Origin of the sequence: Rhizobium binae (assembly GCF_017357225.1) — a bacterium.
Lineage (GTDB): Bacteria > Pseudomonadota > Alphaproteobacteria > Rhizobiales > Rhizobiaceae > Rhizobium > Rhizobium binae.
The window spans coordinates 2,534,795-2,589,935 of the sequence record NZ_CP071604.1; the positions used below are offsets into that span (position 1 = coordinate 2,534,795).

At 61.9% G+C, this 55,141-nt stretch carries 55 protein-coding genes and 1 pseudogene (1 of these 56 only partly in view); 27 read left to right on the forward strand and 29 right to left on the reverse strand.

What is annotated here, in order from left to right; all coding sequences use genetic code 11:
* The first annotated feature begins 196 nt into the window (after positions 1-196).
* Positions 197-1,264 carry a GGDEF domain-containing protein gene (locus J2J99_RS12405; RefSeq protein ID WP_168302004.1) on the forward strand — a complete coding sequence of 356 codons (1,068 nt, stop codon included), beginning with the start codon at positions 197-199 and terminating at the stop codon, positions 1,262-1,264.
* Positions 1,265-1,270: 6 nt separating this feature from the next.
* Here J2J99_RS12405 and J2J99_RS12410 read toward each other — a convergent pair whose 3' ends face one another.
* Positions 1,271-1,882 carry a pyridoxamine 5'-phosphate oxidase family protein gene (locus tag J2J99_RS12410; protein WP_168302003.1) on the reverse strand — a complete coding sequence of 204 codons (612 nt, stop codon included), beginning with the start codon at positions 1,880-1,882 and terminating at the stop codon, positions 1,271-1,273.
* Positions 1,883-1,919: 37 nt separating this feature from the next.
* The gene (locus J2J99_RS12415) at positions 1,920-2,900 is read right to left on the reverse strand and encodes an alpha/beta hydrolase (RefSeq protein ID WP_168302002.1); all 981 of its coding nucleotides are present in this window, start codon (positions 2,898-2,900) and stop codon (positions 1,920-1,922) included.
* Positions 2,901-2,946: 46 nt separating this feature from the next.
* Between J2J99_RS12415 and J2J99_RS12420 the strand changes: the two genes are divergently transcribed.
* Positions 2,947-3,414 (forward strand): MarR family winged helix-turn-helix transcriptional regulator, encoded by a 468-nt coding sequence (locus tag J2J99_RS12420; RefSeq protein ID WP_168302001.1) that lies wholly within the window; start codon positions 2,947-2,949, stop codon positions 3,412-3,414.
* A 3-nt stretch (positions 3,415-3,417) separates the two neighbouring features.
* Here the strand turns inward: J2J99_RS12420 and J2J99_RS12425 are convergent, their stop codons facing one another.
* Together J2J99_RS12425 and J2J99_RS12430 are read right to left on the reverse strand one after the other, a co-directional pair.
* Positions 3,418-4,608, reverse strand: a complete 1,191-nt coding sequence (locus J2J99_RS12425; protein ID WP_168302000.1) for a low temperature requirement protein A — start codon at positions 4,606-4,608, stop codon at positions 3,418-3,420.
* 29 nt (positions 4,609-4,637) lie between these two features.
* On the reverse strand, positions 4,638-5,012 hold the full coding sequence (locus J2J99_RS12430) for a gamma-butyrobetaine hydroxylase family protein (RefSeq protein ID WP_168301999.1): 375 nt from the start codon (positions 5,010-5,012) through the stop codon (positions 4,638-4,640).
* Between the two features lie 182 nt (positions 5,013-5,194).
* Here J2J99_RS12430 and moaA point away from each other — a divergent pair, with 182 nt between their 5' ends.
* Positions 5,195-6,241, forward strand: coding sequence for a GTP 3',8-cyclase MoaA (gene moaA, locus J2J99_RS12435; protein ID WP_168301998.1), 1,047 nt, complete (start codon positions 5,195-5,197; stop codon positions 6,239-6,241).
* Between the two features lie 146 nt (positions 6,242-6,387).
* Here moaA and J2J99_RS12440 read toward each other — a convergent pair whose 3' ends face one another.
* Positions 6,388-7,173: a class I SAM-dependent methyltransferase gene (locus J2J99_RS12440; RefSeq protein WP_168301997.1), complete on the reverse strand. Its 786-nt coding sequence runs from the start codon at positions 7,171-7,173 to the stop codon at positions 6,388-6,390.
* 115 nt (positions 7,174-7,288) lie between these two features.
* Here J2J99_RS12440 and J2J99_RS12445 point away from each other — a divergent pair, with 115 nt between their 5' ends.
* From J2J99_RS12445 to J2J99_RS12455, 3 genes are read left to right on the forward strand one after another with little or no spacing between them, the layout of a single operon-like run.
* The gene (locus J2J99_RS12445) at positions 7,289-8,425 is read left to right on the forward strand and encodes an ABC transporter substrate-binding protein (protein WP_168301996.1); all 1,137 of its coding nucleotides are present in this window, start codon (positions 7,289-7,291) and stop codon (positions 8,423-8,425) included.
* Positions 8,426-8,431: 6 nt separating this feature from the next.
* Entirely contained in the window at positions 8,432-9,502 is a 1,071-nt protein-coding gene (locus J2J99_RS12450) for a FecCD family ABC transporter permease (protein ID WP_168301995.1), read from the forward strand.
* Positions 9,496-10,248 carry an ABC transporter ATP-binding protein gene (locus J2J99_RS12455; protein WP_168301994.1) on the forward strand — a complete coding sequence of 251 codons (753 nt, stop codon included), beginning with the start codon at positions 9,496-9,498 and terminating at the stop codon, positions 10,246-10,248. The genes J2J99_RS12450 and J2J99_RS12455 overlap by 7 nt, the downstream gene beginning before the upstream one ends.
* A 257-nt stretch (positions 10,249-10,505) precedes the next feature.
* Here the strand turns inward: J2J99_RS12455 and J2J99_RS12460 are convergent, their stop codons facing one another.
* From J2J99_RS12460 to J2J99_RS12475, 4 genes are all read right to left on the reverse strand, one after another.
* A complete protein-coding gene (locus tag J2J99_RS12460; protein ID WP_168301993.1) occupies positions 10,506-11,456 on the reverse strand; it encodes a sugar-binding transcriptional regulator in 951 nt (316 codons plus the stop codon).
* 21 nt (positions 11,457-11,477) lie between these two features.
* Positions 11,478-12,944 (reverse strand): FGGY family carbohydrate kinase, encoded by a 1,467-nt coding sequence (locus J2J99_RS12465; protein ID WP_168301992.1) that lies wholly within the window; start codon positions 12,942-12,944, stop codon positions 11,478-11,480.
* A 69-nt stretch (positions 12,945-13,013) separates the two neighbouring features.
* Positions 13,014-13,970 (reverse strand): transketolase family protein, encoded by a 957-nt coding sequence (locus tag J2J99_RS12470; RefSeq protein ID WP_168301991.1) that lies wholly within the window; start codon positions 13,968-13,970, stop codon positions 13,014-13,016.
* Positions 13,970-14,779, reverse strand: coding sequence for a transketolase (locus J2J99_RS12475; protein WP_168301990.1), 810 nt, complete (start codon positions 14,777-14,779; stop codon positions 13,970-13,972). The genes J2J99_RS12470 and J2J99_RS12475 overlap by 1 nt, the downstream gene beginning before the upstream one ends.
* Before the next feature lie 211 nt (positions 14,780-14,990).
* Between J2J99_RS12475 and J2J99_RS12480 the strand changes: the two genes are divergently transcribed.
* The 5 genes from J2J99_RS12480 to J2J99_RS12500 all read left to right on the forward strand — a co-directional run bounded on the left by J2J99_RS12480 (position 14,991) and on the right by J2J99_RS12500 (position 20,353).
* Positions 14,991-15,971, forward strand: a complete 981-nt coding sequence (locus J2J99_RS12480) for an ABC transporter permease (protein WP_207600922.1) — start codon at positions 14,991-14,993, stop codon at positions 15,969-15,971.
* Between the two features lie 116 nt (positions 15,972-16,087).
* Positions 16,088-17,017 carry a sugar ABC transporter substrate-binding protein gene (locus tag J2J99_RS12485; protein ID WP_012484069.1) on the forward strand — a complete coding sequence of 310 codons (930 nt, stop codon included), beginning with the start codon at positions 16,088-16,090 and terminating at the stop codon, positions 17,015-17,017.
* 28 nt (positions 17,018-17,045) lie between these two features.
* A complete protein-coding gene (locus tag J2J99_RS12490; RefSeq protein WP_168294111.1) occupies positions 17,046-18,524 on the forward strand; it encodes a sugar ABC transporter ATP-binding protein in 1,479 nt (492 codons plus the stop codon).
* A gap of 22 nt (positions 18,525-18,546) precedes the next feature.
* On the forward strand, positions 18,547-19,335 hold the full coding sequence (locus J2J99_RS12495) for an SDR family oxidoreductase (RefSeq protein ID WP_168294112.1): 789 nt from the start codon (positions 18,547-18,549) through the stop codon (positions 19,333-19,335).
* Positions 19,336-19,570: 235 nt separating this feature from the next.
* Positions 19,571-20,353: a glucose 1-dehydrogenase gene (locus J2J99_RS12500; RefSeq protein WP_168294113.1), complete on the forward strand. Its 783-nt coding sequence runs from the start codon at positions 19,571-19,573 to the stop codon at positions 20,351-20,353.
* Here J2J99_RS12500 and J2J99_RS12505 read toward each other — a convergent pair.
* The 5 genes from J2J99_RS12505 to J2J99_RS12525 all read right to left on the reverse strand — a co-directional run bounded on the left by J2J99_RS12505 (position 20,343) and on the right by J2J99_RS12525 (position 26,721).
* Entirely contained in the window at positions 20,343-22,100 is a 1,758-nt protein-coding gene (locus tag J2J99_RS12505; protein WP_168294114.1) for an acetyl/propionyl/methylcrotonyl-CoA carboxylase subunit alpha, read from the reverse strand. The two genes, J2J99_RS12500 and J2J99_RS12505, sit on opposite strands and share 11 nt — an antisense overlap.
* A 10-nt stretch (positions 22,101-22,110) precedes the next feature.
* Positions 22,111-23,742 (reverse strand): 5-oxoprolinase subunit B/C family protein, encoded by a 1,632-nt coding sequence (locus J2J99_RS12510; RefSeq protein ID WP_168294115.1) that lies wholly within the window; start codon positions 23,740-23,742, stop codon positions 22,111-22,113.
* Between the two features lie 7 nt (positions 23,743-23,749).
* Entirely contained in the window at positions 23,750-24,556 is an 807-nt protein-coding gene (locus tag J2J99_RS12515) for a putative hydro-lyase (protein WP_168294116.1), read from the reverse strand.
* 20 nt (positions 24,557-24,576) lie between these two features.
* A complete protein-coding gene (locus J2J99_RS12520) occupies positions 24,577-25,341 on the reverse strand; it encodes a LamB/YcsF family protein (protein WP_168294117.1) in 765 nt (254 codons plus the stop codon).
* A 123-nt stretch (positions 25,342-25,464) separates the two neighbouring features.
* Positions 25,465-26,721, reverse strand: coding sequence for an NRAMP family divalent metal transporter (locus J2J99_RS12525; RefSeq protein WP_168294118.1), 1,257 nt, complete (start codon positions 26,719-26,721; stop codon positions 25,465-25,467).
* A 416-nt stretch (positions 26,722-27,137) separates the two neighbouring features.
* Between J2J99_RS12525 and J2J99_RS12530 the strand changes: the two genes are divergently transcribed.
* Positions 27,138-27,800, forward strand: a complete 663-nt coding sequence (locus tag J2J99_RS12530; RefSeq protein ID WP_168294119.1) for a GntR family transcriptional regulator — start codon at positions 27,138-27,140, stop codon at positions 27,798-27,800.
* 150 nt (positions 27,801-27,950) lie between these two features.
* On the opposite strand, the gene J2J99_RS12535 is transcribed toward J2J99_RS12530, so the two are convergent.
* Positions 27,951-28,715, reverse strand: a complete 765-nt coding sequence (locus tag J2J99_RS12535; protein WP_168294120.1) for an SDR family oxidoreductase — start codon at positions 28,713-28,715, stop codon at positions 27,951-27,953.
* A gap of 338 nt (positions 28,716-29,053) precedes the next feature.
* Here J2J99_RS12535 and J2J99_RS12540 point away from each other — a divergent pair, with 338 nt between their 5' ends.
* From J2J99_RS12540 to mobB, 3 genes are read left to right on the forward strand one after another with little or no spacing between them, the layout of a single operon-like run.
* Positions 29,054-29,962, forward strand: a complete 909-nt coding sequence (locus J2J99_RS12540; protein WP_168294121.1) for a DMT family transporter — start codon at positions 29,054-29,056, stop codon at positions 29,960-29,962.
* 19 nt (positions 29,963-29,981) lie between these two features.
* Complete coding sequence (gene mobA, locus J2J99_RS12545) at positions 29,982-30,611, forward strand: molybdenum cofactor guanylyltransferase MobA (protein WP_168294422.1); 630 nt, start codon at positions 29,982-29,984, stop codon at positions 30,609-30,611.
* Positions 30,608-31,123, forward strand: coding sequence for a molybdopterin-guanine dinucleotide biosynthesis protein B (gene mobB / locus J2J99_RS12550; RefSeq protein ID WP_168294122.1), 516 nt, complete (start codon positions 30,608-30,610; stop codon positions 31,121-31,123). The genes mobA and mobB overlap by 4 nt, the downstream gene beginning before the upstream one ends.
* Here the strand turns inward: mobB and J2J99_RS12555 are convergent.
* The 3 genes and pseudogenes from J2J99_RS12555 to J2J99_RS12565 all read right to left on the reverse strand — a co-directional run.
* A pseudogene (locus J2J99_RS12555) lies at positions 31,064-33,198 on the reverse strand (ATP-binding protein); the annotation flags it as partial. The gene mobB and the pseudogene J2J99_RS12555 sit on opposite strands and share 60 nt — an antisense overlap.
* Positions 33,182-34,693 (reverse strand): ATPase domain-containing protein, encoded by a 1,512-nt coding sequence (locus tag J2J99_RS12560; RefSeq protein WP_168294124.1) that lies wholly within the window; start codon positions 34,691-34,693, stop codon positions 33,182-33,184. The pseudogene J2J99_RS12555 and the gene J2J99_RS12560, both read right to left, overlap by 17 nt.
* 117 nt (positions 34,694-34,810) lie before the next feature.
* Complete coding sequence (locus tag J2J99_RS12565) at positions 34,811-35,704, reverse strand: LysR family transcriptional regulator (protein ID WP_168294125.1); 894 nt, start codon at positions 35,702-35,704, stop codon at positions 34,811-34,813.
* A gap of 170 nt (positions 35,705-35,874) precedes the next feature.
* On the opposite strand from J2J99_RS12565, the gene J2J99_RS12570 reads away from it, so the two are divergent.
* Positions 35,875-36,270, forward strand: coding sequence for a (R)-mandelonitrile lyase (locus tag J2J99_RS12570; RefSeq protein ID WP_168294126.1), 396 nt, complete (start codon positions 35,875-35,877; stop codon positions 36,268-36,270).
* 13 nt (positions 36,271-36,283) lie between these two features.
* Positions 36,284-37,273: an aldo/keto reductase gene (locus J2J99_RS12575; RefSeq protein ID WP_168294127.1), complete on the forward strand. Its 990-nt coding sequence runs from the start codon at positions 36,284-36,286 to the stop codon at positions 37,271-37,273.
* Between the two features lie 47 nt (positions 37,274-37,320).
* On the opposite strand, the gene maiA is transcribed toward J2J99_RS12575, so the two are convergent.
* From maiA to J2J99_RS12605, 6 genes are all read right to left on the reverse strand, one after another.
* Entirely contained in the window at positions 37,321-37,956 is a 636-nt protein-coding gene (gene maiA / locus J2J99_RS12580; RefSeq protein WP_168294128.1) for a maleylacetoacetate isomerase, read from the reverse strand.
* Complete coding sequence (locus J2J99_RS12585; RefSeq protein WP_168294129.1) at positions 37,953-38,126, reverse strand: hypothetical protein; 174 nt, start codon at positions 38,124-38,126, stop codon at positions 37,953-37,955. The genes maiA and J2J99_RS12585 overlap by 4 nt, the downstream gene beginning before the upstream one ends.
* A 60-nt stretch (positions 38,127-38,186) precedes the next feature.
* On the reverse strand, positions 38,187-38,603 hold the full coding sequence (locus tag J2J99_RS12590) for an organic hydroperoxide resistance protein (RefSeq protein ID WP_168294130.1): 417 nt from the start codon (positions 38,601-38,603) through the stop codon (positions 38,187-38,189).
* A gap of 189 nt (positions 38,604-38,792) precedes the next feature.
* Complete coding sequence (locus tag J2J99_RS12595; protein ID WP_375337298.1) at positions 38,793-40,103, reverse strand: sensor histidine kinase; 1,311 nt, start codon at positions 40,101-40,103, stop codon at positions 38,793-38,795.
* An 8-nt stretch (positions 40,104-40,111) separates the two neighbouring features.
* Positions 40,112-40,852 carry a response regulator gene (locus J2J99_RS12600; RefSeq protein WP_168294132.1) on the reverse strand — a complete coding sequence of 247 codons (741 nt, stop codon included), beginning with the start codon at positions 40,850-40,852 and terminating at the stop codon, positions 40,112-40,114.
* 112 nt (positions 40,853-40,964) lie between these two features.
* Positions 40,965-42,017 carry an alpha/beta fold hydrolase gene (locus J2J99_RS12605; RefSeq protein ID WP_168294133.1) on the reverse strand — a complete coding sequence of 351 codons (1,053 nt, stop codon included), beginning with the start codon at positions 42,015-42,017 and terminating at the stop codon, positions 40,965-40,967.
* 358 nt (positions 42,018-42,375) lie between these two features.
* Here J2J99_RS12605 and J2J99_RS12610 point away from each other — a divergent pair, with 358 nt between their 5' ends.
* Both J2J99_RS12610 and J2J99_RS12615 read left to right on the forward strand, forming a co-directional pair.
* The gene (locus J2J99_RS12610; RefSeq protein WP_168294423.1) at positions 42,376-44,151 is read left to right on the forward strand and encodes a cytochrome c biogenesis protein DipZ; all 1,776 of its coding nucleotides are present in this window, start codon (positions 42,376-42,378) and stop codon (positions 44,149-44,151) included.
* A 52-nt stretch (positions 44,152-44,203) separates the two neighbouring features.
* Positions 44,204-44,971 (forward strand): alpha/beta hydrolase, encoded by a 768-nt coding sequence (locus J2J99_RS12615; protein WP_168294134.1) that lies wholly within the window; start codon positions 44,204-44,206, stop codon positions 44,969-44,971.
* A gap of 79 nt (positions 44,972-45,050) precedes the next feature.
* Here J2J99_RS12615 and J2J99_RS12620 read toward each other — a convergent pair whose 3' ends face one another.
* Positions 45,051-47,243 carry an OmpA family protein gene (locus J2J99_RS12620; protein ID WP_168294135.1) on the reverse strand — a complete coding sequence of 731 codons (2,193 nt, stop codon included), beginning with the start codon at positions 47,241-47,243 and terminating at the stop codon, positions 45,051-45,053.
* A gap of 332 nt (positions 47,244-47,575) precedes the next feature.
* Between J2J99_RS12620 and J2J99_RS12625 the strand changes: the two genes are divergently transcribed.
* The 4 genes from J2J99_RS12625 (at position 47,576) to J2J99_RS12640 (ending at position 50,526) form a co-directional block, all read left to right on the forward strand.
* Positions 47,576-48,349, forward strand: a complete 774-nt coding sequence (locus J2J99_RS12625) for a transporter substrate-binding domain-containing protein (protein WP_168294136.1) — start codon at positions 47,576-47,578, stop codon at positions 48,347-48,349.
* Between the two features lie 113 nt (positions 48,350-48,462).
* Positions 48,463-49,269: an ABC transporter permease gene (locus J2J99_RS12630; RefSeq protein ID WP_168294137.1), complete on the forward strand. Its 807-nt coding sequence runs from the start codon at positions 48,463-48,465 to the stop codon at positions 49,267-49,269.
* Positions 49,266-50,096, forward strand: a complete 831-nt coding sequence (locus tag J2J99_RS12635; RefSeq protein ID WP_168294138.1) for an ABC transporter permease — start codon at positions 49,266-49,268, stop codon at positions 50,094-50,096. The genes J2J99_RS12630 and J2J99_RS12635 overlap by 4 nt, the downstream gene beginning before the upstream one ends.
* Before the next feature lie 163 nt (positions 50,097-50,259).
* Positions 50,260-50,526: an usg protein gene (locus tag J2J99_RS12640; RefSeq protein ID WP_168294139.1), complete on the forward strand. Its 267-nt coding sequence runs from the start codon at positions 50,260-50,262 to the stop codon at positions 50,524-50,526.
* Here J2J99_RS12640 and J2J99_RS12645 read toward each other — a convergent pair whose 3' ends face one another.
* Complete coding sequence (locus tag J2J99_RS12645; RefSeq protein ID WP_168294140.1) at positions 50,527-51,252, reverse strand: DUF2270 domain-containing protein; 726 nt, start codon at positions 51,250-51,252, stop codon at positions 50,527-50,529.
* Between the two features lie 132 nt (positions 51,253-51,384).
* Between J2J99_RS12645 and J2J99_RS12650 the strand changes: the two genes are divergently transcribed.
* From J2J99_RS12650 to J2J99_RS12665, 4 genes are all read left to right on the forward strand, one after another.
* Complete coding sequence (locus J2J99_RS12650; protein ID WP_168294141.1) at positions 51,385-52,203, forward strand: class I SAM-dependent DNA methyltransferase; 819 nt, start codon at positions 51,385-51,387, stop codon at positions 52,201-52,203.
* Positions 52,204-52,306: 103 nt separating this feature from the next.
* Positions 52,307-52,993 (forward strand): glutathione S-transferase family protein, encoded by a 687-nt coding sequence (locus J2J99_RS12655; protein WP_168294142.1) that lies wholly within the window; start codon positions 52,307-52,309, stop codon positions 52,991-52,993.
* Positions 52,990-53,331 (forward strand): ArsR/SmtB family transcription factor, encoded by a 342-nt coding sequence (locus tag J2J99_RS12660; RefSeq protein WP_168294143.1) that lies wholly within the window; start codon positions 52,990-52,992, stop codon positions 53,329-53,331. Before J2J99_RS12655 ends, J2J99_RS12660 begins: the two co-directional genes overlap by 4 nt.
* Entirely contained in the window at positions 53,328-53,804 is a 477-nt protein-coding gene (locus J2J99_RS12665; protein WP_168294144.1) for an SRPBCC family protein, read from the forward strand. Before J2J99_RS12660 ends, J2J99_RS12665 begins: the two co-directional genes overlap by 4 nt.
* A 23-nt stretch (positions 53,805-53,827) precedes the next feature.
* On the opposite strand, the gene J2J99_RS12670 is transcribed toward J2J99_RS12665, so the two are convergent.
* The 3 genes from J2J99_RS12670 to J2J99_RS12680 all read right to left on the reverse strand — a co-directional run.
* The gene (locus J2J99_RS12670; protein ID WP_168294145.1) at positions 53,828-54,268 is read right to left on the reverse strand and encodes a DUF1801 domain-containing protein; all 441 of its coding nucleotides are present in this window, start codon (positions 54,266-54,268) and stop codon (positions 53,828-53,830) included.
* A 45-nt stretch (positions 54,269-54,313) separates the two neighbouring features.
* Complete coding sequence (locus J2J99_RS12675; protein WP_168294146.1) at positions 54,314-54,781, reverse strand: DUF1801 domain-containing protein; 468 nt, start codon at positions 54,779-54,781, stop codon at positions 54,314-54,316.
* Positions 54,782-54,959: 178 nt separating this feature from the next.
* Positions 54,960-55,141: the 3' end of an SRPBCC family protein gene (locus J2J99_RS12680; protein WP_168294147.1), read on the reverse strand. Its footprint extends 229 nt past the window's final position; 182 of the gene's 411 nt are visible here — the last part of the coding sequence; its start codon lies off the right edge, out of view — the gene reads right to left on this strand; it ends in the stop codon at positions 54,960-54,962.

A 55,141-nucleotide genomic window follows, 5' to 3' on the forward strand; every position in this document is an offset into this window, starting at 1 on the left:
CATCATTCCCGCGGAACGGGTACGCATTGTCTCGCCCAAAATACGATTTTTAATGAAAAATCATGAGGCTGCCGGAAGTATTGCTCCATCGTGAACTTGTCGCATGTAATCTTTGGTATATGTCGCTTTAATCTTTTCCCAAGAAATTTAAGCTAACAACTAAAATATTGCCATTGAATATGAGGAGTATCGCCGGATGAACACGGCTGTCGCGCCTAAGGTGCAGGTTCCCGATGTCGCGGGCCAGATCACCTATGCCATGCGCTCGATGGGCGTTGCCCCGATACCCCGGAATTACGAACTCTTCTACGAGGCCTATATCGGCTCCAATCCTGCCCTTACCCGAGAACTTGCGGCCCTCGGCGCGCATGCCACGCAGGCCGAACTCGACACGCTCGGCGCGCAATATTTCAACACGAACCCAGCCCGGGTCTTCGACGACGCCCATACCCGCATATCAGGCGAACTGGACGGATTGCTGCGAATCCTGAGGCAGGAGCAGAGCTCGCTCGAAAGCTATACCAGACTGCTGGGCGAGACCCACAAGCGCATCACCTCCAAGAGCAATGCAAGCGTCGAACTGATCGAAAACGCAATTGAACTATTAAGCCAGGCAACTGGCGATACCATGGCGCATGGCGAACGCACCGTCGAGGACGTCGTCCAGCGCTCTCAGGAGATGGATCAAGTCCGCAAGGAACTCGACGAATACAAACGCATCGCCAATACCGACTCGCTGACGCGCCTTTCCAACCGCCGCGCCTTCGACGACCGCCTAGCCGCCGTCTTCAACAATCCAGGCATGCGGCCGGTGACGGCCCTGCTGCTCGCCGACATCGACAATTTCAAGAAAATCAACGACACCTACGGCCATCCCGTCGGCGACAAGATCCTCGCCACCGTCGCCTCCGTGATCCGCAGCAATGTTCGGCGCGACGTTTTCGTCGCCCGTGCCGGCGGTGAGGAATTCGCGCTGATCATCGAGGGCAACACAGCCGAGGAAGTGACGGCGATCGCCGAGCGCATCCGCCGCACGCTGGAAACCACCCCTTTCAAAAACTCCCGCACACGGGTGAATTACGGCCCGATCACCGTGTCGATCGGCATCTGCATGGCCTCTAATGCCGAGGATGCCGGCGAGCTTTACAGCAGGACCGATATTGCCCTTTATGGCGCAAAAAATGCCGGCCGCAACTGCATCGTCCTCTATCAGGACGGGATGCAAAAGGACTTCAGCAAGAGCTGGCTGATCTACAAAGCCTGACGGCTTTCACCACATCGTCTTCGCCGCGCGACCGGGCCATTCCCGGTCGTAGGTTTCCTGGTCGAAATCGCCGACGGCATCCTTCAGCATCTGACCCGGCGTCGGCAGGCCTGCCGGATCGGCGAAATGCTCGGCTTTCCAGAGTTCGGCCCGCATCACGGCGCGCGCGCACTGAAAATAAACCTCGTCGATCGAAATGACGACGACGGTGCGCGGATGTTTGCCGTCCATCTCGAAGCTCGAAAGCAGCGCCTCGTCGTCCGAGACGACACCGCGGCCGTTGATGCGCATCGTGGTGTTCGAGCCGGGGATCAGGAACATCAGAGCAAGCCTAGGATCACGCACGATGTTGGAAAGCGAATCGACGCGATTGTTGCCGCGCCAGTCCGGCAGATGCAGCGTTTCGTCGTCGACAACACGCACCACGCCGCCGAGATCGCCGCGCGGCGAACAGTCGAGGCCCTCCGGCCCGACGGTCGCAAGCGCGGCAAACGGCGAGATCTCGATCATCTGACGGTAAAGCGGCGTCAGCCGCTTGGTCACCTTGTCGACCGAGGCCTGCGATAGTCCTGCGCCATAGATCGTATTGAGTTCTTCGATGTTGCTGATGATTTTCATGAGGCGTCCCGCCGCGGCTTGATCTTCGCGCCGGACGCTACAATGCCGCGCGCCGTGCCGGAAGCTCAAAAAACGGAATGATCTCCGCATCTTTTTTGATGTTTTCGTCGGAGACGTCTTGCTCGGGCCGACTGTCATCGAGAAACATCGCGATCGCCTCGAGAACCGGCGCGGCGCTCACGATGCGCCGATGCCCGAAACCATTGGCCCACAACAGCCGGACGCCTTCGCCTGCCGCCCCATAACGCCTGGCATGGGCCGGCGACACTTCCTTGTCGTCCTCTGCATGGATGACAAGCACCGGCAGGTCGAGCTTCCCCGCCGCCCCGGCCGCATCGAATTCCTCAAGTCTCCGACCGGTGACGCGATGAACTTCATTCTCAAGGGCTGTCTGTGCGGCCGGGCGAAGGCCAACCATGCGGCCGAAACCGGTAAACAGCCACCGCATCTCGCTCGGCGCGCCGACCAAGATCAGGCGCTCGACGTTGAGAGGTGCTGCATCGGGGAGCAGCCCCGACGCCGAGACCATCAGCGCCGCGCCGCCGAAGGAATGGCCGATCGCCGCATCGAAAGCGCCGAACCGCGCCTCGGCCGCCAGGATCGTTTCTACAGCAAGCCGCATATGCAGGAAGCGTCCACCGGCGCGCCCATGGCCGGGAAAATCGAGCGCGACCACCTCCGCACCGGTCGCCGCAAGCATCGAGACGACCTCGGCCATATATTCGGCACTTGAGCCCCAGCCATGCGCCACCAGGAAGCGCTTGCGTTTTCCCCGCGCCCCGCCATTCAGCCGATAGGCATGCGCTTTCGCCCCGCCGGCAAGCTTGAGGCGAAAGCGTTCGGCGCCGGCAAGCCGGGCCGCGCCCGCGGCATGCGCCGCCTTCGCTCTTGTTCCCTTCGGCCGCGGCGACGGTGTGCGGCAGAACAGTCGGAACGCCGCTCTGCCGGCCAGATCCGGCGAAGCCGCCTGCAGAGCCGAAAAGCCGAGGCGGGTGACCTTCAGCGCAAAATTTGACATAGTGAGAATCCAAATACTGTTCAACACTGAACAAAAAAGTGCAACGATGAACAAAAATCAATCCCTGCCCTGGGATCATCCGCGTTTTCGCAGCTGGATCGCGGTGGCGCGCGCCTGCCAGCTGATGCAGCAGTCTCTGACCCGCTCGCTTGCCGATCTCGACATCAAGCCGCCGCACCTCGACATTCTCGTCAATCTCTATCGTTTCGAAGGCATTTCGCAGCAGGAGCTGGCCCGCAAGCTGCTCGTCGGCCGCTCCAACATGAGCATGCTCCTGCCGCAGATGGAAAAACGCGACCTGATCGAGCGGCGCGGAGACGCGCGCGACAAGCGCGTGCTGCGCCTCTACCTCACCATGGAGGGCCGCAGGCTGACCGAAGCGGCGATGGCGATCCAGACCGACCTCATCGAACGCACGCTCTCCGACGAGCCGATCGAGCAGTGCATGGCGACCGCCACCTCAATGGAGCGGATCATCGGCGTACTGCTACAGGACCTCAGGGACGAGGACTGACATTCACTGCAGCGTCGGTGCCGCCGCCGTGCCGGTCAGCGAGCGGTATTCCCACGCCGCGACAATGATCAGCACCAGCGTCGCCAGAATCCCAAGCAGATAGACCTCGATGAAGGGTGCCGCAAAGGCGAGCAGGATCAGGAACACGAGGCCGGCGAGATGCGAGAGCGGCAGCTTTCCGCTGGTCGCGCCCTTGAACCAGAGATTGCCGATTAGGAACAGGCCGGAGCCGCCGAGCACCGCCGCAGCGATGCCGAGATCGCCCGCCTCATGCGGATGCGAGAACATGAACTCGACGGCCACTGCGTGCACGATGATCCCGGCAAGGATCGGGATGTGTGCGTAAGTGAAGGCCAATCGCGCCAGAGCTCCCGGCGTCTCGGCATGTTCGATGCGATGGGCGGCACGACCGTGGCCGAAGCGGAAGTAGAGCCACCACATGGCGACCGTCCCGATAAAGCCGGTGACGAAGACGAGGCTGGTCAGAATTGAGATCGGCAGTTCGGAAAAGGTGCGGCCGGAAACGAGGATCGCTTCGCCGAGGCAGATGATGATGAAGAGCGCGCAGCGCTCGGCCATATGCGCACCGGACACATCCCAATCGCTTGGAACGGAGCGGCCGAGTCCTGGTACCGCAAAGCCCGCGGCCGGCCCGGCATATTCGATGGCGAGCGCGATCATCCAGGCGATCAGCCGGGCTTCATGCTCGAGCACCCCCCCGGCGATCCAAAAGACGCCGGCCGCCGCGAGCCAGACGGTAATGCGGGTAAAATTCAGCGTATTGGCGCGGTCGACGCGCGTCATCGCATAGGTCGTAAACAGCGAGCGCCCGACCTGCATCGCCACATAGGCGCCAGCAAAGAGCAACCCTTTGTCGCCGAATGCCTCTGGGATGGATGCTGACAGCACCAGCCCCAGCATCATCAGCGCCACCAGCATGCCGCGCACCGGCATCTTGTCGGGATCGAGCCAGTTCGTCACCCAGGCGGTGAATATCCACACCCACCAGACCGCAAAGGTCATCAGCGCCGCTTCGACGGCGCCGAGCGGCGTATAATGGGCGGCAAGCGCGTGCGAAAGCTGCGAGATCGAAAACACGAAGACCAGATCGAAGAACAGCTCGAGGAAGGTAACCTTGCTGCCGGCCGCACTCCCCTTGGCGCGCAGCCAGTTCTTTCCGTTCACTTTCGCCATTTGGCCCCCGATGGCTGTCTGTTTGAAATTCAGCGCGGCTTTTCCGCCGTGTCGCGGTTCATGCCCTTTTCCCTGAGCTCGTCCTCATAGGCCGAAAACAGCTCCGCGCCCCGTTCGCCGAGCTCCCGCAGATAGGTCCAGGTGTAGATCCCGGTATCGTGCATGTCGTCGAAGCCGATCCTGACGGCATAATTGCCGGTCGGCGTCATCGAGATGATCGCGACATTGCGTTTGCCGGGTACCGTCACCCTCTGCCCCGGCCCGTGCCCCTGCACCTCGGCCGACGGCGACAGCACGCGCAGAAGCTCGGCCGACAGGTCGAAGCTCAGGCCGTCGTCGAAGGTTATTGCCAGCCTCTGCCGGTCTTTCGAAACGCGAAGTTCGCTCGGCCAGGTATCGTTCATCTCTATCACCCTCTTTCCCCTGGAGAAGTAGGCGTTCGCCTTTTTCGAGGCAAGCGCAAATTAGCGTGTGCGAAATCCATTTCCCTTGACGGCGCAATCACATATGCACAAATAGAAAGATATCGCTTGAAAACAGGCAGGCATCGGTCTGGCGCGTTTCAGATCCGGCTGCGGAGGAATTGGTGAATACAATAGTAGGAACGATAGGCAAGGCATCGCCGCTGGCGGCGGATGCACATCCGATGATCGACCCTTATGGCCGGGCTGTCACCTATCTCCGCGTCTCCGTCACCGACCGCTGCGATTTCCGCTGCACCTATTGCATGGCCGAGAACATGACCTTCCTGCCGAAGAGGGACCTGTTGACGCTGGAAGAGCTTGACCGGCTCTGTTCCGCCTTTATCGCCAAAGGCGTGAGGAAAATCCGGCTGACCGGAGGCGAGCCGCTCGTGCGCAAGAACATCATGTATCTTGTGCGCAAGCTCGGCGAAAAGATCGGCGCCGGCCTCGACGAACTGACGCTGACGACCAATGGCTCACAGCTGGCGCGCCATGCCGAGGAACTTTATGAGTCCGGCGTGCGCCGCATCAACGTCTCGCTCGATACGCTCGACCCCGACAAGTTCCGCAAGATCACCCGCTGGGGCGATTTTTCCAAGGTCATGGAAGGCATCGACGCCGCTCAGAAGGCCGGCATCAGCATCAAGCTCAATGCCGTGGCGCTTAAAGGTTTCAACGACGCCGAGATACCCGGCCTCCTGCGCTTCGCCCACGGCCGCGGCATGGATCTCACAGTCATTGAAACCATGCCGATGGGCGAGATCGACGAGGACCGCACCGACCAGTACCTGCCGCTCTCCGAGCTCCGCGCCGATTTGGAGAGACAGTTCACGCTAACCGATATCGACTACCAGACCGGCGGCCCGGCGCGTTACGTCAGGGTCACGGAGACCGGCGGCCGCCTCGGCTTCATCACGCCGATGACCCATAATTTCTGCGAGAGCTGCAACCGTGTGCGCCTGACCTGCACCGGCACGCTCTATATGTGCCTCGGCCAGAACGACGCCGCCGATCTGCGCGCCGCATTGCGCGCCACCGAAGACGACGCCCTTCTCCACGCCGCCATCGACGAAGCCATCACCCGCAAGCCTAAGGGCCACGACTTCATCATCGACCGCACGCATAACAGGCCGGCAGTGGCGCGGCATATGAGTGTTACCGGTGGGTGAGGCGCGGTCCCCGCCAAGCGGGAAGCGATCGATCCAGTGAATCGATCGCAGGGTCGAACGCCTGAGCCCAAGCGAAGGGCCGGGATACGGTGCGGCTTGTTCCCTCTTCGCCCCAGCGGAGAGAAGAGGGAGCAAGCCGCAGCCCCCTAGCCGGGCTTACGCGCACAAATCGCAAACCGCTCCTGCACCATCCGCTCGAGCCCGCGCAAAAACGGCATCTTGCGCGCCTGCGCCCAGTGAATATCGCGGAGCTTGCGGTCGACCACGATGTCCACGAAGCCGGCTTTACAGAGAAGCTCGACGATCGCTTCGGCCGGCATCTCGCGGGAGAAATGCACGCGGGAGCGGATGTTCTGGTGCCGCGCCATCATCTCCGGTGACATGTGGCTTGCCGCCGGCTTGCCCGTCACCTTTGTCCAAAACTTCTGCAGGCTCTTCACCCAGGTTTCCCGGCCCATATTGCCGTCGACGATCAGCACCTTGCCGCCCGGCCTCAGCACCGAAAACCATTCCTTGAAGGCCGAAGCCGGGTCCACAAGCGTCCAGACGAGATGCCGGTTGGTGATGGCGTCGTAGCTGTCCTTCGGCTCCATGGTGTTTTCGGCGTCGCCGGAAACGAAGCGGATATCGGTGCCGCGCTTCTTCGCCTTGGCGCGCGCCTGCGCCAGCATCGCATCCGACCAGTCCAGCCCGGTGACCTTGAAGCCGGCATCGTTCATCAGATGCGAGATGACGGCGGTGCCGCAGGCAAGATCGAGAGCGGCGCGCCCCTGCCCCTCGCCGAGATGCTTTCGGATCAGCCTCAGCCAGCCTTTCCGCTCGCCTTCCGAAAAGATTTCATGGCCGACGCTCTGGTCGAAGGTCGCCGCCCTTTCCGACCAGAACTCGCGGATTTCATCGCGGATAGAGTAATTTGTATTCATCGAATTCATCTCAATTGCCCCTGCATCGGATCAGTTTGGAAATGCTCTAAAACATATAACTTGATTCATAAAGTCATATTTCTTATGCCTGCGGACATTATTCAGACGTCAGGGGAATCTCCAGATGAATTTCGTGAAAATGCTCGCAGTCTCCGCAGCTGCGATTGCCGGCTTGATGCCGCTTTCGGCCTGGGCGCAATCCTTCACCATCAAGGATGTCGCCGGCCGTGACGTGAGCTTCGACAAGCCGGTCGAGCGTGTGATCCTTGGCGAAGGCCGCATGCTCTATGCCGTCGCGCCGATCGAGAAGGAAGATCCCTTCGCCAAGATCGTCGGCTGGCGCAACGATCTCTGGACCACCGACAAGGATGGCTTCAATGCCTATGTCGAGAGGTTTCCGAAGGGCAAGGACCTGCCCTTCCTCGGCAATCTGACCGACGGCACGCTGCAGACAGAGACGGTCGTCAAGCTTCATCCGGATGTGTTGCTGCTGCCGATCGGCAACAAGACGGCGGCCGACGAAGTCAAGCTCGAAGACATGCTCGCCGGCATCGGCGTGAAGATCGTCTATATCGATTTCCGAGAGCATATTCTCGCCAACACCGAGCCGAGCCTGAAGATCCTCGGCAAGCTCTTCGGCCATGAGGACCGCGCCGAAGCCGTCGCGGCCTATTGGAAGGAGCAGATGGCGCGCGTGACCGACAGGCTGAAGGCCGCCAACCCGCCGAAGCCGAACGTTTTCATGTATCGCGCCGCCGGTCTGGTGGAGTGCTGCGGCACCTTCGGCCCGGATAATTTCGGCCTGATGGTCGATTGGGCCGGCGGCCACAATCTCGGCTCCGATTTCCTGCCGGGCTATACCGGCTCCATCAACGCCGAACAGGTTGTCGCCTCCAATCCCGAGGTGATCGTCATCACCGGCTCCAACTGGAGCCAGACCAAGAATGCCAAGGACTATGTGAATGTCGGTCCGAACGCGGCCCCCACCCTCGGCGACAGCCGCAAGGCGCTGAACACGCTGATGGAAAACCCGGCCTTCACCGGCTCCAAGGCGGTGGCCGGCGGCAATGTGCACGCAATCTGGCACCAATTCTACACCAGCCCCTACCAGTTCGTCGCCGTCCAGCAGCTGGCCAAATGGTTCCATCCGAACCTCTTCGCCGATCTCGATCCGGATGCCACCTTCAAGGAATTCCATGAGAAATTCCTGCCGGTCGCCTATCAGCCGGGTTACTGGGTCGACGCCAAGGCGGGCCAGTAGTCGGAAATGGCCGAAGTCGCCGCCCTATCGATCGACGCTGAAGCCGGGATGGAGCGCTACCGCGCTCTCGCCCGGCGCAAGCTCCTGATCCTTGCCGCCATGGCGGCAGCGCTCTGCCTGTCCTTCGCCGTCGACCTCGCATGGGGGCCAGCCCGCTACAGCCTCGCTGAGGTCCTCGCCGCCCTCTTCGACCCACCCTCCGTTTCGGATCAGGTGCGGGCCGTCGTCTGGGATATCCGCATGCCGGTCGCCGTCATGGCGATCGTCGTCGGCGCTTCGCTCTCCGTCGCCGGCGCACAGATGCAGACCATCCTCGCCAATCCGCTCGCCAGCCCCTTCACGCTCGGCATCTCGGCTGCCGCAAGCTTCGGTGCGGCGCTGGCGATCGTGACCAGCGTTCCGCTTCTGCCTGTAGCAGCCGGCCTGCTCGTGCCGGTCAATGCTTTCATCATGGCGCTGATCGCCACGCTCTTCATCCATTTCGTTTCGCGAGCCCGCGGCGTCTCGGTGCAGACGGTGGTGCTTCTCGGCATCGCCCTGGTCTTCACCTTCAATGCGGCCCTCGCCTTCCTGCAATATCTCGCCTCCGAACAGGCGCTGTCGGCCGTCGTCTTCTGGACGATGGGCAGCCTCACCAAGGCCACATGGCCGAAGATCTGGGTGACGCTTGCCGTACTGCTCATCGCCCTGCCGCTCTTTGCCCGCAACGCCTGGGCGCTGACGGCGATCCGCCTCGGCGAGGACAAGGCCGCGAGCTTCGGCGTTGATGTCCGCCGCATCCGGCTGGAAACGATGCTTGTTGTCTCGCTGCTTGCCGCCGTGCCCGTAAGCTTCGTCGGCACCATCGGGTTCGTCGGCCTCGTCGGGCCGCATATCGCGCGCATGATCCTTGGCGAGGATCAGCGCTTTTTCCTGCCGGGCTCGATCCTCTCCGGCGCGCTGCTGCTGTCGCTGACCTCGATCGTCTCGAAGTCGATCATCCCCGGCGTCGTCTTCCCGATCGGCATCATCACGGCGCTCGTCGGCGTGCCCTTCTTCTTCTCGCTCATTCTCTCGAACAGGAGCCGGTCGTGGTAGCCCTTCAATTGCAGTCGGTCGGCGCCTATCACGGCCGCAAGCTTTTCGTCGAAGACGTGACGACGCCGGTCATGAATGCGGGCGAGCTCGTGGCGGTGATCGGCCCGAACGCCGCCGGCAAGTCGACGCTTTTCAAGCGCATCACCGGGCTGCTCAGGGGACCGGGCAATGTCGTCGTCGAAGGCTCGACGGCGAAAAACGCCATCAGCTACATGCCGCAGGATACCTCGGCGAATGCGGTGCTCACGGTTTACGAATCCATCCTGCTCGCGCGCAAGCAGGGCCAGTCCTGGGGCGTCAGCGACAGCGACCTGCGCTTCATCGACGAGATCATGAGAGCACTCGATATATCAGTCATCGCCTTCCGCGATCTCGGCGCACTTTCCGGCGGCCAGCGCCAACTCGTCTCCATCGCCCAGGCGCTGGTCCGCGAGCCCGAGATCATGCTGATGGACGAGCCGACCAGCGCGCTCGATCTCCACCGCCAGGTCGAGGTCCTCGACTTCATGCGTCGCCAGGCCCGCGCCAAAGGCATGATCGTGCTGATCGCCATCCACGACCTCAACCAGGCGCTCCGCTTCGCCGACAAAGTCCTCGTCATCGCCAACGGCCGCATGCGCGCCTGCGGCGCGCCGAGAGACGTCGTGACCGCCGAAATGCTGCGGGAGATCTACCGCGTGGAAGCCCGGGTAGAGAAATGCTCGCTGGACCACGATCATGTCATCGTGGATGGGACGGCGCATTGAAGCTGGCGGACCTGCGCGAAAGACATTGCATCGTGATGCGCCATGGCCCGAGAGAGACTGATTGTGTGATGCCGACGCCCAAGAGAGCCTCATCCTGAGGTGCGCAGCCCATAGGGCTGAGCCTCGAAGAGCGACGCGGGCGCTCCCGCTAAGGCGCAACCATCTTGAGCAAAGACGGAGGCAGCGTTGCGGCAACTTCGAGGCGATCCTGCGGATCGCACCTCAGGACGAGGACCCGTGGAGGATGCCGCTGCCAATCAGTCGATCAATCGCTGCGCGGTAAACTTGTCCGTAACGAGCATGTCGATGACCCCGACGCGGAGCGCGCCTGCGATAGCGTCGGTCTTTTTGGCTCCGCCGGCCAGAGCAATGACCCGGTCCACCCGTTCGAGATCTTCAAGGGGCAGTCCTATGACCCGGTCGTCCAGGGGCGTCTTGACCGGCTTGCCGTTCTTATCGAAGAAGCGGAGCGAGATATCGCCGACGGCGCCCGCTTCCGCGAGGTCGGACAGTTCGCGCGAGGAAAAGATGTTGCCAGATCGGGCGAGAAGTTCGGAGGGTTCGACGGCGCCGATGCCGACGATCGCGAGCGTTATGCTGCCGAATAGGTCCATCGTCTCGCGGACGAACGGGTCGGCCTGCATCAGAAGTTTTGCCTCTCTTGATGTCGTAACGCCCTGAACCGGGAGCAGTTTCGGCTCGGCGCCGGTCAGGCGCGCAAGCCGCGTGGTCAGCTGCGTCGCATGCGTCTGCACGGAAGGATCGCCCATGCCTCCCAGGGTCTGGACGACATACTTCGCCTGAGCGCTTTTCTGCGGATGAATGTTCTCGACCATCTTGAAGATCGTCTGGCTCCAGCTCGAAACGCCGATGATCTCCCCTGGCGAGAGCGTCACCTCCAGCAGATGAGCCGCTGCCTCTCCGATGCGGGCCATAATGGCGCCGTCCCGGTCTTCCGTGCACTCGACGACGATCGCCTCCGGCAGATCGTATTTTTCGCGAAGCGCGCGCTCGAGCTCGCTATAGGTGCCGACGGGAGGGATCACGCTGGTTCTGACGATATCTTCGGCCTCGGCGCGCTTCAACATACGCGATACTGTCGCCTGCGACAGCCGAAGGTGCTCCGCGATCTCCGCCTGTCGCCGCCCCTCTATGTGGTACATCTGGGCGACCCTTGAAATGAGACGGAGTTCATTGAGGCGAGTCATCACTGATCCCAGAGTGAATTTTTATTCACCTTTAGCCTGTGTTTCGCGGGACGTCGAGCGGGCGAGCGCATCTTTCCAGGTATCGAGAAGCACCGCGCGGTCCACGGGTTGCGGCTCGATGGTTTGCGTGTTTCGTGGCAGCTTCGCAACGATGTCGAGATCGCTCCACAAGCCGAGTGACAGCCCCGCCAAATAGGCAGCACCCAGAGCCGAGGCTTCGGGCGCTTCGCATTGGATCACTGGATGTTCGATGAGGTTCGAGACGCACTGCATCAAGAAGCGATTCTGGCTCGGTCCGCCGTCCACGTAGAGCGCGCCGAGTTCGCCGCCGCTTTGCGCCCGCATAGCCGCGATCACATCATGCACCTGGAAAGCGATGGAATCGGTTACCGACCGCGCCATCTGCGCGCGTGATGTATTGAAGTTGATCTGGGAGAACAGGGCACGAGCGTCGGGATTCCAGTAAGGTGCGCCCAATCCCACAAACGCGGGCACGAAACCGGGTCCACCTGGCTCGGCGCTCGCCGCAAGTTCGAAAAGGGCGGCCACGTCAACCAGGCCGAGAATATCAGCCATCCAGGGAAGACTGGCGGCGCAAACGAGGATATTGCCCTCGAAAGCGAAAGTCGGCTTTCCCGCGATGCGCCATGCGACGGTGGTTGTGATACCGTTGCGCGGGGCGAGGAATTGCGGCAGCGTCGTCATGACCGAAGAGCCGGTTCCGAAGGTCACCTTGCCGTCGCCCGGCTTGAATGCTCCATGGCCGAAAAGGGCCGCGTGGCTGTCTCCGATCGCGGCCATCACAGGCGTACCGTCGGGCACGCCTGGCAATCCTTGCGTCCTGCCGAAATCGGCTGAGCTGTCGAGCACTTCCGGCAGGAGCGCGATATCGACGCCGAAGATCTCGCCAAGTTCCTCACTCCATTTCTGTTCCCGGAGGTCGAACAACTGGCTCCTGGCGGCATTCGAAGCGTCGCAGACATGCCGGCGTCCGCCCGTCAGGCAGTGGACGAGCCAACTGTCGACGGTTCCCAATTGCACCGGCCGCCCGGCCGGAATCCGGTCGAGCAACCATCGGAATTTCGAACCCGGGAACATCGGATCCAGCGGCAGGCCGGTCAGCGCCTGCACACGGTCAAGGCGGCCTTCGGCAATCAGACGTTCGCAATCCTGCGCCGTTCGACGGCACTGCCAGCTGACCACCGGCCCAAGCGCGTCTCCCGTTTCGGCGTCCCAGGCTGTGACGGACTCGCGCTGATTGGAAATGGCAATGGCCTCGATCGTCGCATCGGGGCTGGCCGTCAGGCAGGCGTCGACCGCTTCGCCGACCGAGGCGTAAAGCCGGCGTGGGTCTTGTTCGACCCAGCCCTCCCTCGGATAGGAGATGCCGACAGGAGACGAACCCCTGCCGACGATTTCTCCCCTCTCGGAAACGAGAACTGCCTTTGAATTGGTCGTGCCCTGGTCGACTGCCAGAATTGCCCGCATTCTATCCTCCACAGATCAGGCGCCGGCCGCGGCGGCAAAATGGGCCTGGCCGCTTCACGCGATCCCCAGTTACTTACGCTTGATCAGCGCCTGAGCAGCGTCGGCGATTGCCGATGGTGACATTCCGTATTCGTCGAGCAGGAACTCTGCCGAACCGGTCGGAGCGTAGACGCCGGGAACGCCGAGACGCTTCATCGGCACCGGAGCATTGTCGACCACCACTTCTGCCACCGCGGAGCCGAGCCCGCCAAAGATCGAATGCTCCTCGGCTGTGACGATCGCCCCGGTTTCCCTAGCCGCGGCGATGATCGCCTCCTCGTCGATCGGACGAACCGTTGCGAGGTTGAGCACCCTGGCGTCGATGCCTCGGTCGGCGAGAATCTCGGCAGCCTTCACAATGCGATGCGTCAAGGTGCCGTTGGCGATCAGGGTGACATCGGATCCCTGGCGAAGGAGATTCGCCTTGCCGAGTTCGAACTTGTGCCCCTCCGGAAGAAGGTCGGGCACGCCGACCCGCGACAGACGCAGGAAGCAGGGCCCGCTGTAGGTCGCTGCCCAGTCAACGGCAGCAGCGGTTTCGATCCGGTCGCAAGGCGCAATAACGGGAAGATTGGGCAGGACGCGCGTCCAGGCGAAGTCTTCGATCGAGTGATGGGTCGGACCAAGTTCGCCATATGCCATTCCGGAAGAGATACCCACCAGCTTGACGTTGGCGTTCGAGTAGGAAATGTCGGCCTTGATCTGCTCCAGCGACCGCCCCGTGAGAAACGGGGCAGCGCCGCACACGAAGGGCAGTCGTCCGCCATTGGCGAGCCCAGCTCCGACGCCGACCATGTTCTGCTCGGCGATGCCGACGTTGACGAGGCGTTCAGGAAACCTCGACTTGAAGCCGCCGAGTTTGGAGGAGCCGACGGAGTCGTTGCAGACGGCGACGATCGTTTCGTTTTCGGCTGCCAGCCGCTCGAGCGTGGAGGCGAATGCATCGCGGCAATCGTGAAGCTTGGGTGGGTTAACGGGCGCGTTCATTACAGTGCCTCCGACAATTCTGCCAATGCAATTTCGTATTGTTCCCTACTCGGCACCTTATGGTGCCACTCGACCCGGTCCTGCATGAAGGAGATTCCGTGCCCCTTGTTGGTATGGGCGACAATGCAATGCGGTCTTGACCCCCGGTATTCGAGGGCCGGAACGATTTCGCGCATAGCGTTGCCGTCGATGTCGGTGACCTCCCAGCCGAAGGCTTCGAGCTTCGGACGAAGCGGAGCCAAATCGTTGGTTTCGGCAAGCGCAGCACCCTGCTGGAACCTGTTGTGATCGATGATCAACGTCAAGTTATCGAGCTTGAACTGGGCTGCTGCCATGATCGCTTCCCAGTTGGAGCCTTCCTGCATCTCACCATCGCCGGTGACGACATAGGTATGATATCTTGCGCCTGAGAGCTTGGCGGCTTTCGCCATTCCCACTGCAACAGGAAGGCCGTGGCCGAGCGGACCGGTATTCGTTTCGACACCAGGAACCTTGTTGCAGTTCGGATGCCCGTTCAGCCTCGAATGCGGCTGCAGGAAGGTGGAAACCTCTTCCTCCGGGATGAAGCCGCGTTTTGCGAGCGTCACATAGAGAGCGCAGGCCGTGTGTCCCTTTGAAAGGACGAATCTGTCGCGGTCGGGACGTTTTGGCTGATCCGGCCAGACGTTCAGCACACGAAAATAGAGCGCCGCCAAAATGTCGATGACCGACATTTCCCCGCCGATATGGCCGGCGCCCGCTTCAAATACCGCTTGGAGATCGCGCAATCGGATCTCCCGGGCGATGCGCTCAAGTTCTGTCGTGTCCATGGCTTCCTCGTGCATAAATATTCACTAACCAATATTTTTGCACAACATGCCGATTAGTCAAGCCTCTAAGCGAGGGTCATTCACGACTGCCGAGGGAGAAAACCCTGTTGACAGCCGAAAGGCAAATTGTTAATGAATTTTCCAGCGGACGTGAATAATTATTCTCCGCTGCGAAAATATCGGATACAAGCCTAAAGCATGGGGAGGAGCAATGGTGGCGCTCGATATCAATGAACACAGGCTTTCGTCCGGCGCTTGGCTCGGTAAGCTCAAGGGGGTCACCGGTCCGCTCGTGGGATTGCTCGCGCTGTGCATCTTTCTGAGCTTCAGCACAGACACGTTTCTTTCGGTTCGAAACGGCCTCAATATCCTCGACCAGATCACCGTCCTCGGCATCATGGCGGTTGGCATGACGTTCGTCATCCTGATCGGCGGCATCGATCTCTCCGTCGGCTCGGCACTCGCCCTGGCGATGATGGTCATGGGCTGGACCGCCAACGTCGCTGGTCTGCCGCTGCCTGTCGGGATCGCCCTTGCGCTGATCGCCTCGGCGGTATCGGGCCTTATCGTTGGGCTTTTGGTGACGCAATTCAGGGTTCCAGCCTTCATCGCCACGCTTGCGATGATGTCGGCGGCGCGCGGCGTGGCGAACATGATCACCGACGGTCAGCAGATCGTCGGATTCCCCGACTGGTTCATGATGCTCGCCATCGATCGCCATTTCGGCGTCATGACCGCCACGGTCTTCCTCATGCTCGCGGTCGTTCTCGCGGCGTGGCTCTTCCTGCACTTCCGCTCCGAAGGCCGCATGCTCTATGCGGTGGGCGGCAACCCCGAAGTCGCGCGCCTGGCCGGCATCAACGTCCCGCTGGTAACGATATCAGTCTATGTCGTGAGCGCCGTGCTTGCGGGGCTTGCAGGCATCGTGCTCGCCGCCCGCCTGGATTCCGTCCAGCCGTCCAGCGGTCTGGGTTATGAACTGGACACCATCGCCGCGGTCGTCATCGGCGGGACTTCGCTCTCCGGCGGGGCGGGTGGGATCGGGGGAACGTTGATCGGTGTGCTGATCATCGGCGTGCTTCGCAACGGTCTCAACCTTCTCAACGTCTCGCCCTTCCTTCAGCAAGTGATCATCGGGATCGTCATCGTGCTCGCGGTCGGCGCAGAGACCATTCGTCGGCGTCGCGCCTGACGTGCATGATCCGCCGCGTTGGCGGAAGCGGAATTCCGTCCCGGAACTTTGGGGCGGATCAATAACCCCAGGGGGAGGACATACCCTAGGGTCCATCAAACAACGGAGGAACTACAATGAAAATTGCGCGCACCATGCTCGCATCCGCTGCACTGCTCGGTCTCATGCTCGGTCCCGTCCACGCGGCGGAACTGAAGAAGCTTGGGCTGGCCGTTGCCAACCTTCAGGCAAACTTCTTCAACCAGATCAAGCAATCGGTCGAGGCCGAAGCCAAGAAGCGCGGCATCGAGGTCATCACCGTCGACGCAAAGGGCGACGGGCCGACGCAGGTCAACCAGATCCAGGATCTCCTGACCCAGAAAATCGACGCGCTGATCTACATTCCGGCCGGTGCGGCAGCGGCGACCGTTCCGGTCAAGCTTGCGAAGAACGCCGGCATCCCCGTCGTCAACGTCGACCGCAACGCCGAGGGCGCGCCTGGCGATACATTCCTCGCAACGGATTCTGTGGCATCGGCCAAGGCAGTGTGCGACTACATTTTGAAGGAAGCCGGCGGCAAGGGGAAGATGGTCATCATCCACGGCCAGAAGGGCACGACGCCGGAAGTCGATCGCTCGAAGGGCTGCGGTGAATCGCTCAAGGCCTATCCCGATGTGAAGGTTGTCGCCGAGCAATATTCGAACATCTGGAGCCAGGACGAAGGCTTCCAGATCATGCAGAATATGCTGCAGGCGAACCCAGATGTCTCGATCGTCTTCGCACAGGCCGATGGTCTCGCGCTTGGCGCCGCTCAAGCAATCAAGGTCGCAAATCCCTCGCAGAAGATCGTGGTCGGCGGCTTCGACGGCGACACGGCGGCTCTCGAAGCGCTCAGCAAGGGCGTCTTCAACGTGACGGCGACGCAGCAGACGCAGAAAATGGGCCGCGATGCGGTCGAAAACGCCGCCAAGCTTGTCGCCGGTGAAAAAGTGCCGCCGGTACAGCTCTTGGATGCCACGCTGACCACCAAGGAAAACGTCGCAGGCTTCATCGCCAACCATCCGTAATGAAGTCGAGGTCTTGAGGAGGTGTGCCGTGACTGATCCAGTTCTTTCCCTGAGGGGCATATCCAAGTGGTATGGGCCGCTGCCGGTGCTGAAGAATGTCAGCCTGGACGTCTATCCCGGTGAAGTGGTTGCACTTCTCGGCGAAAACGGTGCGGGCAAGTCGACGCTGTCGGGCATCATTGCCGGCTCACGCACACCATCCGAGGGATCGATGACATGGCTGGGGCAGCCTTATGCCCCGGCCACCCCACGCGAAGCGATCGACAAGGGCGTCGTCCTGATCCATCAGGAACTGCAGCTTCTGCCGCAGCTGTCAATCGCGGAAAACGTCTTCATCGGACGCTGGCCTATGAAGAACGGCGTCGTTGACCGGGCTCAGATGGTTCGCCGAGCCCAGGATCAACTCGCGCGTTTGAACCTTCATGTTCCGGCAACACGGATGGTCGCCGGCCTTTCCACCGCAAATCAACAGCTCATCGAGATCGCCAAGGCGCTCGCTCTCAACGCCAAGCTCCTGATCCTTGATGAGCCGACAGCCGCCCTTGGCGGCGCGGAGACGGAAGCTCTGTTCGAACAGGTTCGCAAGCTTCGCTCGGAGGGTGTGGGCATCGTCTACATCTCCCACCGCATGGAAGAGATCAAGCAGATAACAGACCGGATCGTCGTTCTTCGCGACGGGGAGCGGGTGCAGGAATTCTCGGACAGCGCCACCCCGGTTCGAACTATTGTCGAAAGCATGGTCGGACGCCCGCTTGATCGTCTGTTCCCTACCCTGCCCGTTCCGACGGACCGTCCGGTCCTCGAGGTGTCCGGGCTGAGCTCGCCGGATGGCTCGTTCCGTAACGTTACCTTCGAGGTGCGGGCCGGAGAAATTCTCGGCATCGCCGGGCTGGTCGGCGCCGGCCGCACTGAACTGGTGCGTGCGATTTCGGGAGCCGATCCGATCAGTGCAGGTTCGATCAAGCTGCAAGGCGAAGAACTCACGCTGCGCGATCCGGCCGACGCGATCGCCAAGGGCATCGTGATGGTTCCGGAAGACCGCAAGGAGCAGGGCCTGATCGTCGGGCACCGGATCAGCGAGAACATTATCTACGCCAATCTGGATAAACTCGGCGGCGGCTGGATTACGCCGCGCGTCAAGCGCTCCTTTGCGGAAAAGGCTGTGGCCAAGTTCGGCGTCAAGGGCCGTGCCGAGCAATACGCTTCCGATCTTTCCGGCGGCAACCAGCAGAAGGTCGTGATCGCGAAGTGGCTCCTGCGCGATCCCAAGGTCGTCGTTCTCGACGAACCGACACGAGGCATCGACGTCGGCGCCCGCGCTGGCATCTACGATATCATCGTCAACCTTGCCAAACAGGGTGTGGCCGTCATCGTCGTAAGCTCGGACCTCGAGGAAATTCTCGGCGTTTCCAATCGCATTCTCGTGCTTGCCCAAGGCAAGCAGGCAGGCATCCTCGATCGTGACCAGGCAAATGACGTCTCGGTCATGGAGTTGGCGACCATCTAAACAGACAGAGAAAGGAAGAGCGGTGTCTGACATCACTCTCAACGCCCCGAAGCTTTTCGACCTCAGCGGCCAGGTTGCCATCGTAACGGGTGCCGGCAGCGGCATCGGGCAACGCATTGCCATCGGCCTCGCGCAATGCGGCGCCGACGTGGCGCTGCTCGACCGTCGAACCGACGACGGACTGGCCAGGACCGCCGAACATATTCGCGCCGCCGGGCGCCGCTCGATCGAGATCGCTGCCGATGTCACGAGCAAATCCTCGCTTGCCGATGCCGTCGCACGAACCGAAGCGGATCTCGGCGCCCTGACGCTGGCCGTCAACGCCGCAGGCATCGCCAATGCAAACGCAGCGGAAGATATGGAAGAGGATCAATACCAGACGTTGATGGATATCAACCTGAAAGGCATCTTTCTTTCCTGCCAGGCCGAGGCCCGCGCCATGCTGAAGAATGGACGCGGCTCCATCGTCAATATCGCTTCCATGTCGGGCGTGATTGTCAACCGGGGGCTGAGCCAAGCGCACTACAACGCCTCCAAGGCGGGCGTGATCCATATGTCGAAGTCGATGGCGATGGAATGGGTCGGCCGCGGCATTCGCGTCAACACCATCTCCCCGGGATATACGGCCACGCCCATGAACACCCGTCCGGAGATGGTTCATCAGACCAAGCTCTTCGAAGAGCAGACCCCGATGCAGCGCATGGCAACGGTCGATGAGATGGTCGGTCCGGCCGTGTTCCTGCTGTCGAACGCCGCAAGCTTCGTGACGGGCGTCGATCTTCTCGTGGACGGCGGTTTCTGCTGCTGGTGATGCGACCAAAAAGCTCGTTCGGCAACTGGAACATGAACCGATCTCGCTTCCTCCCTGGCTGAGATCGAGGCGCTGAAGGGACCAACGGGCAAGGCGGTGCGCGATATCGCCGCCCGCCCGCCCTTCCCGCCGACAGAATGAACTGAGCCGCATGCGTCGTCATTGGCGCTCGAGACCGCTCGAATTCAGCGAGCGGATCTGCCGTCTCCCGACGGGATATCTGAAAGGAAAGAGGATGAAACGCTTCGAAAACAAGACTGTCGTCATCACCGGGGCCAGCCGCGGCATCGGCGCCGCCATCGCCAGGCGCTTTGCGCGCGAGGGCGCCAATCTCGTGGTCTCGGCCAATGAGGACCTGGTCCACGGCGTTGGCGAAGCGATCAGGGCCGAAGGCGGCACGGCCATCTCCTTCATCGGCGATGTCACCGACAAGGCGAGCGTCAAGGCGCTCTACGATGCCGCGGAGAATGAATTCGGCGCCGTTGATGTCTCGATCCAGAATGCCGGCGTCATCACCATCGCCCGCGTCGAGGACCTCACCGAAAACGAGTGGGACAAGGTCATGGCCGTCAACACCAAGGGCGTCTTCCTTTGCGCCCAGGAGGCCATCGCAAGAATGCGCAAGCACAAGTGCGGCGGCCGCATCATCAACACCGCCTCCGGCCAGGCCCGCGACGGTTTCATCTATACGCCGCACTATGCCGCTTCGAAAATGGGCGTGGTCGGCATCACCCAGAGCCTCGCCAAGGAAGTCGCGACCGAAAACATCACCGTCAACGCCTTTTGCCCCGGCATCATCGAAACCGACATGTGGGCCTATAACGACCAGGCTTGGGGAAAACTGCTCGGCAATTACGCCCCTGGCGAATTGATGAAGGAATGGGTCGAGGGCATCCCGATGAAAAGGGCTGGAGCAGGAGAAGATGTCGCCGGCCTGGTCACCTTCCTGGCCAGCGACGACGCGGCTTATATCACCGGCCAGACCATCAATGTCGACGGCGGGTTGATCATGTCGTAGGTGGAGCAGAGGACACCGGCTCCTCGAAGAGGGCGATTTCAGCTCCCGCCTGAAGATATCCGCCAACCTCTGCCTTGATCCGAATCTTGCCTGCCCGCGATGCCGTGACCTGGGTTTCCATCTTCATCGCCTCCATGACGGCGATGAGATCACCGGCAGCAACCTCCGCGCCATCTTCGACCTTGAACGCCTGCAGCGTGCCGGAAATCGGTGCGGTTATGGTCGCTGCGTCGTCGGTCCTTGCCGCTGTCGCACCTCCGCTACCCGCGCCTGCAAGTCCGCCGAGACCGGCTAGGAGCGCCGCGGGAATGCCGAGTTCATGTCGCTTGCCATCGATCTCGACGTGAGTGCGGATCAGGTGGCCATCGGCAACCGGCTCGGGCCGGGCGACGGCCGAAAGCCGATCGGCGAAGCCGGTCTCGATCCAGCGCGTGTGCACCTCGAATCCTGTCTCGCCGACGAATTCTTCTGTCTCGATCGCGGCGCGGTGGAAGGGGAGGACCGTTGCGACGCCCTCGATCCTGAACTCCTTGAGGGCACGGCGGGCGCGGCTCAACGCCTCCTCACGAGTACTGCCCGTGACGATCAGCTTCGCCATTAGCGAATCGAAGGTGCCGGGAACGGTCGAGCCCACGCCGACGCCGGTGTCGAGACGGATGCCGGGACCGGAGGGCGCGTCGAAAGCCGTGATCGCACCGGGTGTCGGCAGGAAGCCACGGCCGGGATCTTCGGCGTTGATACGGAACTCGATCGAGTGGCCACGCGGGGCGGGCGTTTCGGTGACGCGCAACGGCAGGCCATCGGCGATGCGGAACTGCTCGATCACGAGATCGATGCCGGTCGTCTCTTCGGTTACCGGATGCTCGACCTGAAGGCGCGTGTTCACTTCGAGGAAGGAGATCGTACCGTCGACACCGAGCAGGAACTCGACCGTTCCCGCCCCCGAGTAGCCGGCTGCCGCACAGATCTTCTTCGCGGCGTCGTGGATCGACTGGCGCTGAGCGTTGGAAAGAAACGGTGCCGGCGCCTCCTCGACGAGCTTCTGGTTGCGCCGCTGTAGCGAGCAGTCACGAGTGCCGAGAACCACCACATTGCCATGTTTGTCAGCCAGCACCTGCGCCTCGATGTGGCGCGGACGATCGAGGAAGCGTTCGAGGAAACACTCGCCGCGGCCGAAGGCGGCCTTGGCCTCACGCACGGCGGATTCGTAGAGTTCCGCCACCTCCTCCATCTTCCAGGCGACCTTCAGGCCGCGTCCGCCCCCCCCATGCGCCGCCTTGATGGCAACGGGCAGACCGTGTTTCTCAGCAAAGGCGGTGACTTCCGCAGCGGTCTCGACCGGACCGTCACTGCCAGCGACGAGAGGCGCACCGACACTCAGCGCAATGCGCCGGGCCTCGACCTTGTCGCCAAGCGCTTCGATGACCTGCGGATCAGGTCCGATCCAGATGAGGCCTGCATCGATGACGGCTCGGGCGAACTCCGCACGCTCGGACAGGAACCCGTAGCCGGGATGAACGGCGTCGGCGCCCGAACGTTTGGCAATGTCGATCAGCTTGTCGATATCGAGATAGGTTTCCGCCGGGCGGCTGCCGGAGAGCCCGTAGGCTTCGTCCGCCAGCTTGACGAAGAGCGCATCCATGTCCGGATCGGCATAGACGGCGACCGATTGCAGGCCGTGGTCGCGACAAGCCCGGATGATGCGCACCGCAATCTCGCCTCGGTTGGCGATCAGGACTTTCTGCATGGATGTCTCCTCACTTATTTCTTGGCGGCCGGGCTTTGGTGTCGGGCACCTGCGGCCGAACATCGGCAAACCTCGTCACGGGCCGGAAGCGTATCTGGGCATTGACCGGGATCTGCCCGGCGAGGTCGAGATGATATTCGGCGACCGTGCCGATGACCGGGTAACCGCCGGTCAACGGATGGTCTGCAAGGAAAAGCACCGGCTGGCCGCTATGCGGCACCTGGATCGCGCCGGTCGCGGTTCCCTCGCTCGGCAGTTCCGTCTTGTCCCTACGCTCCAGGGCGATGTCGCCGGAAAGGCGGATACCGACACGGTTGGACTGCGGGGTCACCTGCCAGAGTTGACCCGAGAAACTGGTGATGGCGGCCTGGGTGAACCAGTCGGTGCGCGGTCCCATGATCACGTCGAGCGTCACGATCTCGCCGGAAGCCGGAAACGCGAAGGCCGGCGCTTCGGAAAGCGATACGCTGCCGAGAGACTGCGTCGCCGTTTGCAGTGTCAAGATCGTCCCTGCCGTGACCGAGTCCGGGCCGATGAAGGCAAGCGTATCGGTCGAGGCGCTGCCGAGCACCGGCTCGACAGTGAGACCGCCGCGGATCGACAAATAGCTTCGCATGCCGCGCGGCGCATGGCCGAGCGTCACCACATCGCCGGGCTCCAGCGAGATGGGCCGATAGGTTTCGGCGGCAATGGTGCGCCCTGAGGCATCGCGGATTGATATCGGACAAGGCGCGCCGGTCAGTGCCATCACCGTCCGGCCCGACGCCTCGAAAGAAAATCCGCCGGGGATGATTTCGAGGCACGGGGTTTCGGCAGCATTGCCGACCACGCGGTTGGCCGCCTTGAGTGCCCCTCGATCGAGCGCGCCTGAGGAGGACACGCCCTGGCCGGTCTTGCCGAAGCGGCCGAGGTCCTGAAATAGTGCCGGCATGGGTGCGGCCAGGACCTTTAGTGTCACAGCCCCGCCGGAGACCTCGGCTGGGCCTGGATCTGCGACCTTCGTCGCCAGAGTGGAAATCGCAACCGCCCGCTTTTCGAGATCGAAGAAGCGCACCCGGTAGCCGGGTTGGAACAAGGCCGGCGGATCGCGCGACAGGTCCCACATTTTTTCCAGCGTCGTGCCGATGATCTGCCAGCCGCCGGGACTTGCCTGCGGATAGACGCCGGAGAAGGCGCCAGCAAGGGCGACCGAACCCGCCGGAATCCGAGTCCGCGGGCTTTGCCGACGCGGCACATGCAGCGCGGGATCACCACCGACAAGATAACCGAAACCGGGGGCAAAGCCGCAGAAGGCGACGGTGAAGGTGCTCTCGGTGTGACGACGGATGACCTCTTCGACTGATAGACCGGTCAGTTGCGCCACATCGGCAAGGTCTTCGCCGTCATAGTGAACCGGGATTTCGACGAGATGGTCGGACGGCGCGATGCGGGCCGAAAGGTCGCGGGTGGCGATCTCGCCGGCAAGCCGTTCCGCGGTGAGCCTTTCTGCGCGAAAGCCGATCATCAGCGTGCGTGCGGCCGGCACGATGTCTTCGATGCCCTCCACCGGATCGGTTTCGAGCGAAGCAAACAGCGCCAGCGTCTGGTCGAGATCGTCGAGTTCGACCAGAAGGGTCGTCAGGTTGACGGGCAGGAAGCGCATCGGATCCTCAGGCGTGATAGGCGGTGTCGGGAATGTCGGTGATGAACATATGCCCCGGCGCGTGGGTGATGGCAAAGGGCACGCCGGATGCCATCACGGCGGCCTGCGGGGTCACGCCGCAGGCCCAGAACACCGGGATTTCACCAGGCTCGACACGCACCGGCTCGCCGAATTCCGGCTTCGACAGGTCTCGGATGCCGATCTCTTCCGGCGCGCCGATATGTACAGGTGCGCCGTGCACCGCCGGGAAGCGACCGGAGATTGTCGCGGCATCGGCAACGCGGCTCGCCTTGATCGGCCGCATCGATACGACCAGGTTGCCGCGCAGCCGGCCTGCCGGGCGGCAGGCGCGGTTGGTCAGATACATCGGAACGTTCGACTTGTCGGTGATATGCCGGATCTCGATGCCCGCCTCGGCCATCGACGTTTCGAAGGTGAAGCTGCAACCGATGAGGAAGCTGACGAGGTCGGCGCGTTCCGCCCAGGCCGTGGTCGCATCGGCGATTTCCTCGGCGAGCTTGCCGTCGCGCCAGATGCGATAGCGCGGCAGATCCGTGCGAAGATCGGCCCCCGGAGCCAGAAGCGTCATGTGCGAGCCGGGATCGGAAACGTCGAGCAATGGGCAGGCCTTCGGATTGCGCTGCGCAAAGAGCAGGAAATCGAAGGCCCAGTCGCGCGGCAGGACAATCATGTTTGCCTGGGTAAATCCCGGCGCCACACCCGACGTCGGCTCGGCATAGCCGGCCCGATAGCGCCGGCGCGCGAGGCGCGCCGATTCGGCATCGATGTGGCCAAGGTTCTCAATCGCAATCATGGTTTCCTCCAAATGCTTGCTCACGCCGCCAGGAACGAGCGAACGGCAATCCCGTCGGTCTCAAAGGCCTGACGAATCGCCTGGGCGATCGCGACAGCACCGGGGCTGTCGCCATGGACGCAGATCGACTGAGCATCGACCTTGATGGTCGAGCCGTCGATCGCTTCGATCGTACCCTCGCGAGCAAGTTGCAGCATGCGACGGGCGATCACGGTTGTGTCGTGCAGAACTGCGCACGGTTCACGACGCGAAACGAGTTCCCCGCCGGGCGTATAGGAGCGGTCGGCGAAGGCCTCGGCCACGGTCTTGAGGCCGGATTTGTGCGCGAGTTTGAGGATCGGTGCTCCGGCCAGGCCCATTAGAACCAGGTCCGGATCGATCGCCTTGATGCCGTCGATCACCGCCTGGCCCTGTATTGGGTCGTGGGCAATGCGGTTGTAGAGCGCGCCGTGCGGCTTAACGTAGCCGACTGCGACGCCCTCAGCAGTGGCGACGCCTTTCAGCGCGCCGATCTGATAAATGACGTCGGCGGTCAGTTCCGCGCTGGTGACGCCCATGTCGCGCCGTCCGAAGCCGACGCGGTCGGGATAGGAAACATGGGCTCCGACCGAAACGCCCCTTTCAGCGGCGGCTTTGACAGTCTTCAGAATGCCGAGCGGATCGCCGGCATGGAAGCCGCAGGCGATATTGGCGCTGGAGACGATGGCCAGCATAGCCGCGTCGTCGCCCATGCTCCAGGCGCCGTAGCTTTCGCCGAGATCGCTGTTCAGATCGATGGCAGTCATGTCAGATCTCCCTGTGAATCACGAACGATGTAGGCCGGGCTGTCCCAAACCGAAAGCGTGATTAATTCAAAAAGTCAGAGCGGGGCCCGGGCGTAAGGGCGCCCGCGCCCTCCTCGTCCCGCGTTACGCGGCAAGCAGCGCGAAGATCGGGCCGATCGACTTGTAGCCCATGTACCAGGTCAGAGCGCAGACCAGTACGCCGAGCACCAGCAGCCAACGCGGATAGCGATAGCCTCCCATCAGATCGGACCGGGCCCAGGCCGCATAGATGAAGATCGACAGGCCGATCGGCAGAATCAGGCCGTTCAGCCCCCCGACGAAGACCAGCATCTGTGCCGGCGGCGTGGTAATGATCACGTAGAAGAACAGCGACACGGCAATGAAGATGACAGTCGCGATGCTGCGGGCCCGTTCGGTTATGTCTCTCTTGAAAATCGTGACGAACGAGACCGACGTGTAAGCGGCACCGATGACCGAGGTGATCGCAGCAGCCCAGAAGATGACGCCGAAGATGCGCAGGCCAATGTTGCCGGTGGCGGCCTGGAAAGCCTGGGCAGCCGGATTCGCACCCGCGCCGGAAACATCGATGACGGCTCCGCCCGCAACCACGCCGAGGACGGCCAGGAAAAGCACGTACCGCATGAGGCCGGTGACAGCGATGCCCGTCAGCGCTGCACGGTTGACCGCACCGAGATTCTCGATGCCGACCGTGCCCTTGTCGAGCAGTCGGTGGGCCCCGGAATAGGTGATATAGCCCCCGACCGTACCGCCGACGATGGTGGTGATGGTGGCGAAATCGATGGTGGACGGAAGAAAGGTCTGAAACAGCGCGTCGCCAACCGGCGGAGCCGATGCGAAGGCAACATAGACCGTCAAGGCGATCATCAGGATGCCGGCCAGGACAATGAACCGATCGACCGCCATGCCGGCACGCTTCGACAGGAAGATGCCGATCGAAAGCAGCGCGCTGATCGCTCCGCCAAGCTTCGGATCGAGACCGATCATCGCATTGATGCCGAGGCCTGTGCCGCCGATGTTGCCGATGTTGAAGAATAACCCGCCGACGATGACGAGAATTGCCAGCAGATAGCCGGAGCCCGGGAAGGCCGCGTTGGCGAGATCGGAAGCCCGCATCTTCGTCAGCGTCACGATCCGCCAGATGTTCAGCTGAACGACGAAATCGATCAGGATGGAGGCAAGGATTGCGAAGGCGAAGGCCGCACCGAGTTTTGTTGTGAACGTCGCCGTCTGGGTGATGAAGCCCGGACCGATGGCAGATGTGGCCATCAGGAAGATGGCCGCCACGAGCGCAGCGCGGCGCGACTTGGCCGACATCCGTGCCGGCGCAACGGTTGTCATTGAAATTGCTGACTGTTCCATGAACCCCTCCTTATGTGCAGGCCGACGCCGAGATCTCGGCGGGCTGCCTAGGTTTGTTGACAGGCATCACGGTGACACGTTTTACAATTCTGTCAAGATTGTTCAACGATTTTGCTGCATCGTTCTACCAAATAACTCCAGTTCGGCGCAACAAACTCACTTGGGCGCGGTGTCCTTGATTGTTGGAAGTTCCGGCCACATCGGAAGTGGCTCTTGCCTCCTTTCGTGCATCAACGATAAGGAACGGGTTGCGGGGGCTTTTCATTTTCTATCTGCCCGGGGGGCCATGTACGGCGTCTTCGTTGCGCGGTCCGCGTGATCAAGCCACTCCTCTTATGGCTCCCGGAGATGCAAACCGCTATACCGGTGCGCAAGGGCGCGGAGGTTTGACTCGTGTCTGTGCACTAGGGGATTTGATGGTCGAACAAAATATTACATCGGCGCTCGCGCCGCGCCTGGCGGAGGAAATCCGCGACAAACTGATTGCTGGCGAATTGAAGCCGGGCCAGCGCCTTTCCGAGACAGCGCTAAGTGCCGGTCTGGATGTATCGCGCAACTCTTTGCGTGAGGCATTCCGGCTCCTGACAAAGGAAGGGCTCTTGCGGCACGAGCCCAATCGCGGCGTTTTTGTCGCCACACCCAGTATGGCCTCGATCATTGACATTTATCGCGTGCGCCGTGTGATCGAATGCCAGGCGCTCGCCAAGGCGTATCCCAACCATCCGGCGGTGGCACGAATGCGCGCGGCAGTCACGCGTGCCAAGCTCGCGCGCGAGGCCAAGGATTGGAGTATGGTCGGCAGTGAGAACATGGTCTTTCACGCGGCGATCGTAGATCTCGCCGACAGTCACCGTCTGAATACCTTCTATGCGCAGATCGCCGCAGAACTGCGCCTCAGCTTCGGCCTGCTCTCCGATCCCGAGCTGTTGCACGCTCCTTACGTCGACCTTAATGCGGCAATCCTTGAAAAGCTTGAGGCTGGGATGACGGCCGAAGCCTCAGCGGCACTTGAGGCGTATCTGATGCAGTCCGAGCGCACAGTTCTGGCCGCTTTCTCGCGAATTGGCGGCGCCAAATGAATTGCACGCTCGGCCGCGCGTTTCGATGCCGATTAGACGACGATTCGTCTCTGGTTGCGACAATAGCTCCGCGGCGCATGGCCATCGGTGGCGAATGGATCTCAACAGGTCCGCGGCAGCCATAGGGATCCCGCCTTAGTCTAGCCCATCCTACGTCCGGCTGATCGAAACCCCACCATCGGCGAGCATCGCCGTCCCCGTCACGAAGCTCGACAGATCAGACGCAAGGAAGAGCGCCGCATTGGCGATCTCTTCCGGCTGCGCCATGCGCTTCAGCGCATGCAGCCCCTCGACGAAGGCGAGCAGTTCCGCCGTCGCGTCGGGCGCGTTGGTGATGCTGGCCGGCGTGTCGGTGCCGCCGGGAAGCAGGGCGTTGACGCGGATGTTCTGCCGCCCGAGTTCGGCGGCGAGTACCTGCACGAAGCCGATCAGCCCCGCCTTGCTCGCCGCGTAGGCGGCCATGCCGGGCATGCCGGCGGTGTGGCCGACGAAGGTGGAGGTGAAGATCAATGATCCACCATTTCCCATCGCCGCCGACTGGCATTTGGCGCCGAGAAAGGCGGCGGTGAGGTTCGTTTCGATCGTCTCGCGCCAGCCCTCGAGCGACAGCCCGGCAACCGGGCCCATTTCCCCGAGGCCGCCGGCATTGTTGAAGGCGATGTCGAGCCTGCCGAAGCACGAGACGGCCGTGTCGGTGAGCCTTGCCTGTAGCGCCTCGTCCCTGACGTCGCCCGATATGGCAACGGCCTGCCCGCCCTCCGCCTCGATTTCGGCGACGACGGCGTCGAGCGTCTCCTGTCGCCTTCCGGTGACCACGAGCTTCGCGCCCTCACGTGCAAAGAGCTTCGCCGCCGCCCGGCCGATGCCGGAGCTTGCGCCGGTGATGATCGCGACCTTGTTGTTCAGAAGTGTCATGTCCGTTTCTCCTTTGTTATCGAGGCATCCCTCTCAAACATCGGGCGACGCAGCCACCCGTTTCCCGCGCCGACGAACGGAAACCGGCGAAAGCGCATGCTTTCGGCGGCGATCAGTTCACCCCCCGAAGGAGGGAGGAAGCCTCGATCGCAGCACCGGAAATATCGAAATTCACCCTGTAATGCGCCGGTTTGCCGGGTTTTCCAAATGCGCGCCTCCCGCTACGTCAATGCCGTTGTGCATTGCATCATCGATTTATTTCGGGTGTGACATTCATCCGATTCCCTTCATGTATCTTCCCGACTAAGAAGAGGCGCACAGGTAAAGGGAATCTCTTCATGCCGCGGTCACGCAACACTGAGGGCGCCATCTATATGAGCATGGCGATGGCCGGCTTTTCCGCGAGCGACGCACTCTCCAAATCGGTGGTCGCCCATATGAATGCCGGCGAGATAATGTTCCTGCGCGGCCTTTTCACCAGCCTGCTCATCTTTCTGATTGCGTGGAAAATGGGCGCGCTGCGCTCCTGGCGCGTCGTGCTGAAGCCGATGATCATTCTCCGCATCATCTGCGAGATGCTCTCTGCCGTCACCTATATCACTGCGCTCGGCATGATGCCGATCGCCAATGCCTCGGCAATCCTGCAGTCACTGCCGCTGGTCGTCACCTTCGGCGCCGCGCTCTTCTTCAACGAGCCGGTCGGCTGGCGGCGCTGGTCGGCGATCATCGTCGGCCTCGTCGGCGTGATGATCATTATCCGCCCCGGCCCCGAAGGCTTCACCGCCGCCGCCCTCCTCTGCGTCGGTGCGGTCATGACGACGGCCGGCCGCGATCTCGCCACCCGGTCGATCGATCCGCAGATTCCATCGCTGATGATCACCGTCATCACCGCCATCTCGATCTCTTTCTTCGGCGCGTTGCTCATCCCGGTGCTCGGCGCTTGGCAGCCGGTCAGCCTGACCTCGCTCGGGCATCTCCTGCTCGCCTCGGTGCTCGTGCTCGTGGGATACCAGTCGGTTATCCTTGCCATGCGGACCGGCGAAATCTCCTTCGTCGCTCCGTTTCGCTACACCAGCCTGATCTTCTCCTCGCTGCTCGGCTTTTTCTTTTTTGCCGAAGTGCCTGACAGCTGGACGCGAGTCGGTGCTGCAATCGTCATCGCTTCCGGCCTCTATACGTTCTATCGTGAGGCCAAGCGCCACGTTTCGCCGATCGCGCAGGAGTCCGAACCGCGCGTGCCGGTGTGAAGCATTCCGAGGCAGGATGATGGCTGAGTTCTCGTTGGACAGATCCGCTATAGCAGGCGTCGTGCTGGCCGGCGGCCGCTCACAGCGTATGGGCCGCGACAAGGCGGCGGTGATGCTCGGAACAGACAGCCTGCTCGGCCACGTGCTGGCCCGGCTCGGGCCGCAGGTCATTTCCGTTGCCGTCAATGCCGATGCCGCCAGCGAGAACGTGCCCGTCGTTCCCGACCATATTGCCGGCAAGGCCGGGCCGATGGCCGGCATCCACGCGGCAATGACCTATGCGGCCGGACTTCCCAAAATCAGCCATGTCGTTACTGTTTCGGTCGATTGTCCATTTTTCCCGACCGATCTCGTCGCCCGGCTGGCGGCTGCGCTCGAGCACCCGTCGCAGATCGCCATTGCCGCCTCAGAGGGCCGCAGCCATCCGGTCTTCGGTCTCTGGCCGGTGACACTGGCCGCCGATCTGGAAGCCTGGATCGCTACCGACGAGAAACGCCGCGTGCGCGACTTCCTGTTGCGGCATGACGTTACGGAAGTGGTATTTCCGCTGCATCCGACCCGCGCCAGCCTGCTCGACCCCTTCTTCAACATCAACACGCCTGACGATCTCATCGAGGCGGAACGCTGGCTGGAGGCCCTGCGCACATGACCGCACCGAAAATCTTCGGCATCGCCGGCTGGAAGAACTCGGGCAAAACCGGGCTTGCCGTCCGGCTGGTGACGGAATTCACCAACCGCGGCTACAGGATCTCGACCATCAAGCACGCCCATCACGATTTCGATATCGACAAGGTCGGAGCCGACAGCTATCGCCACCGCCAGGCCGGCGCCCATGAAGTTACCATCGTTTCCGGCACGCGTTACGCCATCATGCATGAGTTGCGCGGCGCGCCCGAACCCGAGTTCGAGGAAATCCTCGCCCGTCTCGCCCCCTGCGATCTCGTTCTGATCGAAGGCTACAAGCGTGAGCCGATCCCGAAAATCGAAGCCCGCCGCCTGGAGGCCACAAACCGCGAACCGCTGGCGCCGAGCGATCCCCATATCTGCGCCATCGCCGCCGATCATGCTGTCACGGATACGGCCCTGCCCGTCTTCCATCTGGACGACACTGGTGCCATCGCCGATTTCATAACCGAGATCGTCGATCTTGAGGCTCATTAGCTGGCCGATCTGAGATGCAGGTCCGTCTCACTTGTGATCGCCTTGTGAATTTCCCTGGAAAGCTGGTCCTGGTTATACGGTTTTCCCAATCTGGGAAGATTGACCTCTGCGCCGGCAGGGAGATCGGCATAGCCCGTTGCCAGCACGATCGGCAGCGCCGGCCGAATGGCCCGTACCGCCTGCGCCAGCTGCGCACCCGTCATGCCGGGCATCGAATAGTCGGTAATCATCAGGTCAAAATGCCCACCGCTTCTGACCAGCTCCAGCGCCTGCGAACCGGAATTTGCTTCGACAACATCATGGCCGAGATCTTCAAGCATCTCGACCGAGCTCATGGCAATCAAGGTATCATCGTCGACCAGAAGGATCCTCAGCCTCGATGCGGTTTGCGCGAGAGATAGATCGGTTTCAGCCGCCTGTTCAGGGCGCCGTTCGGTCGCGGGGAGCCATAATTCGGCAGTCGTTCCCACGCCAAGCTTGCTCGTCAGGCGCAGCGCGCCATTGAGCTGGACGGCAAGGCCGTGGATCATCGATAGCCCGAGGCCCGTGCCCTTTCCGAGTTCCTTTGTCGAAAAGAAGGGATCGATGGCCTTCTTCAGCGTCTCGGCATCCATTCCGGTGCCATTGTCGGTCAAGCTGAGCACAAGATAGGTCCCGTCGTCGAGATCGCCGCTGTCACCCGCGACTTGTTCTTCACGCAGCGAAATCGACAGAGCTCCTCCGTCCGGCATCGCATCGCGCGCATTGACAGCAAGGTTGAGCAGGGCCAGTTCAACTTGGTTGGCATCGGCCAGTGCCGGCTGCAGCGCGGGCGCGAGCACCGTTTCAATGCTCACGGACGATCCCACCGAGCGACGCAACAGATCGTGCATGCCGGATACCAGCTCGGCCAGATCGACCGGCTTCACTTGCAGATCCTGCCGTCTGGCGAAAGCCAGCAGACGCTGTGTCAGGGCTGCCCCGCGGCGTGCCCCCTGAAGGGCGCCATCGATCAGGCGCGTCGCCTTCGGGTCTCCTGTCACATGCTTGCCGAGAAGTTCGAGATTGCCGAGAACGACCATCAGCAGATTGTTGAAATCATGCGCGACGCCGCCGGTCAGCTGGCCGATCGCTTCCATCTTTTGCGCGTGGCGAAGCTGCTCCTCGGCCTTTTCACGTTGGGCGACCTGTTCAAGCAGGCTCTGATGAGCAGCATGCACCTCTCCGGTCCGTTCTCTTACCCGCTCTTCAAGGCTCTCATTGAGCCGTCGGAGGTTCTCCTCGCTGGTCTTGCGGGCTGTGGTATCGGAGGAAACGCCAACCAGCTTCTTCGCCGAACCATACCTGTCGGCATAGAGCTGCGCATGCATCTCCGCCCAATGAAGCGATCCGTCGGGCCAGATCGTCCTGTGTTCGACCGAATAATCACGGCCGATCTCGATCGTCAGGTCCAGGCTTGCCTGAACGAGGCCGCGATCATCGGGATGGATGCTCGCGATCAGATCGTCATACGCAAATTCCTGGTCCGGCCCTCGGCCGAAGATGGCCTTGCAGGTATCGGACGCGGACAACCGCATCGAAGACAACTCCAGTTCCCACGCACCGAGACGGCCCGCGGCAAGTGCCGTTTGCAGCCGCCGCTCACCTTCGCCTAGCGCCTCGAGCTGGGCGCGCGCCTGGTATTGGCGCAGACGCCCCCTTAAGGCGGTTCTGGCGATACTGATGAAGGATGTCGCGTGGAAAGGCCTTTCCAGAAAGGTGACATTGGCGAGAACCTCGGAAAGCCTGGCAGCGGCCGGATTTCGTTCCGGCCCGCCGCCCCGCGTGGTGAGCACGATGAATGGCAGATCCGACCAGCTCGGCTGCGCCGAAATCCAGGCCGCGACCGGTTTCAAATCGCCTGAGCGAACCGCCTCTTCCGTCAGGACACCGAATGCCACGTCGTCATCGAGCAAGGCCGCGAACATCGGAAGGTCGGGAGCGGTAATCGATGTGGCGCCGGCTTCGTTCACCAGGGATACCGCCACCAGGGCATCGCGACCGGCTGGTGTGTAGATCAGCGCCTTTGGTTTGCCGGAATTAGGAATTGCCGCCATCCCCGCTGTCGCGCGGCATGAGGGACGTCGTGTCTGACACAAACTCCGGAACGCCGCGCAGCACTCCCTGGAATCCGCTAAGTGGCCCTCCGAATGTCAGGCCCGAGGCGTCGATGCGATATTCCCGAATTGTATCTTCGTGGTAGCCAGTTCGCTTCTTGATCACCGAGACCGCCCGCCGCACCCGTCCGGCCGCCTCGAAATAACGCAACAGAATAACGGTATCGGCAAGATAGGTGACGTCGACGGGAGCTTTCATGTCACCGACCAGACCGTGCTGAGCTACCGTCAGGAAGGTGTTTGCACCTTGCCTGTTCAGATATTGCAGCAATTCGTGCATATGAAGGATCAGCGAGTTCTCATCCGGCATCGAAGCCTGATAACCATTGATGCTGTCGATGATGACGGTCCTGGCGCCGGATTTGTCGACGCAATTCCGCACGCGGTGCGCGAATTCGCCGGGCGACAATTCGGCGGCGTCCACCTGCTCGATGTGGACGAGACCTGCATCCCTCATCGCCTCGAGATCCATTCCGAGCGCCTTGAGCCGCCCGAATAGCAGCCCGGGCTCCTCGTCGAAGATGAAGGCCGCCGCTTTCTCTCCACGCGCGATCGCTGCTGCCAGGAATTGAAACGAAAACGTGCTTTTGCCGGTGCCGGCCGGTCCGAGAATGAGCGTACTCGAGCCCCTCTCTAAGCCACCGCCCAAGAGAAGGTCCAGCTCCGCAATATCGCTCGAAATGTTGTCGCGATCGTAACTCGTCTTGTGCTCCGCAGCAACGAGACGCGGGAATACGACGACGCCGCCGGTCTGGATGGTGAAATCGTGGTAGCCGCCACGAAAGGCTTGCCCGCGATATTTTATGATTCTCAGCCGTCGCCGTTCCGAGCCGTAACCGGGTGCCATTTCCTCGAGATGGATGACGCCGTGCACGACGCTGTGCACTGTCTTGTCGAGCACCTCTGAGGTCAGGTCGTCGAGCAGAAGCACCGTCGCCCCCTGGCGGGCGAAGTAATGTTTCAGCGCAAGGATCTGCCGGCGATAGCGCAGCGAGCTTTGCGCCAGCAACCTTATCTCCGACAGGCTGTCGAGAACCACGCGGCTCGGTTTCACCCTCTCGAAAGCGGCGAAGATTTCCCTGGTGGTCTCTCCAAGCTCGAGGTCCGACGAATAAAGCAGGCTCTGCTGCTGATCGGAATCCAGCAGGCTCTCGGGAGGCACGACCTCGAAGACTTCGATATTGCCATCGATGATCATGCCGTGCGACGCGGCTCCGGCCCGCAATTCGCTCTCGGTTTCCGAGAGCGTGATGTAGAGCCCGCGCTCGCCAAGTCGCGCGCCTTCGATCAGAAACTGCAGTGCAATAGTGGTCTTCCCGGCCCCTGGATTTCCCTCGAGGAGAAACACATGGCCAGCGGAAAGACCCCCTGCCAGAATTGTGTCCAAACCGGACACTCCGGTCCGAGCTTTCGTGGCAGGAATAGCAGTATTCATTCATTGTTTCCTTCGGTTTCACTTTGAAGTAGTGGCGAAGGATGGAATGTCAAACGGCCGACCAGGTATGACTTCGCGCAGCTTCAACGCGTTGCCGATTGGGCGAAATATAAGTCTTTACCCCCGATACCGAAGCGCATCGACGACGACCGCAAAGGCCGGCGATGCATGCCGGCGGCTGGGATAATAAAGATGATAACCGGGAAACGGCGGACACCAGTCTTCGAGCACGCGCACCAGCTGCCCGTTCTCAAGATGCGCCTGCACGGCGTCCTCAGGCAGATAGGCGAGCCCCGCGCCAGCAAGCGCCGCGTTCAGTCTGAGCGCGATGTTGTTGAAGACCAGCTGCCCGTCGACGCGAACATTCAGTTCGCGCCCGTCCTTCTCGAACTCCCACACGTAAACAGCGCCATGGGTCGGCAGACGCAGATTGATGCAATTGTGATCCGTGAGGTCATGGGGTGTCAGAGGCTTCGGCCTGCCGTCGAAATAGGAGGGAGCGCCGACCACCGCCATGCGCATGTCAGGGCCGATGCGCACTGCGACCATGTCTTTTGCCACCTGTTCGCCCAACCGCACCCCCGCGTCGTAACGCTCGGCGACAATGTCGGTCAGACCATAATCGACGATGATCTCGACCTTGACATCGGGGTATTCAGGCAGAATCCTCTCCAGGGCGGGCCAGAGAACTGCATTGGCCGCATGCTCGCCGGCATTGATGCGGATCGTGCCGGCCGGCTTTTCCCGGAACGCGCTCAAGGCAGCCAGTGAACTTTCGATTTCGTCGAAGCGCGGGCCGATGGAGACAAGCAGGCGTTCGCCGGCCTCTGTCGGCGAGACGCTGCGCGTCGTGCGGGTAAGCAATCGCAGTCCAAGCCTCGCCTCGAGCCCTCGGATGGTGTGGCTGAGCGCCGACTGCGATACGCCGAGCTTCGCTGCCGCCTTGGTGAAGCTCCGCTCCCGCGCAACCGCAAGAAAGGCGATGAGATCGTCGACGGACGAACGTGGCATTCATGAATCTCTCTCATAGGTTCTTGCCGTTTATACCATCTAATCGAAATCACGCGCACGCGCTAAATACCTTGGCATCCCACGCGAACATGTTCGCTGGGAATGAATAGTTCATCGGCGCTGACTGTTGTCCGCCGGAACTGTCTCATCCGACATTCGAGAGAACGACTATGGATATCAAGCGAAACGGCTCGCAACCTTCGGCCAAGGGGCCGGCAGACTGGTTCACCGGCACGGTGCGCATCGACCCCCTGTTTACCGCGACCGACCCTGGCCGCGTCGCCGGCGCCAGCGTCACCTTCGAGCCCGGCGCCCGCACCGCCTGGCACACCCACCCCCTCGGCCAGACCTTGATCGTCACTGCCGGCTGCGGCCGCGTCCAGCGCGAAGGCGGCCCGATCGAGGAAATCCGCCCCGGAGATGTCGTTCGGTTCGCCCCGGGCGAACGTCACTGGCACGGCGCATCGCCAGCGACTGCGATGACCCATATCGCCATCCAGGAACAACTCGACGGCAAGGCCGTCGACTGGATGGAGCACGTTACGGACACCGAATATCAAGGCTGAAAAGGAAATACCGATGCAGACGCGTGAACTCGGAAAGAGCGGCCTTCAAGTCTCGGCCATAGGCCTTGGGTGCATGGGGCTCAGTTATGGTTATGGGCCGGCGACGGACATCCGGGAGGCGGTCAAGCTGATCCGCGAGGCCTTCGAACGCGGTGTCACCTTCTTCGACACCGCCGAGGCCTATGGCCCCTACAAGAACGAGGAGCTTCTGGGAGAGGCGCTCGCGCCTTTCAGAAGCCAGGTGGTTATCGCCACGAAGTTCGGCTTCAACTTCGACGCCAATGGTGGCCAGAGCGGCATGAACAGCCGGCCGGAGCATATCCGCGCGGTTGCCGATCAGGCGCTGAAGCGCCTGAAAACCGACGTCATCGACCTTTTCTACCAGCATCGCGTCGACCCCGACGTGCCGATCGAAGACGTCGCCGGCACGGTCAAAGCGCTGATTGCAGAGGGCAAGGTCCGGACTTTTGGCCTTTCGGAAGCAGGTGTGCAGACAATTCGCCGCGCTCATGCCGTCCAGCCGGTGACGGCGCTGCAGAGCGAATATTCGCTCTGGTGGCGTGAACCTGAACAGGAGATTCTGCCGGCGCTCGAAGAACTCGGGATCGGCCTCGTCCCGTTCAGCCCGCTCGGTAAGGGCTTCCTTACCGGTGCGATCAACGAGACGACCACCTTCGACAGCAAGGACTTCCGCAACATCGTGCCGCGCTTTTCGGCCGAGGCGCGCAAAGCCAACCAGGCGCTCGTCGATCTCCTCGCGGAAATCGCCGCGCACAAGAAGGCGACATCAGCCCAGGTCGCCCTGGCCTGGTTGCTGGCGCAGAAGCCCTGGATCGTGCCAATCCCCGGCACCACCAAGCTGCACCGTCTCCAGGAAAACATTCAGGCTGCCGATGTCGAACTGGCGGCGGAGGATCTCGTCGGCATCGAAAGCGCTCTCGCCACGATCAAGGTGGAAGGCGATCGTTACCCGGCCCATCTGCAGGCTAGGGTCAATCGCTGAGACAAAAGTGGCCGCAATCCGTTGCGGCCACGTCCTCACCGATAACATTATTTCCTCGGCGCCGGCGCATTCTGCTGAAAAGCCGGTATCGCCTCGAGCCTGCCGACAATCTCCGCGATATTCGGCCACCGCGCCAGATCGAAGCCCATGCGCCCGGCGCTGATCGCCTGCGGGAAGAGGAAGATGTCGGCGATGCCAGGCTGATCGGAGACTGCGAAGGCCCCACGCCTGTGACCGGCAATCATCGTCTCCACAGCGGCCATTCCCTCGCCGACCCAGTGACGGCTCCAGGCAGCAATGGCGTCGGCATCGGCTTTAAAGGCGGTTTTGAGCTGCAGGCCGATCCGCGGCGGCAGCAACGCATGGATTTCGGCCGCAATCGCAAGCGCGATGGACCGCGCCTGCGCCCTGTCTTCCGCTGTGTCAGGCAGCAGCCGCGGTTCAGGCCGGATCTCATCGAGATATTCGATGATCGCCAGCGACTGGGTGATGAGGACGCCGCTGTCGGTGAGCAGGGCCGGCACGAGCCCCTGCGGATTGACGCTGCGGTATCCGGCCTGGCGGCTCTCTGCCTCCTCGCCGAGAATGGTGACCGGCAGCGCCTCCGCCGTCAGCCCCTTCAAGGCCAGTGCAATCCGGACCCTCGATGTCGCCGAGGAAATTTCGTTCTGATAGAGCTTCATTGTCTTTCTCCCTTATCGTCGCGCAGGAGCGACAACCCGGTCGCAGAAGACGCTGCCGATGCCGCCGTGACAAGGCCGGCGAGCGGCGAAGGCTCCTGCGAGCTTATGTCGTAGATGCAGGACGCGGCAAACACCGCCGCTCCCAGGACGCAGATGATCATCAATCTCATGAAATCCTCCATCGGCGAGGCCCGACAGGCCTCGCCCTGTTTCTTTTCGGCCCCTGCCGGTCAGGCAATGCTCAGCTCGACATGGATGTTGCCGCGTGTCGCCTTCGAATAGGGGCAGGTCCGGTGCGCCTCGTCGACAAGCGCCTTCGCGACATCTGCTTCGATGCCGGGCAGGCTGACCTTGAGACGGGCCTGCAGGAAATAGTCGCCCTCGGTCGTTCCGAGATCGACCTCGGAGTTCACAGCGGTCTCCGTGGGAAGCCTGATCTTCAGCTTGCCGGCGGCAATGCCGATCGCACCGATGAAGCAGGCCGACCAGCCGGCTGCGAAAAGTTGTTCGGGATTGGTGCCGGGCCGCGCGCTGCCGGGCGGCGACAGCTTGATATCAAGCTCGCCGTCATCGCTCCGCGAAGCGCCGTCGCGCCCGCCGGTGGTGCGGGTCTTGCCGGTATAGAGAACCTTGTCGATCTTGGTCATGTGACACTCCTTATTTGCGTCGCTGTCTGCGACTGGTCGCTGCCGCGACCGGGTTGACGGAGTGTGGTTTGAACGATCGATATATCCGGCATGTTTCCGGAAACGGCCGAAATGTTACAAAAGGTAGAATCCGGCAGCCAGGACATTTTCCGATACAAGACATCCCGAACGTCCCGGAAAACGTCGTCATCACCGAATGGTGACTTCCGCCGCCAGTCCGCCGCCGGAGCGATTGTAGAGCCTCAGAGAACCGCCGATCTTGGCTGTCAGCTGCTGGGCGATCGCCAGGCCAAGGCCCGTTCCGCCGGTCTCTCGGTTGCGGGACTGCTCGAGCCGGAAGAACGGCTGCATCGCCGCTTCCAGCATGTCATCCGGAATTCCGGGCCCACGATCCATCACCGTGACGACGAAGGTATTATCTGCGCCGCGCTCGACGCTGATCTCGGCGGCGCCGGCAAATTTCAGGGCATTGTCGATGAAATTCGACAGGATGCGGCGAAGGGCGTGCGGCTTCGTGAAGGCGGCTCCCTCGACCAGCCCGACGACCGTGACCGCCTTTCCAGTGTCCTGATAGTCGTAGGCTATGCTGTCGATGAACGAGGCGAGATCGATGCGGGCGTTCTTCTCTCCGCTGCCGTGGGCGCTGCGCGCGTAGGCGATGCCGTCCTGGACGAGGCGCTGGATCTCGCCGAGATCATGCACCAGCTTGTCCTTCTCGGGCGACTCTTCCGCCATGTCGGCGCGCAACCGCATGCGGGTAATCGGCGTCTGCAGGTCGTGCGAGATCGCCGCCAGTATCTGGACCCGCTCCTCGAGATAATGGGCGATCCTCTCCCGCATCGCATTGAAGGCCCTCGCCGCATGCGCGACCTCGCTTGGCCCGGCCTCGCTCAGAGCCTGACCGTCCTTATCAGGATCGAGCGCATCGGCAGCGGCGGCGAGCGCACCGAGCGGTCGGATCGCCTGGCGGACCGCAAACCAGGTGCAGAAAATGAGCAGCACCATCTGGATCGCGAACACATAAGGCAGCCATGCGGCGATCGGCATAACGCCTTTCGGCGTGACGTCGATCGTCAGAGGCGTTCCGTCGCTCAACGTCAGATGTGCCTGCAGCCGGTTCACCTCACCTGGAATCCGTTCGATGCGGATCGGAAAGCGGTGCCCGACGGCCGCCTCTATCTTTCCTGCGATCTCCCTGCCCTTGCCGGAGTCGTCGGGCACACCGGCCAGTCCAGGCCCGAGTTCAAAGCGGTAGTTGCCGCGACTCAGCCATTCCAGAAGCTCGCCGCGTTCGTCCGGCGGAAGCCGGTCGAGAACGGCGATGGATGTCGCAACGTCGTTCTCGAGGGTTCCGAGCATCACTGCCTTAGCCGACATATAGCGTTCCATGTAGAGAACGCTGAAGGAGAGCCCATAAGCCAGAGCCAGACCGATCAGGAGAATCAGGAAGATCTGCGATCGCAGCGTGCTCGGCCACATCAGCCCCGACGGTATGGGCATCTCGGTCCTCATCGGCGCGGCTCCGAGATTTCGACGGGAACCGAGAAGACATAACCTTCGCTGCGCACCGTCTTGATGTAGGTCGGCTCGCGCGCGTCATCCCCCAGGCGCTGCCGCAGACGGCTGACGAGAAGATCAATCGAGCGATCGAAGAGCTCGGCGTCGCGGCCCTGCGTCAGGCTCAGGAGCTGGTCGCGGTTGAGCACACGCTGCGGGTGGTCGATGAAGACGCGAAGCAGGCGGTATTCTGCGCCGCTCAGCGCAATCGCGGTCCCGTCTTTTTCGAGAAGGTGACGAGCGACCGTATCGAGCCGCCAGTCGCCGAAGGTCAACAATTGTCCCGCCTCGCTGATCTGCAGGTTGGGCGGCAGCATGCGTGTACGCCGCAGCACCGCCTTGATGCGGGCGAGAAGTTCGCGGGCGGCGAAAGGCTTGGCAAGATAGTCGTCGGCGCCCATCTCCAAACCGAGGATCCTGTCCATCTCGTCGGTGCGGGCCGTCAGCATCAGGATCGGGATCGCCTTGTGCCGGCCGGCCCGCAATTCGCGGCAGAGCACCAGCCCGTCGTCGCCGGGCATCATCACGTCGAGCACGATCAGGTCAACGGCATTCGCTTCCAGAAAACTGCGCATCTGCCGCCCATCCGCGGCAACACTGGTCCTAAGCCCATTCTTCTGCAGATAGCCCGAGACCAGCTCGCGGATTTCGCGATCGTCGTCGACGATCAGGATGTGATCGACATGATCCATATTTGCCTATTCCTCAACGATTACGGCCGCGCCTGCCGCCTCGTTCACATCGAGGCGCCGGACGCGACCTACGCATATTCCGCCAGCCCGGGCAACGAGCCTTTACGGCCAATCAGAAGCCATCGACGTCGATGACCGCCTGGGCGAAGGCTTGCGGCGCCTCCTGCGGCAGGTTGTGGCCGATGCCGCCGCCAATCGTGCGGTGCTCGTATCTGCCGGAGAATTTTCCAGCATAGGCGGAGGGCTCTGGATGCGGCGCACCATTTGCGTCACCTTCCATAGTGATCGTCGGCACCGAGATGATCGGCAAGGCGGCAAGCTTTTTCTCATAGGCATCGTACTTCGCCTCGCCTTCGACAAGCCCCAGACGCCAGCGATAATTGTGAATGACGATTTCCACATGGTCGGGATTGTCGAAGGCAGTGGCGGATCTGTCGAATGTCGCATCCTCGAAATTCCACTTCGGCGAAGCCGTCTGCCAGATGAGCTTTGCAAAATCATGCGTGTTGCTCGCATACCCCAGCCGGCCGCGTTCGGTGGCGAAATAGAACTGGTACCACCAGGCGAGTTCCGCCTTCGGCGGAAGCGGCTTCTTGTTGGCCTCCTGGCTGCCGATCAAGTAGCCGCTGACCGAGACCATGGCCTTGCAGCGCTCGGGCCACAGCGCCGCCATGATATTGGCGGTCCGCCCGCCCCAGTCGTATCCGGCAATGACAGCCTTCTCGATTTCAAGCGCATCCAGCAGCGCAATCATATCGGCGGCAAGCGCTGAAGGCTGGGCGTTGCGGGGGGTCTTGTCGTCCAGGAACCGGGTGGTGCCATAGCCACGCAAATAAGGCACGATCACCCTGTAGCCGGCCGAGGCAAGCAGCGGCGCGACATCGACGAAACTGTAAATATCGTAGGGCCAGCCGTGCAGCAGCAGCACGACCGGCCCATCCGCCTTTCCCGCCTCGGCATAGCCGATATCGAGCACATCCGTTCTGGCCTGCTTCAGCGCTTCGAAGGAGGTATGGCTACCGGCCTTCGCGTCAGGCAAAACGGCTTTGGAAGACTGCGGCTGTTGGGCTGCGGCCGCTCCGGCCACGCCGAATTCGACGGCTGCAAGTGCGATGGCCGTCATGCCGAAGAATCGGCGGCGGTGATGATTGATTTGCTCTGACATCGGTCTCTCCTGTCGAATGGATCACGGCGCTCAGATGACGTTCGGCTTGTATCGCCCATATGTCACAGGCTGCGGATTTTGAATGCGAGTGTAGCCTCCGCCTGCCGAGATACATTCTGATACAAATGCGCCGCCTCGTCAGAGCATTTCGCGCACCACCGGGGTTTTCGCCGCCGCCTCTGAGCCCCAGACACTGTGTATTCTTTTGTATCGCCCGCGCGCCGGCGCAATAGTTCGGTACATTTCTCCATCAAACCGGACACATCGGAGATACCTCCGCGCGGCTACATCGCCGCCGTTGCTGGTTCAGGCCCATCGCCGTCCAGAGCCCGATCACTCGGTTTCAAAGGAAACGATGATGACACTTCTGATCATTGCCTATCTTGGAGGCGTGCTGACCATCCTCAGCCCCTGCATTCTCCCGATCCTCCCCTTCGTCTTTGCCCGCGCCGGACAGCCCTTCATCAAAAGCACGCTGCCGATGCTGGCTGGCATGGCCGCCACCTTCGCGCTCGTCGCCACCCTTGCCGCCGTCGGCGGCAGCTGGGCCATTCGCGCCAATGAATATGGCCGCCTCGCGGCGATCGTCCTGCTCGCGCTCTTCGGAGTGAGCCTGCTATCTCAGCGCTTCGCAACTATGCTTGCCCGCCCGATCGTTGACCTCGGCAACAATCTTCTGAACGCCAGCGGTGGCGGACGCATGGCGCTGACGGTCAAGAGCGCTCTTATCCTGGGCGTCGCCACCGGCCTCCTCTGGGCGCCCTGCGCCGGACCAATTCTCGGCCTCGTGCTGACCGGCGCGGCATTGCAAGGCGCCAACCTGCAGACGACCGCCCTATTGATCGCCTATGCCGCCGGTGCTGCGACCTCGCTTGCGATCGCCTTGCTCGTCGGCGGTAAAATCTTCGCCGCGATGAAGCGCTCGCTCGGCTTTGGTGACCGAATTCGCCAGACTGTCGGCGCGGCCGTATTGGCGGGCGTGGCGGTCATCGCGCTCGGCCTTGACACCAGCCTGCTGGCGCGCCTTTCCTATGCCACCACCGCCTCGCTGGAACAGACCGTGCTGGACAGGCTGCATGCCAAGCCCGTCGCCGGCACACCTTCTGAGGTGGCGAGCAACGACGCGAACATTTCCGCAACGGATGCACAGAATCCTTTCCGCAGTGATCTGCCCGTCGAAGCTTACGCGCCTTCGTTCGACGGCGCGGTCGAATGGCTGAACTCGAAGCCTCTGACCAAGGAGCAGCTGCGGGGCAAGGTGGTGCTCGTCGACTTCTGGACCTATTCCTGCATCAACTGCATTCGCACCATTCCCTATGTCAGGGCCTGGGCGGAAAAATATGCGGATCAGGGCCTGGTTGTCATCGGCGTGCACGCCCCGGAATTTGCCTTCGAAAAGAAGATCGACAACGTCAAGAAGGCCGTCGGCGACTTTCAGATCGGCTATCCCGTTGCGATCGACAATGACTACAAAATCTGGCGCGCCTTCGAGAACAGCTACTGGCCTGCCGCCTATCTGATCGATGCCAAAGGTCAGATCCGCTATCACCATTTCGGCGAAGGCAATTACGGCAGGACTGAAAAGGCCATCCAGGACCTGCTGCGCGAAGCGGGCAACCAGATGGTGGAAACGGCCCCGGTTGCGCCCGATGCCAAGGGTGTGGAAGCGGGTCCCGACCTCGCCAATATCCGCTCCGGCGAGACCTATCTCGGCTACGCACAGGCCGAAAATTTCGTCTCTCCCGAAGGGCTGCAGGCCGGTACGCCGCAGAACTATTCGATCGCCAAGCCCGGCATCAATGCATGGGGCCTGTCCGGCGCCTGGACCGTCGGTAAGGACCAGGCAACGCTCGACCAGCCGGGCGGCGGCATCGCCTATCGTTTCAGCGCCCGCGATCTGCATCTCGTGCTCGGACCCGGCGCGGACGCCAAACCTGTCCGTTTCCAGGTGAGGCTCGATGGCAAGGCGCCCGGAGCCGATCATGGCTCCGACATCGACGCCGACGGCAATGGCACGGTCACCGCAACGCGGCTTTACCAGCTCGTTCGCGAGTCCGGCGCCGTCACCGCCCGCACCTTCGAAATCCGCTTCCTCGATCCGGGCGTCCAGGCTTACGCCTTCACCTTCGGCTGAACCCTAAGAATTTCAAATCCCGCCCTTCAACATCACCAAAAGGAGTGACCCCATGAACAAGCATTTGACTTTCATCGCAAGCCTTGCATTTGCCACCGCCGGAATCGCCTTTGCTGCCGAGGCTGCCGCGGTCAAGAACATCGTGATCGTCCACGGCGCGCTGGCCGATGGCTCGGGATGGCGAAAAGCGACCGAGATCCTCGAAAAGCGCGGCTTCAACGTCACTGTCGTCCAGGAACCCCTCACCTCGCTCGGCGACGACGTGGCGGCAACCAAGCGGGTTCTCGACCTCCAGACGGGACCAGTCCTGCTCGTCGGCCACAGCTATGGCGGCATGGTCATCACTGAAGCTGGTCACGATCCGCATGTCGCTGGCCTCGTCTATGTCGCAGCCTTCCAGCCCGACAAGGGGGAAAGCCTGCTGAGCCTCGCCAGCTCGAAGCCGGCCGGCAGTATGGATATCAAGGAAACGAAGGACGGCAAATATCTCTATCTCGATCCGGGCGCCTTCGCCGCGGCTTTCGCGGCCGATCTGCCGAAGGCCGAGGCCGATTTCCTGGCAAGATCGCAGGTCTTCGCCGCCAAGCAGGCCTTTTCGGCCAAAGTCGGAAGGCCGGCATGGCGGACGAAGCCGAGCTGGTCGGTCGTCGCCACCGATGATCGCTCCATCAATCCCGAGCTGGAGCGTGACATGGCCAAACGAGCCGGCAGCGACATGACAGAGATCAAGGGCAGCCACGCCGTCTTCGCATCCCAGCCGGAGAAAGTCGCCGATGTCATCGAAAACGCGGCTACGAAAGCCGGCCGACAGAGAGGGTAAGAAAAGGTCACTTCCCCGTCTCCCGGCGGGCGAAGAGGAGGTCAGCGCCCCTCCCTGACGCCAGGGAGGGGCGGATCAGCTACTGATTGGCGGCGACCGGACGCACCAGCGGAGTGACGCGACGGATGGTAACGCGGCGGTTTTCCTGTTCGGGGCCTGGCGTGTTGACCTTCAAGTAACGTTCGCCGTAGCCCTGTGTCGCCATGTTTTCCGGCGGAATGCCATAGACGTCGGAGAGCACATTGGCGACCGATTCCGCCCGCTGGTCGGAGAGGACCAGGTTGCTCTGGTCGGAACCGACGGCATCCGTATGGCCCTCGATCAGGAAGGTCTCGCTCGGATCTTTCTTCAGCACCTGGCTGATCGCGTCGGCAACCTTGCGCAATGTGCGCGCTTGGGTCATCGGGATCTCGGCGCTGCCGGTCGCGAAGGTGATCGTATCGAGGTCGATGCGGCGCACCTTGTCGCGAATACGGGCAGAATACTTCACTTCGTCAAGCGAATAGACACGCTCCACCTGCTCGACGGGCGGCTCGCTGAGGAATTCGTAATAGTCCCGGTCAGGATCGCTGCTGGTGTCGATGATATAGTCGTTAAGCGGGACACGCAGCCGCATCGGCGGCAGATCAGCGCCCGGGTCATCGAAATAGCCGCGATCAGGATCCTCGTAGAGATCAGGTGAGTAGTAGAGCACGTATTCGCGCCCGCGGGAATCGACGCGCGACCGCTGGATGATGTCGCCGTAGCGGTTGCGGATGGTGACGATCCGATAGCCTTCCGGCCGGGTGATGATCTCGCGATAGCGATTGTCCGGGAGCTCTTCATAGATCGGCCGTTCACCGTCGCGCAGGAACCGCCTGTCGTCGTCGCTACGCACGATCACTTGATTGTTGTACTGGATGATCACCCGGTTATCGTCCGTTTGATCCTCGATGCGCGCTCCCTCGGGACGGGCAAATTGCGGCCGGGTGTCGAGCCTCGTGCCCTTCTCGCTGGTGACCGCCTCGAGCTTGATCGCCGGCGCCGCAGCGGCGGCAGGAGCCTGCGCATCCGCATCCGAGGTCGGCACCTTCACCTCCTGGCTTTCGGCCCGCAGCTTGTCGCGGTCACGGCGACCTTCCCGCCCCTTGCTGCGATCGGCATCCTTGTCGCTGTCAAGCACGGCGGCACCGTTCTCGACCGGCAGCACGACGGTCTCGTTGCTCTTGGCCGGATCTGCGGCGATCTTTTTCCGGCGCTCCAGCTCCTCGGGAGAAACCTTTTCCGGTGCCGGAATGGCCTGCTCCACCTGCTGTCCGCCGCTGGCATCCGGCAGCGGCTGGGCCGTGTCGGTGGCGGGCGCAGCCGGCTGTTCGCCGGCGGGCTGTTTGGCGGCGGGTTGCTCAGCGGTGGGTTGCTCAGCGGTGGGCTGTTTGGCGGCAGGCTTGGCAGCCGTGCCATCCGTCGGCGCTTCGGCAGGCGCAGCTTCGGGAGCGGCCGCCTTGTCTTCGGCTGGCTTCACCGCCGGGGCTGCAGCCTCGCCCTTCTTCGGCTTCTTGGCTGGCGCTTCGGCAGCGGGTTTTCCCTCCGGCTCAACTGCAGGCTTGGCCTGTTCCTCGGTGGGCGTCACCGCCTCGGGAGCGGCGGTCTCGGTCTTAGCCTTGCCCTTATCTTGGCTCTGGGCCTTGTCCTGACCCTTCTTGCCGCCTTCCGGCTTGACCTCGGGCTGGGCCTGTTCGGTCTCCGGCTGGGCTTGTTTTGCCGCCGGCTGCTGTTCAGGGGCCGGCTGAGCCTCCGGCTCGGCTTGCTCCGTCTGCTGCTTCTTCGGCTTTTTCGGCTTTTCCTGTGTTACCGGTTGCTCTTCCTGCTGGGGCTCGGCCTCCGGCTGGGCTGCCTGCTTGGCTTTCCGTTCCGGCTTGCTCTCGGCCTTCGGCGCGGGCTCCTCCTTCGGCGCTTCGGCCTTCGGCGGTTCCGGCTCCGCCTTTGGTTCGGGTGCAGGTGCCTCCTTGCGCTCGGCCTTCGGCTTCTCGGCGGGCGCCTCCTTCGGCTGCTCGGCGGCCGGCGCCTGTTCGGCCGGGGCTTCCCCCTTCTGCTTGCGCTTCTTCTTCAAGAGCTCCTCCTCGGAGGGCGCGTCCTGCGCCACTTCGAAGCTGCCCTGTTCGATCTGCCGAACGGCCGCAGCCTCGGGCGCGGCTCCGCGCGCGGCCGCCATCGCCGATGCCGGCTGCAGTGCCAGCGAGAGGGAAAGCAGCGGAAAAGCTGCGCTTGCAAACAATCTTGATTTCTTGCCCATCGGCTTTCCTCGATCCTGTTTGAGCTTACTGAAGGCCGACAGGCCCTAGTTCCGCCCCTAGCTACGCATTGAGGCGAAACGGCGAAATGGCAAAGCGCCAAGCCGCCGATTTGTTCCGGTTCTAGGAAACGGGGCATTAACCTCAGGTGAATGTTGCAGTCTGCCCCCATTCATCTCGCCTGCTGTTTGCGCCGCGAATGGCCCGGGAATTTCTGTTGCATTTCCATGAAAAAAAGTCTGATTATCGCCACAAGGCGGTGCCTGTCACCGTTGAACAGCAGCCGTCAGCCCAAGAGAAAAAAGCGCGATGGCTACCAACAGAGAGGATCCTCATGCATATCTCCACCCGTATCTTCGCGGCAGCTTCGATTGCGGCGATGTCCCTTTTTGCCGGCTCGGCCATGGCCGACGGCGAGAAATATGTGATCGGCACTGATTCGACCTATCCGCCCTTCGAATTCGTTGATGCCAGTGGCACCATCCAGGGCTTCGACATCGATATCGCCAAGGCGCTCTGTGCCGAAATGAAGGCCGAATGCACCTTCGTCAGCACCGACTGGGATGGCATCATCCCGGCTCTGAACGCCAAGAAATTCGACATGATCGTCTCGTCCATGTCGATCACACCTGAGCGTCTCAAGCTCGTCGACTTCTCCAACAAGTACTACAACACCCCACCGGCCATCGCCGTGCCGAAGGATTCCAAGATCACCGACGTTGCCGGCCTCAAGGGCAAGGTAATCGGCGCACAGACTTCCACGACGCATGCCAACTACGCCGAGAAGCATCTCGCCGACACCGAGCTGAAGCTCTATCCCACGGCTGACGAATACAAGCTCGACGTATCCAGCGGCCGCGTCGATGCCGTCATCGACGACGTCGTCGTTCTCTCCGAATGGGTCAAGTCCGACGCCGGCGCCTGCTGCAAGATCCTGACGACCCTGCCGGTCGACAAGGAAATCAACGGCAACGGCGCAGGCATTGCCATCCGCAAGGGCGATCCGCTCAAGGAAAAGCTGAACGCGGCCATCGCGGCGATCCGCGCCAGCGGCGAGTACAAGAAGATCCAGGACAAGTACTTCGACTTCGACGTTTACGGCGAATGAGAAATTCGGTATCTGGCCGATAAAGCGAATGGCGGAAGGCTTGCTCTTCCGCCATTTTTGTTTGACAACGGTGACAAGATCAAAACGGCAAAAGCCGTGAGGGGAATTCTCGCATGGGCGGATTATTTTCCGCGCTTGGCTCCTTCTGGAGCTCACTTGTGCAAATTTTCGATCCGCTGTGCGGACCCGTCGGCATCTTCACCTGGTTTGGTCAGTCGACGATTCTTGCGTGCGGCGATACCGGCTGGGGCGACGAAATCGCCCTCGGCCTGCAGGTCACCGTTTCGGTAGCGATTGTCACCCTGCCGATCGGCCTCGTGATCGGTTTCCTGGTGGCGCTGGGCCAGCAGTCGGAGGAAAAGCCACTGCGGCTGGCCGCCGGTATCTACACGACGATCTTCCGCGGCCTGCCGGAGCTTTTGACGCTCTTCATTATCTATTACGGCATGCAAATGCTGATCCAGTCCCTCCTGGAGCTTGTCGGCTATGTCGGACCGCCGATCGAGATCAACGCTTTTCTCGCCGGCGTTATCGCGCTGTCGGTCGTCTTCTCCGCTTACTGTTCGGAAGTGCTGCTTTCGGCTTTCCGCGCCATACCCAAGGGCCAGTATGAGGCAGGAGACTCGCTCGGCCTGCATCGCGGCCGCACGCTACGGCTCATCATCCTGCCGCAGCTTGTGCGAATCGCACTCCCCGGCCTGACGAATCTGTGGATGGTGCTGCTGAAGGACACGTCCTATGTCTCGATTATCAGCCTTGCCGACATTCTGCGCCAGACGAGCGTCGCCGTCAGGGTCACCAAGGAACCCTTCTTCTTCTACGGCATCGCCTGCTGTCTCTACCTGGTGCTCGCCATCCTCTCTTCGTTCCTGCTCGTCCGCATCGACCGCTGGGCCAAGCGTTCGGAGGTCCGCCGATGAGCTATGCCGAAATATTGATCCCGCCGCAGCCCGCCCCCCGCGAGGTGAGAAAGCCGATGACGGCGGCGCGTCTCAGCGGTTACATCCTCGTCACGTTCTGGGCGCTGCTCGCCGCGCTGCTGCTCTTCACCGTTGTCAATGGCTGGGATCTCGACAAGTTCACCCGCTATGGCCCGCGTTATCTGCACGGTCTGTGGATCACTCTCAGCCTGGTCGCCATCTCCGTCGTCTGCGGCGCCGTGCTCTCGCTGCCGCTCGCCATCGCACGCCTGTCGAAGAGCCGCCTGCTCAACTGGCTCGCCTACGGCTATATCTATTTCTTCCGCGGCACGCCGCTGCTTGCCCAGCTATTCCTTGTTTATTATGGCCTCGGCGTGTTCCGGCCACAGCTGGAAGCCGTCGGCATCTGGTGGTTCTTCCGCGATGCCTGGTATTGCGGTCTCTTCGCCATGACCATCAATACCGCCGCCTATCAGGCGGAAATCCTGCGCGGCGCAATCGAGAGCGTGCCGCACGGCCAGCACGAGGCGGCAGCCGCCCTCGGCATCCACAAAGTCATCGCTTTCCGCAAGATTGTCCTGCCGCAGGCCTTTATCGTTGCGCTGCGTCCGTATGGCAATGAAATCATCCTGCTGATCAAGGGTTCGGCGGTCGTCGCCATCATCACCGTGCTCGACCTGATGGGCGAAACCCGCTACGCCTTCTCCCGCACCTTCGACTATCAGACCTATCTCTGGGCGGCGATCTTCTATCTCGCCATCGTCGAGGCGTTGCGCCATCTCTGGGCGTGGATCGAGCGTCGGCTGACCCGTCATCTCAAGCGCTGACGGCGCTGGCAGCACTCTCGGAGCATTGCTGCCAAGCCATTGATATTAAAAATAAATTGTCCTTTTGTGAAGTGTCTGTAAAGTTTCCGTTAACCACTCGCATGTTTCCATATCACGTAGCGCTAATAAGCGCGCGAGTGGGAACGAGAAGAAGCGGAATAAAATGCGCACGGACATGGAAAGACAATTGCAAGGTTACGGCCTGACGACTGCCCAGATCCTCTACCGCCTGCCGGACCACCCGACGATCCTGCAGACCTACGTTTGGCAGGATTACGATCTCGCCCCGGATTTTCCTGAGATGCGCGGCTTCCTGAAGTTCTGGCAGGAGAAGCTCGACGGACCTCTGCATTCGGTGCGCTACGTCCACCGCAAGCTGATCTCGGCAACCGAATGGCGGGCGCTGAAGGGTGAATTCATCCTGCACTGATCAGACATGCGCCTCGCCGCGGCCGAACTCGCCCTCGTCACGATCCGGACGCAGTGCGAAATAGAGCATGCCGAGATAGAAGACGACGACCACAGCAATGACCGCAAGGCCGGGCATTGGCCCGAGCACGGCATTGTCGATAACATAGGCCCATGAATGCGCCTGCAGTGCCGGCGCGCCCTCTGTCTGCAGTTTCGGCGTCGAGATCTTCAGGCACCAGGCAAGCAGCAGGATGAGGTACATCCAGCCGTAATTGCGCTTGAGACGGCGATGCATCGCCTCGCCATAACTCAGCAGAAAGCGCGGATGGCGCAGGCTGCCGGCGATCACCGTAGCCCATTCGCTGCCGCTGTTGGGGTCGGGCGCCAGAATCTGCGCGAAATAGCAGCGCTCGATCTGGCGGATGCGGGCGCGGTAAATGTCGAAGAAGCGGTAGCGCCGCGCCTCAATCATCAGAAGCAGCGTGATCAGCATCATCCCGAACAGCAACACGCCGTGATGCGAGGTCGGAGTCGACAGCGACACCGAGAGCAGCGCCGCCACCACGGTGATCGCCCAGTTGGATGTCCGATCGATTCGATCGCGCCAGCTCGTCATGCGCCCGAGCTCGCCACGGTAATAATGGATGAGCGTATTGGTGGTCTCGCCTGGCGTACCTGGTAGCAGAGACATCCGAACATCCTCTCTCTCCCTTATCGTTGATATCCTGTCCTGCTCCGTCTCCATGATTTTCCTCCTTGTCTCCCTTTCGGCGGCCTCTCATCGGGCGCCCGACCATTCTGCGCCTGCAGCCACGCCATTGCAAAAGATCGAAAGCCGTCTTAGAGCCGTGCCTGAAACAGAAGGATTGTGACCGCGATGGCAAAGAAGATCGACGAAGAAGCTCTTGCCGAGGCCTATAACCGCGCACTAGCGCTTGAAAAGGCCGGCGATGTCGACGCTGCCGTGGCTGCCTATGAGGAAGTCCTGGCGATCGATCCTGATGACCACGGCGGCGCCGCCGTGCGCATCGCCGCGATGGGCCGCGGTGAAACGCCGGCCAAGGCGCCCGACGCCTATATCGAGACCTTGTTCGACCAGCATGCCGAGGTGTTCGAGGACGTCCTCGTCGAGCAACTCGGCTATCACGTGCCGATGCTGGTGCGCCAGCGCCTGCAACAGCTGAAACTCGGACCGTTCAAGCGGCTGCTCGATCTCGGATGCGGCACGGGTCTCACCGGCGGCGCCCTGCGCGACCTTTGCGAAGATATGACCGGCATCGACATATCGGAGAAGATGGTCGAGATTGCCCACGAGAAGGATCTTTATGAGACGCTTTTCGTCGCCGAGGTCGAGGATTTCCTCGAGGACAATGACGAGGAAGCCTTCGACATCATCACTGCCACCGATGTGCTGCCCTATCTAGGCGCGCTCGAACCGCTGTTCTTCGGGGCCGCCGAAAACCTGACGCCGGGCGGCCTCTTCATCTTCTCCTCCGAAACCCTGCCGGCAGAAATTCTCGCCGGACGCGCCTTCATGGTCGGACCGCACCAGCGCTTCGCCCACGCCGACGGCTATGTGAGGGAACGGTTGACCGCCACCGGTTTCGACCTTGTCGAAATATCCGATATCAACGTGCGCATGGAAGAGGGACAGCCGACGCCCGGTCATCTGGTGATCGCCAGATATCTCGGCTGACGAGAATAGTTGCGCGATCGGCTAACCATCTGTTGCGAAAGACTTGCGGACCTGATACTTAGTCAGCCAGCAAAGTTTTCTGCCGCATAGGAAAGGTCGCCGCATGTCGCTCGTGCTCTATGGGCATCCGCTTGCCTCCTTCTGCCATAAGGTGCTGATCGCGCTCTACGAAAACGGCACGCCCTTCGAAAACCGGATCGTCGATCTGTCCGACGAGACCTCGCGCGCGGATATCTTCCGGCTCTGGCCAATCGGCAAGATGCCGCTGCTGCGTGACGAGGCCCGAGACAGCACCATCCCCGAAACCTCGATCATCATCGAATATCTCGATCATTATTATCCCGGTCCCTCACCTTTGCTGCCGCTCGAGCTCGACCGGGCGCTGCAAGTCCGTCTCTGGGACCGGTTCTTCGATCACTATGTTCAGGTGCCGATGCAGACGCTGGTCAGCAACCGCCGGCGCCCTGAGGGCAAGGCAGACGAAATCGAGATGGCCGCTTCCCGGACGACGCTTGCCACGGCCTACACAATGATCGAAAAACAGCTGGGCGACAGCCCATGGATCACCGGCGGGGCCTTCACCATGGCCGATTGCGCCGCCGCCCCCTCTCTGTTTTACGCCGAGACGCTGGTCCCCTTTTCACCCGACCAGCCGAGACTGCGCGCCTATTACGAGCGGCTGCAGGGGCGCCCGTCCTTCGCCAGGGCACTGGAGGAAGCCCGTCCTTATTTCAAGTTCTACCCCTACCAGGACAGGCTGCCCGCCCGCTTCCGGGATGCAGCGGAATGATCGAAGGCCAGGCGGATCTCGACCGCATGTTCCACGCGCTTTCCGATCGCAGCCGCCGCGGCATGATCGACCGCCTCGGCCGCGGCCCGGCCTCCGTCACCGAATTGGCGGCGCCGCTCGCGGTCGCCCTGCCGACGGTGATGAAACATCTGCAGGTATTGGAGGAAAGCGGCCTCGTATTCTCCGAAAAATCCGGCCGGGTGCGAACCTACCGCCTGCAGCAGGACGCGCTTGCCGCCGTCGAGCACTGGGTGGAACAGCGAAAAACTCGCTGGACCGCCGCCTTCGACCGGCTGGATCAACTTCTCGCCGACGAGCCGGAGACTTTTCCCGAATGACCACGCGATCCGCAGAACACGTCACCCTCGTCATCGAACGTCACCTCAAGGCGCCCGTCGCCCGGGTCTTTCGCGCCTGGTCGATGCCGGAATCCAAGCGCCAGTGGTTCGCCTGCCACGGCGACTGGGTGCCGCTGGAATACGGCCTGGATTTCCGCTCCGGCGGGCTGGAGAGGAACTATGTTGCCGATACGGACGGGCTCTTGCACGCCTACGACGCCCGTTACATCGACATCGTGCCCGATGCGCGGATCATCTACGCTTATGAGATGAGGCTCGGCGAATCCCGCATCTCGGTCTCCCTCGCCACCGTCGTCTTCGAAACCGAACCCGGCGGCACCAAAATGGTCTTTACCGAACAAGCGGTGTTCCTTGACGGCTATGCCGACAACGGCGCCCGTCTTCAGGGCACCGAAATCGGCTTCGACAATCTCGAGCTTTTTCTCGAGCGCGAGACAAGGGCGATCCATTAGACTGGCAAGTTTCAGATACTGCATCACTTTTTAGAACGAGAGGCCTTGGCTGACATGTTCAACGCGGCGGCGGCGCGAACGAGCGCCTTCAACGCCTCCTCGTCGATCTTGTCGCTCTCGTGCATATCGATGGCGCGCCGGGTGTTACCTTCGAGGCTGGAGTTGAAGAGCCCCGAAGGATCCTCCAGCGCGGCACCTCTGGCAAAGGTCAATTTCACCACGCTCTTATAGGTCTCGCCGGTGCAGATGATGCCGCTGCGCTCCCAGACCGGAACCCCTCTCCACTTCCATTCCTCGACAACGTCAGGCTCGGCCTGCCTGATCAGCGCCCGGACCCGCGCAAGCGTCTCGCCGCGCCAATCCTTGAGCTCCTCGATCCTCGCATCGATCAGTTGCGAGGGCGAAGTTTCTTCGGCCCCTTGCTGGGAATTGCTCTTCTTCATGCTTCCGGTCACATTCTTCATGGTTGTCTCTCTTCATCGGCCCTGATGTCGATGGCATCGCTGCGGTTACATCCACTCTCCGAGCAATCGGCTGGCCTGCTCCACCCAGGCGGTGAACTGGGCTTCATCGATGTCGTCATCCTCGCGGATGTCAAGGTAGCGCACATCTTTCTGCCTCGAAGCGCCCGGGGGCGGCGGATCGAGCAGGGCGCCGCGGAAGAAGGCCACCTTGACGTATTTTGTGAAGCAATGGCTGCCGAGGAACCAGCCCTGTCCTTCGATGCCATAGAAGGGAGAGTTCCATTTGACTGCTTTGGAAACGCCAGGCACCGTGTCAGTGATTATCACATCGAGGCGACGCCCGATCTCGCTTTTCCAGCCCGGCATCGCCGCGATATAGGCTTGCACGGGCGCGTCGCCATGGCCTTTGACGATCTGCGGGTTGCCGCCCGACAGCAGCTTCGGCGTGGCGGCCGGTTCGGCAGCCGTCTCGGCTGTCATCTTGGCCGCCGTCTTCAATTTACTCTCGGCCATCGCGTTGACTCCGTTTTCCTGCGGCCTACCCAGACGGTCGATTTCTCCTGCGGCGCGGCGATGATATTGACGATAGCGGCCGCCGTAAAGGTGACGGAAGGCCCACGCCGAACTTGCCGAAACCAGTTGCTAACCGGAATATGAGCTTCGGCGACGCACGATCCGTCCATTGACGATCTCACTCCGACCGCGCTAGAACCTGCTCCAGATTTGCAAAGAACTGCGTCCACCCGCTCCTGGCGCCCCCGTACGCCTGCCGCTGATCCGGCCGGAAGCCGGACTGCTCCATCCGCAAATGCGTGCCGGTGCCGGTTGGGGTGAGAGTCCAGGTGACCACGCTTTCCAGCCCATGGCCCTCCC

Bases quoted from the DNA above. Each gene is read 5' to 3' on its own strand.
- J2J99_RS12405 (WP_168302004.1), top strand. From the start codon at position 197: ATGAACACGGCTGTCGCGCCTAAGGTGCAGGTTCCCGATGTCGCGGGC.
- J2J99_RS12410 (WP_168302003.1), bottom strand. From the start codon at position 1,882: ATGAAAATCATCAGCAACATCGAAGAACTCAATACGATCTATGGCGCA.
- J2J99_RS12415 (WP_168302002.1), bottom strand. From the start codon at position 2,900: ATGTCAAATTTTGCGCTGAAGGTCACCCGCCTCGGCTTTTCGGCTCTG.
- J2J99_RS12420 (WP_168302001.1), top strand. From the start codon at position 2,947: ATGAACAAAAATCAATCCCTGCCCTGGGATCATCCGCGTTTTCGCAGC.
- J2J99_RS12425 (WP_168302000.1), bottom strand. From the start codon at position 4,608: ATGGCGAAAGTGAACGGAAAGAACTGGCTGCGCGCCAAGGGGAGTGCG.
- J2J99_RS12430 (WP_168301999.1), bottom strand. From the start codon at position 5,012: ATGAACGATACCTGGCCGAGCGAACTTCGCGTTTCGAAAGACCGGCAG.
- J2J99_RS12440 (WP_168301997.1), bottom strand. From the start codon at position 7,173: ATGAATTCGATGAATACAAATTACTCTATCCGCGATGAAATCCGCGAG.
- J2J99_RS12445 (WP_168301996.1), top strand. From the start codon at position 7,289: ATGAATTTCGTGAAAATGCTCGCAGTCTCCGCAGCTGCGATTGCCGGC.
- J2J99_RS12450 (WP_168301995.1), top strand. From the start codon at position 8,432: ATGGCCGAAGTCGCCGCCCTATCGATCGACGCTGAAGCCGGGATGGAG.
- J2J99_RS12460 (WP_168301993.1), bottom strand. From the start codon at position 11,456: ATGACTCGCCTCAATGAACTCCGTCTCATTTCAAGGGTCGCCCAGATG.
- J2J99_RS12465 (WP_168301992.1), bottom strand. From the start codon at position 12,944: ATGCGGGCAATTCTGGCAGTCGACCAGGGCACGACCAATTCAAAGGCA.
- J2J99_RS12470 (WP_168301991.1), bottom strand. From the start codon at position 13,970: ATGAACGCGCCCGTTAACCCACCCAAGCTTCACGATTGCCGCGATGCA.
- J2J99_RS12475 (WP_168301990.1), bottom strand. From the start codon at position 14,779: ATGGACACGACAGAACTTGAGCGCATCGCCCGGGAGATCCGATTGCGC.
- J2J99_RS12480 (WP_207600922.1), top strand. From the start codon at position 14,991: ATGGTGGCGCTCGATATCAATGAACACAGGCTTTCGTCCGGCGCTTGG.
- J2J99_RS12485 (WP_012484069.1), top strand. From the start codon at position 16,088: ATGAAAATTGCGCGCACCATGCTCGCATCCGCTGCACTGCTCGGTCTC.
- J2J99_RS12500 (WP_168294113.1), top strand. From the start codon at position 19,571: ATGAAACGCTTCGAAAACAAGACTGTCGTCATCACCGGGGCCAGCCGC.
- J2J99_RS12505 (WP_168294114.1), bottom strand. From the start codon at position 22,100: ATGCAGAAAGTCCTGATCGCCAACCGAGGCGAGATTGCGGTGCGCATC.
- J2J99_RS12510 (WP_168294115.1), bottom strand. From the start codon at position 23,742: ATGCGCTTCCTGCCCGTCAACCTGACGACCCTTCTGGTCGAACTCGAC.
- J2J99_RS12515 (WP_168294116.1), bottom strand. From the start codon at position 24,556: ATGATTGCGATTGAGAACCTTGGCCACATCGATGCCGAATCGGCGCGC.
- J2J99_RS12520 (WP_168294117.1), bottom strand. From the start codon at position 25,341: ATGACTGCCATCGATCTGAACAGCGATCTCGGCGAAAGCTACGGCGCC.
- J2J99_RS12525 (WP_168294118.1), bottom strand. From the start codon at position 26,721: ATGGAACAGTCAGCAATTTCAATGACAACCGTTGCGCCGGCACGGATG.
- J2J99_RS12530 (WP_168294119.1), top strand. From the start codon at position 27,138: ATGGTCGAACAAAATATTACATCGGCGCTCGCGCCGCGCCTGGCGGAG.
- J2J99_RS12535 (WP_168294120.1), bottom strand. From the start codon at position 28,715: ATGACACTTCTGAACAACAAGGTCGCGATCATCACCGGCGCAAGCTCC.
- J2J99_RS12540 (WP_168294121.1), top strand. From the start codon at position 29,054: ATGCCGCGGTCACGCAACACTGAGGGCGCCATCTATATGAGCATGGCG.
- mobA (WP_168294422.1), top strand. From the start codon at position 29,982: ATGGCTGAGTTCTCGTTGGACAGATCCGCTATAGCAGGCGTCGTGCTG.
- mobB (WP_168294122.1), top strand. From the start codon at position 30,608: ATGACCGCACCGAAAATCTTCGGCATCGCCGGCTGGAAGAACTCGGGC.
- J2J99_RS12560 (WP_168294124.1), bottom strand. From the start codon at position 34,693: ATGAATACTGCTATTCCTGCCACGAAAGCTCGGACCGGAGTGTCCGGT.
- J2J99_RS12565 (WP_168294125.1), bottom strand. From the start codon at position 35,704: ATGCCACGTTCGTCCGTCGACGATCTCATCGCCTTTCTTGCGGTTGCG.
- J2J99_RS12570 (WP_168294126.1), top strand. From the start codon at position 35,875: ATGGATATCAAGCGAAACGGCTCGCAACCTTCGGCCAAGGGGCCGGCA.
- J2J99_RS12575 (WP_168294127.1), top strand. From the start codon at position 36,284: ATGCAGACGCGTGAACTCGGAAAGAGCGGCCTTCAAGTCTCGGCCATA.
- maiA (WP_168294128.1), bottom strand. From the start codon at position 37,956: ATGAAGCTCTATCAGAACGAAATTTCCTCGGCGACATCGAGGGTCCGG.
- J2J99_RS12585 (WP_168294129.1), bottom strand. From the start codon at position 38,126: ATGAGATTGATGATCATCTGCGTCCTGGGAGCGGCGGTGTTTGCCGCG.
- J2J99_RS12590 (WP_168294130.1), bottom strand. From the start codon at position 38,603: ATGACCAAGATCGACAAGGTTCTCTATACCGGCAAGACCCGCACCACC.
- J2J99_RS12595 (WP_375337298.1), bottom strand. From the start codon at position 40,103: ATGCCCATACCGTCGGGGCTGATGTGGCCGAGCACGCTGCGATCGCAG.
- J2J99_RS12600 (WP_168294132.1), bottom strand. From the start codon at position 40,852: ATGGATCATGTCGATCACATCCTGATCGTCGACGACGATCGCGAAATC.
- J2J99_RS12605 (WP_168294133.1), bottom strand. From the start codon at position 42,017: ATGTCAGAGCAAATCAATCATCACCGCCGCCGATTCTTCGGCATGACG.
- J2J99_RS12610 (WP_168294423.1), top strand. From the start codon at position 42,376: ATGACACTTCTGATCATTGCCTATCTTGGAGGCGTGCTGACCATCCTC.
- J2J99_RS12615 (WP_168294134.1), top strand. From the start codon at position 44,204: ATGAACAAGCATTTGACTTTCATCGCAAGCCTTGCATTTGCCACCGCC.
- J2J99_RS12620 (WP_168294135.1), bottom strand. From the start codon at position 47,243: ATGGGCAAGAAATCAAGATTGTTTGCAAGCGCAGCTTTTCCGCTGCTT.
- J2J99_RS12625 (WP_168294136.1), top strand. From the start codon at position 47,576: ATGCATATCTCCACCCGTATCTTCGCGGCAGCTTCGATTGCGGCGATG.
- J2J99_RS12630 (WP_168294137.1), top strand. From the start codon at position 48,463: ATGGGCGGATTATTTTCCGCGCTTGGCTCCTTCTGGAGCTCACTTGTG.
- J2J99_RS12635 (WP_168294138.1), top strand. From the start codon at position 49,266: ATGAGCTATGCCGAAATATTGATCCCGCCGCAGCCCGCCCCCCGCGAG.
- J2J99_RS12640 (WP_168294139.1), top strand. From the start codon at position 50,260: ATGCGCACGGACATGGAAAGACAATTGCAAGGTTACGGCCTGACGACT.
- J2J99_RS12645 (WP_168294140.1), bottom strand. From the start codon at position 51,252: ATGGAGACGGAGCAGGACAGGATATCAACGATAAGGGAGAGAGAGGAT.
- J2J99_RS12650 (WP_168294141.1), top strand. From the start codon at position 51,385: ATGGCAAAGAAGATCGACGAAGAAGCTCTTGCCGAGGCCTATAACCGC.
- J2J99_RS12655 (WP_168294142.1), top strand. From the start codon at position 52,307: ATGTCGCTCGTGCTCTATGGGCATCCGCTTGCCTCCTTCTGCCATAAG.
- J2J99_RS12660 (WP_168294143.1), top strand. From the start codon at position 52,990: ATGATCGAAGGCCAGGCGGATCTCGACCGCATGTTCCACGCGCTTTCC.
- J2J99_RS12665 (WP_168294144.1), top strand. From the start codon at position 53,328: ATGACCACGCGATCCGCAGAACACGTCACCCTCGTCATCGAACGTCAC.
- J2J99_RS12670 (WP_168294145.1), bottom strand. From the start codon at position 54,268: ATGAAGAATGTGACCGGAAGCATGAAGAAGAGCAATTCCCAGCAAGGG.
- J2J99_RS12675 (WP_168294146.1), bottom strand. From the start codon at position 54,781: ATGGCCGAGAGTAAATTGAAGACGGCGGCCAAGATGACAGCCGAGACG.